The organism is Calorimonas adulescens, assembly GCF_008274215.1.
In the GTDB taxonomy this organism is placed as follows: Bacteria; Bacillota; Thermoanaerobacteria; order Thermoanaerobacterales; family UBA4877; genus Calorimonas; species Calorimonas adulescens.
The window spans coordinates 57,672-113,490 of record NZ_VTPS01000008.1 but is presented as its reverse complement, the minus strand read 5'-3'; the positions used below and the strand labels follow the sequence as shown (position 1 = coordinate 113,490).

Annotated in this window: 56 protein-coding genes, 1 tRNA gene and 1 riboswitch (1 of these 58 running past the window's edge); of the genes, 43 read left to right on the top strand and 14 right to left on the bottom strand. The window is 39.1% G+C overall.

The window, feature by feature from the left end:
* Positions 1–254 precede the first annotated feature (254 nt).
* The 15 genes from FWJ32_RS13310 (at position 255) to FWJ32_RS06700 (ending at position 12,579) form a co-directional block, all read left to right on the top strand.
* The gene (locus FWJ32_RS13310) at positions 255–419 is read left to right on the top strand and encodes a hypothetical protein (RefSeq protein WP_162523546.1); all 165 of its coding nucleotides are present in this window, start codon (positions 255–257) and stop codon (positions 417–419) included.
* Positions 420–743: 324 nt separating this feature from the next.
* Complete coding sequence (locus tag FWJ32_RS06770; RefSeq protein WP_149545205.1) at positions 744–1,730, top strand: NAD-dependent 4,6-dehydratase LegB; 987 nt, start codon at positions 744–746, stop codon at positions 1,728–1,730.
* Positions 1,723–2,832, top strand: coding sequence for a LegC family aminotransferase (locus FWJ32_RS06765; RefSeq protein ID WP_149545204.1), 1,110 nt, complete (start codon positions 1,723–1,725; stop codon positions 2,830–2,832). Before FWJ32_RS06770 ends, FWJ32_RS06765 begins: the two co-directional genes overlap by 8 nt.
* A 266-nt stretch (positions 2,833–3,098) precedes the next feature.
* Positions 3,099–3,695 carry a D-glycero-alpha-D-manno-heptose-1,7-bisphosphate 7-phosphatase gene (locus tag FWJ32_RS06755; protein WP_149545203.1) on the top strand — a complete coding sequence of 199 codons (597 nt, stop codon included), beginning with the start codon at positions 3,099–3,101 and terminating at the stop codon, positions 3,693–3,695.
* Positions 3,696–3,902: 207 nt separating this feature from the next.
* A complete protein-coding gene (locus FWJ32_RS06750) occupies positions 3,903–4,076 on the top strand; it encodes a class I SAM-dependent methyltransferase (RefSeq protein ID WP_149545202.1) in 174 nt (57 codons plus the stop codon).
* A gap of 47 nt (positions 4,077–4,123) precedes the next feature.
* On the top strand, positions 4,124–4,378 hold the full coding sequence (locus FWJ32_RS06745) for a hypothetical protein (RefSeq protein WP_149545201.1): 255 nt from the start codon (positions 4,124–4,126) through the stop codon (positions 4,376–4,378).
* A 29-nt stretch (positions 4,379–4,407) separates the two neighbouring features.
* Positions 4,408–5,109: a TylF/MycF/NovP-related O-methyltransferase gene (locus FWJ32_RS06740; protein WP_149545200.1), complete on the top strand. Its 702-nt coding sequence runs from the start codon at positions 4,408–4,410 to the stop codon at positions 5,107–5,109.
* A 23-nt stretch (positions 5,110–5,132) separates the two neighbouring features.
* Complete coding sequence (locus FWJ32_RS06735; RefSeq protein ID WP_149545199.1) at positions 5,133–6,056, top strand: ATP-grasp domain-containing protein; 924 nt, start codon at positions 5,133–5,135, stop codon at positions 6,054–6,056.
* Between the two features lie 16 nt (positions 6,057–6,072).
* On the top strand, positions 6,073–7,074 hold the full coding sequence (locus tag FWJ32_RS06730; RefSeq protein ID WP_149545198.1) for a radical SAM protein: 1,002 nt from the start codon (positions 6,073–6,075) through the stop codon (positions 7,072–7,074).
* 14 nt (positions 7,075–7,088) lie between these two features.
* Positions 7,089–8,243, top strand: a complete 1,155-nt coding sequence (neuC, locus tag FWJ32_RS06725; RefSeq protein ID WP_149545197.1) for a UDP-N-acetylglucosamine 2-epimerase — start codon at positions 7,089–7,091, stop codon at positions 8,241–8,243.
* Between the two features lie 30 nt (positions 8,244–8,273).
* Positions 8,274–8,939 carry a PIG-L deacetylase family protein gene (locus tag FWJ32_RS06720; protein ID WP_149545196.1) on the top strand — a complete coding sequence of 222 codons (666 nt, stop codon included), beginning with the start codon at positions 8,274–8,276 and terminating at the stop codon, positions 8,937–8,939.
* A 117-nt stretch (positions 8,940–9,056) separates the two neighbouring features.
* A complete protein-coding gene (neuB, locus tag FWJ32_RS06715) occupies positions 9,057–10,100 on the top strand; it encodes an N-acetylneuraminate synthase (protein ID WP_149545195.1) in 1,044 nt (347 codons plus the stop codon).
* Positions 10,101–10,129: 29 nt separating this feature from the next.
* Positions 10,130–10,774, top strand: coding sequence for an acetyltransferase (locus FWJ32_RS06710; RefSeq protein ID WP_149545194.1), 645 nt, complete (start codon positions 10,130–10,132; stop codon positions 10,772–10,774).
* A 31-nt stretch (positions 10,775–10,805) separates the two neighbouring features.
* Positions 10,806–11,873, top strand: a complete 1,068-nt coding sequence (locus FWJ32_RS06705; protein ID WP_149545193.1) for a nucleotidyltransferase family protein — start codon at positions 10,806–10,808, stop codon at positions 11,871–11,873.
* Complete coding sequence (locus FWJ32_RS06700; protein ID WP_149545192.1) at positions 11,866–12,579, top strand: acylneuraminate cytidylyltransferase family protein; 714 nt, start codon at positions 11,866–11,868, stop codon at positions 12,577–12,579. Before FWJ32_RS06705 ends, FWJ32_RS06700 begins: the two co-directional genes overlap by 8 nt.
* 125 nt (positions 12,580–12,704) lie before the next feature.
* Here the strand turns inward: FWJ32_RS06700 and FWJ32_RS06695 are convergent, their stop codons facing one another.
* The 3 genes from FWJ32_RS06695 to hag all read right to left on the bottom strand — a co-directional run bounded on the left by FWJ32_RS06695 (position 12,705) and on the right by hag (position 15,747).
* Positions 12,705–14,480, bottom strand: coding sequence for a motility associated factor glycosyltransferase family protein (locus tag FWJ32_RS06695; protein ID WP_162523545.1), 1,776 nt, complete (start codon positions 14,478–14,480; stop codon positions 12,705–12,707).
* A complete protein-coding gene (locus tag FWJ32_RS06690) occupies positions 14,470–14,835 on the bottom strand; it encodes a DUF8042 domain-containing protein (protein ID WP_149545190.1) in 366 nt (121 codons plus the stop codon). Before FWJ32_RS06690 ends, FWJ32_RS06695 begins: the two co-directional genes overlap by 11 nt.
* 63 nt (positions 14,836–14,898) lie before the next feature.
* The gene (gene hag / locus FWJ32_RS06685; RefSeq protein ID WP_149545189.1) at positions 14,899–15,747 is read right to left on the bottom strand and encodes a flagellin Hag; all 849 of its coding nucleotides are present in this window, start codon (positions 15,745–15,747) and stop codon (positions 14,899–14,901) included.
* Positions 15,748–15,945: 198 nt separating this feature from the next.
* On the opposite strand from hag, the gene FWJ32_RS06680 reads away from it, so the two are divergent.
* The 8 genes from FWJ32_RS06680 to FWJ32_RS06645 all read left to right on the top strand — a co-directional run bounded on the left by FWJ32_RS06680 (position 15,946) and on the right by FWJ32_RS06645 (position 25,387).
* Positions 15,946–17,187: a PDDEXK family nuclease gene (locus FWJ32_RS06680; RefSeq protein ID WP_149545188.1), complete on the top strand. Its 1,242-nt coding sequence runs from the start codon at positions 15,946–15,948 to the stop codon at positions 17,185–17,187.
* Positions 17,188–17,198: 11 nt separating this feature from the next.
* Positions 17,199–18,845 (top strand): hypothetical protein, encoded by a 1,647-nt coding sequence (locus FWJ32_RS06675; protein WP_149545187.1) that lies wholly within the window; start codon positions 17,199–17,201, stop codon positions 18,843–18,845.
* Positions 18,823–19,485: a hypothetical protein gene (locus FWJ32_RS06670; RefSeq protein ID WP_149545186.1), complete on the top strand. Its 663-nt coding sequence runs from the start codon at positions 18,823–18,825 to the stop codon at positions 19,483–19,485. Before FWJ32_RS06675 ends, FWJ32_RS06670 begins: the two co-directional genes overlap by 23 nt.
* Positions 19,485–21,041 (top strand): RAMP superfamily CRISPR-associated protein, encoded by a 1,557-nt coding sequence (locus FWJ32_RS06665; protein ID WP_149545185.1) that lies wholly within the window; start codon positions 19,485–19,487, stop codon positions 21,039–21,041. Before FWJ32_RS06670 ends, FWJ32_RS06665 begins: the two co-directional genes overlap by 1 nt.
* A gap of 1 nt (position 21,042) precedes the next feature.
* Complete coding sequence (locus FWJ32_RS06660; RefSeq protein WP_149545184.1) at positions 21,043–22,377, top strand: RAMP superfamily CRISPR-associated protein; 1,335 nt, start codon at positions 21,043–21,045, stop codon at positions 22,375–22,377.
* Positions 22,370–22,957, top strand: coding sequence for a type III-D CRISPR-associated protein Csx19 (csx19, locus tag FWJ32_RS06655; protein ID WP_149545183.1), 588 nt, complete (start codon positions 22,370–22,372; stop codon positions 22,955–22,957). The genes FWJ32_RS06660 and csx19 overlap by 8 nt, the downstream gene beginning before the upstream one ends.
* Entirely contained in the window at positions 22,932–24,743 is a 1,812-nt protein-coding gene (locus tag FWJ32_RS06650) for a TIGR03986 family type III CRISPR-associated RAMP protein (RefSeq protein WP_149545182.1), read from the top strand. The genes csx19 and FWJ32_RS06650 overlap by 26 nt, the downstream gene beginning before the upstream one ends.
* Positions 24,744–25,120: 377 nt before the next feature.
* Entirely contained in the window at positions 25,121–25,387 is a 267-nt protein-coding gene (locus FWJ32_RS06645; protein WP_238988815.1) for a nucleotidyltransferase domain-containing protein, read from the top strand.
* 314 nt (positions 25,388–25,701) lie between these two features.
* Here the strand turns inward: FWJ32_RS06645 and FWJ32_RS06640 are convergent, their stop codons facing one another.
* The 5 genes from FWJ32_RS06640 to FWJ32_RS06620 all read right to left on the bottom strand — a co-directional run bounded on the left by FWJ32_RS06640 (position 25,702) and on the right by FWJ32_RS06620 (position 32,142).
* Complete coding sequence (locus tag FWJ32_RS06640) at positions 25,702–26,439, bottom strand: PD-(D/E)XK nuclease family protein (RefSeq protein WP_149545180.1); 738 nt, start codon at positions 26,437–26,439, stop codon at positions 25,702–25,704.
* A complete protein-coding gene (locus FWJ32_RS06635) occupies positions 26,427–28,592 on the bottom strand; it encodes an ATP-dependent helicase (protein ID WP_149545179.1) in 2,166 nt (721 codons plus the stop codon). Before FWJ32_RS06635 ends, FWJ32_RS06640 begins: the two co-directional genes overlap by 13 nt.
* Positions 28,593–28,856: 264 nt before the next feature.
* Entirely contained in the window at positions 28,857–30,809 is a 1,953-nt protein-coding gene (locus FWJ32_RS06630) for a UvrD-helicase domain-containing protein (protein WP_149545178.1), read from the bottom strand.
* Between the two features lie 191 nt (positions 30,810–31,000).
* Entirely contained in the window at positions 31,001–31,324 is a 324-nt protein-coding gene (locus tag FWJ32_RS06625) for a ferritin family protein (RefSeq protein WP_149545177.1), read from the bottom strand.
* A gap of 2 nt (positions 31,325–31,326) precedes the next feature.
* Positions 31,327–32,142, bottom strand: coding sequence for a family 1 encapsulin nanocompartment shell protein (locus tag FWJ32_RS06620; RefSeq protein ID WP_162523543.1), 816 nt, complete (start codon positions 32,140–32,142; stop codon positions 31,327–31,329).
* Positions 32,143–32,570: 428 nt separating this feature from the next.
* On the opposite strand from FWJ32_RS06620, the gene sufC reads away from it, so the two are divergent.
* The 5 genes from sufC to sufU are packed head-to-tail and all read left to right on the top strand — an operon-like array spanning position 32,571 to position 37,513.
* Positions 32,571–33,323 carry a Fe-S cluster assembly ATPase SufC gene (gene sufC, locus FWJ32_RS06615; RefSeq protein WP_149545175.1) on the top strand — a complete coding sequence of 251 codons (753 nt, stop codon included), beginning with the start codon at positions 32,571–32,573 and terminating at the stop codon, positions 33,321–33,323.
* A gap of 14 nt (positions 33,324–33,337) precedes the next feature.
* Positions 33,338–34,738, top strand: a complete 1,401-nt coding sequence (sufB, locus tag FWJ32_RS06610; RefSeq protein ID WP_149545174.1) for a Fe-S cluster assembly protein SufB — start codon at positions 33,338–33,340, stop codon at positions 34,736–34,738.
* A gap of 11 nt (positions 34,739–34,749) precedes the next feature.
* Positions 34,750–35,865: a Fe-S cluster assembly protein SufD gene (gene sufD, locus FWJ32_RS06605; protein ID WP_149545173.1), complete on the top strand. Its 1,116-nt coding sequence runs from the start codon at positions 34,750–34,752 to the stop codon at positions 35,863–35,865.
* A complete protein-coding gene (locus FWJ32_RS06600; protein ID WP_149545172.1) occupies positions 35,862–37,091 on the top strand; it encodes a cysteine desulfurase in 1,230 nt (409 codons plus the stop codon). The genes sufD and FWJ32_RS06600 overlap by 4 nt, the downstream gene beginning before the upstream one ends.
* Positions 37,082–37,513, top strand: coding sequence for a Fe-S cluster assembly sulfur transfer protein SufU (gene sufU / locus FWJ32_RS06595; protein ID WP_149545171.1), 432 nt, complete (start codon positions 37,082–37,084; stop codon positions 37,511–37,513). The genes FWJ32_RS06600 and sufU overlap by 10 nt, the downstream gene beginning before the upstream one ends.
* 16 nt (positions 37,514–37,529) lie before the next feature.
* Here sufU and FWJ32_RS06590 read toward each other — a convergent pair.
* A tRNA-Arg gene (locus FWJ32_RS06590) sits at positions 37,530–37,605 on the bottom strand.
* Positions 37,606–37,827: 222 nt separating this feature from the next.
* Between FWJ32_RS06590 and FWJ32_RS06585 the strand changes: the two genes are divergently transcribed.
* From FWJ32_RS06585 to FWJ32_RS06555, 7 genes are all read left to right on the top strand, one after another.
* Complete coding sequence (locus FWJ32_RS06585; protein WP_149545170.1) at positions 37,828–38,133, top strand: MTH1187 family thiamine-binding protein; 306 nt, start codon at positions 37,828–37,830, stop codon at positions 38,131–38,133.
* Between the two features lie 74 nt (positions 38,134–38,207).
* Positions 38,208–38,310, top strand: a riboswitch (TPP riboswitch).
* 55 nt (positions 38,311–38,365) lie between these two features.
* Positions 38,366–39,010, top strand: a complete 645-nt coding sequence (gene thiT / locus FWJ32_RS06580) for an energy-coupled thiamine transporter ThiT (protein ID WP_149545169.1) — start codon at positions 38,366–38,368, stop codon at positions 39,008–39,010.
* Between the two features lie 211 nt (positions 39,011–39,221).
* Positions 39,222–39,734 (top strand): DUF8052 family protein, encoded by a 513-nt coding sequence (locus tag FWJ32_RS06575; RefSeq protein ID WP_149545168.1) that lies wholly within the window; start codon positions 39,222–39,224, stop codon positions 39,732–39,734.
* 21 nt (positions 39,735–39,755) lie between these two features.
* Positions 39,756–41,396 (top strand): carbon starvation CstA family protein, encoded by a 1,641-nt coding sequence (locus FWJ32_RS06570; RefSeq protein ID WP_149545167.1) that lies wholly within the window; start codon positions 39,756–39,758, stop codon positions 41,394–41,396.
* Between the two features lie 115 nt (positions 41,397–41,511).
* Positions 41,512–42,120 carry a sporulation membrane protein YtaF gene (gene ytaF / locus FWJ32_RS06565; protein ID WP_238988816.1) on the top strand — a complete coding sequence of 203 codons (609 nt, stop codon included), beginning with the start codon at positions 41,512–41,514 and terminating at the stop codon, positions 42,118–42,120.
* A gap of 327 nt (positions 42,121–42,447) precedes the next feature.
* A complete protein-coding gene (locus FWJ32_RS06560) occupies positions 42,448–42,969 on the top strand; it encodes an RNA polymerase sigma factor (RefSeq protein ID WP_149545165.1) in 522 nt (173 codons plus the stop codon).
* Positions 42,947–43,999: an anti sigma factor C-terminal domain-containing protein gene (locus FWJ32_RS06555; protein WP_149545164.1), complete on the top strand. Its 1,053-nt coding sequence runs from the start codon at positions 42,947–42,949 to the stop codon at positions 43,997–43,999. Before FWJ32_RS06560 ends, FWJ32_RS06555 begins: the two co-directional genes overlap by 23 nt.
* 67 nt (positions 44,000–44,066) lie before the next feature.
* On the opposite strand, the gene ppdK is transcribed toward FWJ32_RS06555, so the two are convergent.
* From ppdK to FWJ32_RS06540, 3 genes are all read right to left on the bottom strand, one after another.
* Positions 44,067–46,712: a pyruvate, phosphate dikinase gene (ppdK, locus tag FWJ32_RS06550; RefSeq protein WP_149545163.1), complete on the bottom strand. Its 2,646-nt coding sequence runs from the start codon at positions 46,710–46,712 to the stop codon at positions 44,067–44,069.
* Positions 46,713–46,766: 54 nt separating this feature from the next.
* Positions 46,767–47,555, bottom strand: a complete 789-nt coding sequence (locus FWJ32_RS06545; RefSeq protein ID WP_162523542.1) for a pyruvate, water dikinase regulatory protein — start codon at positions 47,553–47,555, stop codon at positions 46,767–46,769.
* Positions 47,556–47,678: 123 nt separating this feature from the next.
* Entirely contained in the window at positions 47,679–47,993 is a 315-nt protein-coding gene (locus tag FWJ32_RS06540; protein WP_149545161.1) for a hypothetical protein, read from the bottom strand.
* Positions 47,994–48,094: 101 nt separating this feature from the next.
* On the opposite strand from FWJ32_RS06540, the gene FWJ32_RS06535 reads away from it, so the two are divergent.
* Genes FWJ32_RS06535 through FWJ32_RS06515 form a run of 5 tightly spaced genes read left to right on the top strand, consistent with a single transcriptional unit; the run spans position 48,095 to position 52,383 of the window.
* Positions 48,095–49,513 (top strand): aminotransferase class I/II-fold pyridoxal phosphate-dependent enzyme, encoded by a 1,419-nt coding sequence (locus FWJ32_RS06535; protein WP_149545160.1) that lies wholly within the window; start codon positions 48,095–48,097, stop codon positions 49,511–49,513.
* 12 nt (positions 49,514–49,525) lie between these two features.
* The gene (gene tmk, locus FWJ32_RS06530; RefSeq protein WP_149545159.1) at positions 49,526–50,143 is read left to right on the top strand and encodes a dTMP kinase; all 618 of its coding nucleotides are present in this window, start codon (positions 49,526–49,528) and stop codon (positions 50,141–50,143) included.
* A gap of 3 nt (positions 50,144–50,146) precedes the next feature.
* Positions 50,147–50,578: a YaaR family protein gene (locus FWJ32_RS06525; RefSeq protein ID WP_149545158.1), complete on the top strand. Its 432-nt coding sequence runs from the start codon at positions 50,147–50,149 to the stop codon at positions 50,576–50,578.
* 9 nt (positions 50,579–50,587) lie between these two features.
* Complete coding sequence (locus tag FWJ32_RS06520; RefSeq protein ID WP_149545157.1) at positions 50,588–51,544, top strand: DNA polymerase III subunit; 957 nt, start codon at positions 50,588–50,590, stop codon at positions 51,542–51,544.
* Between the two features lie 2 nt (positions 51,545–51,546).
* Positions 51,547–52,383 carry a PSP1 domain-containing protein gene (locus tag FWJ32_RS06515; RefSeq protein ID WP_149545156.1) on the top strand — a complete coding sequence of 279 codons (837 nt, stop codon included), beginning with the start codon at positions 51,547–51,549 and terminating at the stop codon, positions 52,381–52,383.
* A 39-nt stretch (positions 52,384–52,422) separates the two neighbouring features.
* Here FWJ32_RS06515 and FWJ32_RS06510 read toward each other — a convergent pair whose 3' ends face one another.
* Together FWJ32_RS06510 and FWJ32_RS06505 are read right to left on the bottom strand one after the other, a co-directional pair.
* Positions 52,423–52,920 carry a peroxiredoxin gene (locus tag FWJ32_RS06510; RefSeq protein ID WP_149545155.1) on the bottom strand — a complete coding sequence of 166 codons (498 nt, stop codon included), beginning with the start codon at positions 52,918–52,920 and terminating at the stop codon, positions 52,423–52,425.
* 100 nt (positions 52,921–53,020) lie between these two features.
* Entirely contained in the window at positions 53,021–54,400 is a 1,380-nt protein-coding gene (locus FWJ32_RS06505) for a tetratricopeptide repeat protein (RefSeq protein WP_149545154.1), read from the bottom strand.
* A gap of 263 nt (positions 54,401–54,663) precedes the next feature.
* On the opposite strand from FWJ32_RS06505, the gene FWJ32_RS06500 reads away from it, so the two are divergent.
* The 3 genes from FWJ32_RS06500 to rsmI form a co-directional block, all read left to right on the top strand.
* Positions 54,664–54,915 (top strand): hypothetical protein, encoded by a 252-nt coding sequence (locus tag FWJ32_RS06500; RefSeq protein ID WP_149545153.1) that lies wholly within the window; start codon positions 54,664–54,666, stop codon positions 54,913–54,915.
* 96 nt (positions 54,916–55,011) lie between these two features.
* Entirely contained in the window at positions 55,012–55,737 is a 726-nt protein-coding gene (locus tag FWJ32_RS06495) for a tRNA1(Val) (adenine(37)-N6)-methyltransferase (RefSeq protein ID WP_149545152.1), read from the top strand.
* Positions 55,734–55,819 carry the beginning of a 16S rRNA (cytidine(1402)-2'-O)-methyltransferase gene (gene rsmI / locus FWJ32_RS06490; RefSeq protein WP_149545151.1) on the top strand. It continues 739 nt past the right edge of the window, so 86 of the gene's 825 nt are visible here — the first part of the coding sequence; the start codon lies at positions 55,734–55,736; its stop codon lies beyond the right edge, outside the window. Before FWJ32_RS06495 ends, rsmI begins: the two co-directional genes overlap by 4 nt.

Sequence of the window (55,819 nt, the reverse complement as noted above, 5' to 3'; positions counted from 1 at the left end):
CTATATGACGCCAAGCAAATTTTATGAAGAAATTTTAAGAAATAATGTGAGTCGAGGAGTGTTAGTCGTTTAAGTCCAAATAATCGGGGGCCAGTACATTGCGAATGTGACTGGTCTCAATACATTTTTTGCTAGTATAAAATTATTTATACATCTGCCGATATATATGATATATAATAACATTGTGGTGACAATTGCTTTGTTTGAATAATCCACAGTAATGAATTATTGTGTACTCGGAAGGATCGGATAATGTGGAAGCAGCAGTAAGATATGAACATGTCAAGGTTGCTGAAGCATCAATAAGAGTGTTTAAAGAATCATATATATATTTTATAGATGATTTTTTTGTTACTTTAAAAAAATATAGAGACAGTCTTTTCGGAAGAAGATTCGGTTATTTGTATAAAGATTTTTAAGGATCTTTCTTGGCATAGAAGATTTTAAAGTTTATTCATCAAGGGATGTTTATAACAATGTGCAAAGAGATATATGGAATTTTAAAACAAAATATTTGTATAAATCGATGGAGTTTAAAATATTAATTGAAGATAACAAATAGGAGATAGCAATGTTGTTAGACTTATGTTTGGTGGGGTGCAGAAGACACAGTGGTAAGTAGTTATAAAAAACCAAATAATTTTTTAATATCTTTTGAAATAAAATCTTAATATCTATTTCATTAAACCTGTTAACTACCTACAAATCTACTTTAATAATTTATAAATATGGGGATGTATATTATGAAGCTGGAAGGCAGAAAAGTTCTCGTTACGGGAGCAGGAGGATTTATTGGTTCACATCTTGCAGAGAAATTAGTGGAAAAAGGGGCAAAAGTAAAAGCATTTGTAAAATATAATTCACAAAATAGCTGGGGATGGCTTGAAACATCTATATATAAGAATGAAATAGAAATTTATTCAGGTGATATTAGAGACTATGATAGTGTAAAAGATTCAATGAAGGGAATTGAGATAGTTTTTCATTTAGCTGCTCTTATTGGAATTCCATATTCATATGTATCACCGCTTGCCTATGTAAAGACCAACATAGAAGGTACATACAATGTATTACAGGCGGCAAGAGAGCTAAACGTGGAACGAGTAGTACACACATCAACTAGTGAAGTTTACGGAACAGCCAAATATATACCTATTGATGAACTCCATCCATTTCAGCCACAATCACCATATTCTGCTACTAAGATAGGTGCTGATAATATTGCCTTGAGCTTTTACAATGCATTCAATTTACCCGTAACAATTGCAAGACCTTTTAATACGTATGGACCACGTCAATCTGCAAGAGCTGTGATACCAACAATAATTACACAGGTTTTAAGTGGCAAAAGGCAAATAAATCTTGGTAATCTAAAACCTACAAGGGATATGAATTTCGTTAAAGATACAGTAAATGGATTTATAAAAATTGCGGAATGTGATGAACTTGTGGGAGAAGTTACAAATATAGGGTCAGGAAAAGAAATATCAATAGGAGATTTGGCTAAATTAATTTCTAAACTAATGGGAAAAGATGTAGAGATACTGCAGGAAGTTCAGAGACTTAGACCCGAAAAAAGCGAAGTTGAAAGATTACTGTGTGATAATTCTAAGATAAAGAAGTATACAGATTGGGAACCCCAGTACTCATTAGAAGATGGACTAATTGAGACCATAAGATGGATAGAAGCAAATTTAAATATATATAAACCGGAGGTATATAATGTTTGATATATATCTTGATTCTCCTAATTTAAGTGACTTAGAGAAAGATTATCTTTTACGGGCAGTTGATAGTAACTTTGTGTCTACTTTAGGTCCCTTTGTGCCCGAGTTTGAAGAAAAATTTGCAAAATATTTAAATGTTAATTCCTGTGTTTCAGTGCAGAGTGGTACAGCAGCAATACATATGGCATTATATGAATTGGGAATAGGAGCAGGTGATGAGGTGATCGTACCTGCTATCACATTTGTAGCAACAGTTAATCCCATTGTTTATTGTGGTGCAACTCCTGTATTTGTAGATGTGGATGCGAATACTTGGAATATAGATCCGGAAAAAATCAAAGGAGCAATAACATCTAAGACAAAGGCGATTATAGTTGTACATTTATATGGTAATCCATGCGATATGAATACGATTATGAAGATTGCCGGAGAGCATGGGTTATATGTCATTGAAGATGCAACAGAAAGCCTCGGGGCGATATATAAAGGTAAATATACAGGAACTATCGGCCATATGGGATGCTTCAGCTTTAACGGAAATAAGATAATTACGACAGGTGGGGGAGGAATGATAGCAACAAATGACAAAAAAAGAGCTGAGCATATCAAGTATCTTGTTAATCAGGCGAGGGATAATTTTCCTGGATATCATCATTCAGAAATAGGCTTTAATTACAGGATGACAAATTTAGAAGCGGCATTGGGTCTTGCGCAATTTGAACGATTAGATGAATTTCTATCCAAGAAACAATTATTTAAGAAAATATATAAAGACGTATTTGATGGAATTGAGGTAATAGAGCTGCAAAAGGAGTATACAGATGCTATCAGTTCATCGTGGTTATTTTCTATAAAAATAGATACTAAAAAAGTGAAAAAAACAATACCAGAGATTCAGGATAAATTAAAAGATAGAGAAATACCGAGCAGGAGAATATTTAAACCGATAGTAGATATGCCGCCATATTTAAAATATAAGAGAGGAAACTATAATAATTCGTATGATATTTATGAAAGAGGATTAAACCTTCCATCATCGACACTAAACGAGCCGGAGGGAATAGAATATACAGCAAAATCTCTATTAGAAATATTGGGAATATAAACTATTGATGGAGATGGCAAAATATGAGAAAAATAGCAGTTGTTACAGGAACAAGGGCAGAATACGGCTTATTGTACTGGAACACTTAAAGAGATTGCGAATGTTCCAGAATTGGAATTACAACTTATTGTAACAGGGTCTCATTTATTGCCGGAATTCGGGCTTACAAAAAGAAACATAGAAAAAAGATGAAAGTTTTAAGCAAAGAACTACAGATGATATAAAAAAGATACACTTATTGAATTTGATAAAATTAGGTGATTTTTATGGAGAGAAACAAATGTATATTTTTAGACAGAGATGGGACTATTAATGTTTATAAAGGATTGATAAGTAAACCTGATGATATTGAATTGATAGATGGAGCTGCGGAAGCAATTAAATTAGTAAATAAAAGTGAGTATTTATGTATAGTTATTTCTAATCAACCAGGTGTTGCTAAGAATTTATATAGCCTTGAAGAAGCAGGGCAAATAAATGAAAAGCTTATGAAATTATTAAATGAAAAAGGAGCTTATTTGGATGATATATTTATCTGTCCGCATCATCCTGATAAAGGATATCCTGAAGAGAACTCAGAATTTAAAATTAAGTGTGATTGTCGAAAACCAGATATAGGTATGATAGAGATGGCACAAGATAAGTATAATATAGATTTATCAAAATCATATATAATAGGCGATAGTACAGTTGATATACAAACAGGTATCAATTGTAATATAAAAACTGTATTAGTAAAAACTGGATTGGCAGGTTCTGATGGAACTTATAGAGTTTGCCCAGATTATGTTGCTAATAATCTTTATGAAGCAGTAAATTTAATTCTAAGGGGCGAACTAAATGGATTTATTAAAGCAGAATGAGTGGAATTCTTCTTACAAGAATAAAGATAAAGAATAAAGATAACTTTGTTTTTTACCCAACGAGGAAGTAGTGAGATTTGTTTCAAAGTATATAAGAAAAAGGATAGGAATAGATGAATTTATAAATATATATTAGGAATATGTCTAAATGTTTAGATTTGGATTGTAGGATAGGAAGACATATGATTTTTTTAGATGATATGAGATTTGAACTTTATTGGAATAGATTTGGCTGCTGAAGCAATAGATTTTGCAAAAAAGTGGTTTGATAGATTGCAAAGGCATCATTTAAAAGAAAGATTGATAGTGGGATCAATAACTAGTATGCCATATGGAAGCAATTTCTTTGATTTTGTAATTTCACATGGTGTATTGGAATAGTATGTCTTTTAAATGCAAAAGAAGGAATTAAAGAAGTTTATAGAGTTATGAAAAAAGGTGGCTTACTTTATTTTGATGTTGTTTCTGGTTGTGACTATGAGCACTACAGAGAAAATGATGGTGAAGAAGTAGTAAAGACTCAACATGAATATGGGACAATTCAATCCTATTTTAATTGGAGCAAAATTAACATGTTACTTGAGGATGAGTTTAGAATTATAGAAGCAATATTGATTCAAAGAGAATCTGCAATCAATAGGAATAAAAATTCTAGATGGCACATTATAGCAGAAAAAATTTAGTTTTAGTATAGAGGATAAAGGTGGGTAATATGAGTGAATTATTTTATAAATATGATTATGATATAAATACAAAACTAAATAATTTTGAAAAGTATGTTAGGAGACAGGCGTTATCAAGGTTTTTAGCAAGATATGAATTATTTAAGCTTATAAGAAATGTTAAGGGTTCTATTATTGAATGTGGAGTTCATCATGGCGGAGGGCTTATGGCTTGGGCAAAACTATCAGCAGCTTTGGAGCCTTATGCTATACATAGGAAGGTAATAGGATTTGATACATTTGAAGGATTTCCTTCTATGTCAAGTAAGGATAGAGGATTATATGAAAATGAAAATTTGAAAGAAAAAGGATTTTCTGCCTCATACAATGTTTATGAGGAGCTATTAGAGATTATTAAGGAATATGATGAGAATAGATTTTTGAATCAGTTTAGCAAGATAGAATTAATTAAAGGTAATGCTACAAAAACTATACCTGAATATGTGGTGAATAATAAGCACTTAATAGTTGCATTATTGTTTTTAGATTTTGATTTATACGAACCAACAAAAGTAGCATTGGATATTTTGTTGCCAAGGATACCAAAAGGCGGAATAATAGCTTTTGATGAAATAAATAATCAATACTGGCCAGGAGAAACGATAGCTTTGCTGGAGAAATTTGTAAGTTTAAATAAATTAGAAATAAAAAAGTTTGATTTTGATCCTAATATAGCATATATTCAGTTATAAAAATTTTTTGAGAGGTAATTATTATGAAAGTTTTAGTTGAAGGTATAGGTAGCATGGTTTTTGGAACACAATTAAAATATTATAACCAAATGAATTGGCAACTTGTTGGAATAGATATAACTAATAAATCCTTTGGTTTATACAAAGGTTTGAAACCATATATAGTTCCTAAGTATTCTGAAAAAAATTGCAAAAATTGCTTTGAAAAAATAGAGGAAATAGTAAAGAATGAGAAAATAGATTTGGTATTTTGTACAGTAAATGAAGGTTTGTTGGAATGGAGTAAAAGAAAAAAATATTTTAAAGAGAGATATAATACAAATGTGGTAATATCAGATGAAGAAGTAATAGAAATTTGTATAGATAAATGGAAAACATATAATTTCTTTTGTGAAAATGATATACCAACTCCAAGAACTTCTTTGAAAAACGAGTTTGAACTGCTAAAACCTAGAATTGGCAGAGGGGGTTGTGGAATTTACCATAAAAATAATTTACCAGAAAACTTTAATATGAAAGGATATATATCTCAAGAATTAGTTGAAGGTGAAGAATATACAATTGATGTATTATGCGATCTAAAATCAAATCCTATATATATAATTCCACGAAAGAGAATTGAGACTGAATCAGGTGTATCTACGAAAGGTGTTACGATATATGATGAGAAAATAATAGAATATGTAAAATTGATAATTTCTAGACTAAAACCTGTTGGAATCATAAATATACAATGTTTTAAAAATGGAGACGATATCAATTTTATTGAAATAAATCCAAGAATAGCAGGAGGAATCTCCTTATCTTTTGCTTCATCAGATAATTGGTTTAAAGCTATAGAGTGTTTTTATTATAATAAAGAATACGTTCCTAAAAAAGTTATATATAACAATTATATGTTTAGATTTTATGAGGATCTAATTATTCATGAAAGCAATCTATTATAAGTGGAGGATGGATTGAATGATTCAAATATATAATTCACTTAGCCAAGTTCCTGTTTTTCCTAAAGCAATAAATTTAGAATTAACGAATTATTGTAATTTAAATTGTATTATGTGTACGAATGGTAAGGATAATTTTAGGGGAAAAGGCTATATGTCAAATGAAACAATTAATAAAATTTTGGATGAAGTTATAGAAAATAAACATATGTTAATAAATGGAGTTGATATTTGTGGAGTTGGTGAACCGTTGTTGCATCCTGAAGCTATTAACGTAATAAATAAATTAAAATTTTACAATATCAGAACAATGATTAATACAAATGGCGTTTTATTGGATAAAGAAGTTGCTGCTGATTTATTGGAAAGTAGAATAGATAAAATCATGATATCATTAGATGCTGCGAACAGAGAATCATATAAAAAAATCAAAGGTATTGATGTATTTGAAAAAGTAATTGATAATATTACAAATTTGTTAATTTTAAAAAACAGAAAAAGTTATCGGACTATTATACAAATAAATATGTTAAATATGGGTGAAAACTTTAGTGAAATTAAAGACGCGCTGCTTTATTGGGCAGAATATCTTGGAGAAAATGATGTAATTTATTCTCGACAAGTAAAGACACTTGCCGGTGAAGTTAAAGATCTGAGAAGTTCGACCGACATAACAAGAAATGATTTAAAAAGTTTTAAAAAAGCTTTAGAAAATGAAGGAATAAATACAGAAAAGTTAGTTGTTGAAGATTGGGAACAGATCATAGAGGTTATTAAAAATTATGGGAAATTACCGTGCAGACATTTATGGAATTATACAATGATTTTCTATAACGGTGATGTTACCATATGTTGTATTGATTTTAATGGTAAAATAGTAATTGATAATGTTAATAATAGTTCTATAAAGAAAATATGGAATAGTGAAAAATATAATAACTTTAGAAAAATATTTATATCTAAAGATTATGAGAAGATTGATCTATGTTCGAAATGTAATGAATGGTATAAATGTTGGTAGGGAGATGTTTTGCTGTGAAAAAAATATTAGCTGTTACTGGAATTCGATCTGAGTATTTTATTTTACAGCCAGTTTTTGAGGAATTTGTTTCTAAAAAAGATGTTTGTTTAAAAGTAGTAGTTACAGGGGCGCACTTATCTCCTGTTCATGGTTATACATATAAATTAATCGAACGTGATGGATATGACATAATTAAATTAGAAAACCTATTGTCTTCTGATTTTTTATCAGGAAGATGCAAGTCTCTTGGAATTCAAATTATGGGGCTCACAGATATAGTAGTCAGAGAAAATCCAGATTGGCTTTTAGTTTTAGGAGATAGAGAAGAAAGTATTGCAACCGCTATTGTAGGAACTTATTTAAATATACCAGTTGCACATATTTGTGGAGGGGATAGGGTAGTTGGAAATATAGATGATTCTGTGAGACATGCAGTAACTAAATTGGCACACTTACATTTTCCTGTTACAAGAGAAAATGGAGAGAGAATTCTAAAAATGGGCGAAGAACCGTGGAGAGTTCATGTAGTAGGCAATCCTGCATTAGATTCTATAAGAAAGCAACCTGATTTATCATTCGATTGTATAAATAAAAAATTAGGAACGGATTTAAAAGAAAACACTTCATTTATATTATTGATTCAACATCCGTTAAGTTCAGAAGTTGGTCAAGCAGGGGAACAGATGCGAATAACTTTACAAGCGGTTAGTGAGTTGGGTTATTATACGATAATAATATATCCTAATTCAGATGCAGGGTCATATGAAATGATAAAAGTAATAAATGAGTTTGAACAAAAATATGATTTTATAAAAGCATATAAAACTTTACCCAGAGATATATTTGTCAATTTACAAAGAAAAACTGCTTTGTTGCTGGGAAATTCAAGTTCAGGCATATTAGAGGCACCTTTTTTGAAGATACCGGTTGTTAATGTTGGAAACAGGCAAAGACAAAGACAACATTCTGAAAATATAATTTTCGTACCCCATGATAAAGAAAAAATAAAAGAAGCTATAAATAAAGCTATAAATGATAAAGAGTTTATTAATATGTGTAAAAATTGTTCTAATCCATATGGAGATGGTTATAGTTCGAAAAGAATAGTAGATATAGTATTAAATACTCCAATAGATTCAAAGTTATTGAATAAACAGATTGTATATTAGCCCAAACATAAACTTACAAAAGGTGATAGTATGAAAGTATTGGTTGTTTCGGTTCATCCAGATGATGAAACATTAGGCTGTGGTGGTACATTATTAAAACATAAAACATACGGTGATGAGTTATTTTGGATGATAATTACAAAACCAGATGAATCGTTAAGTTTTAGCAGAGAATTTATGGAGAAAAGAAAAAAGCAGATTCAAGATGTTTCTAATATTTATGGCTTCGAAATGGTGTATGAACTGGGATTTAATACTACAAAATTGCACGCAGTAGATTTTAGTAATCTAATAAATTCTACATCACAAGTGATTAATGAAATAAAACCAGAAATTATTTATATGAATAATAGATCAGATATACATACTGATCATCAAATTGCGGCCAAGGCATTAATAAGTTGTACTAAAAGTTTTAGATATCCATTTATCAAAAGAATACTCATGTATGAATGTATCTCAGAAACTGAAATAGCACCAGGTTTTCCAGAAAATATTTTTATACCTAACGTGTATAGTAATATAACTGATTTTATTGATGAAAAAATGCAAATTATGAATATATATCAGTCGGAAGTTCAGTATCCACCTTTACCTAGAAGTTTAGACAATATAAAAGCATTAGCAAGATATAGGGGGGCATCATGTGGTGTTGATTATGCTGAAGCATTTATGCTTGTAAGAGAAAGGTTTTAAAAGTGATATCAACGAAAAATAGTATTGACAAGGTGGAAGGGGTTAAAATTATTATAATTAGAAATACAAATCACATAATGTAAGGAATTATATAAGATATGAAAGTGGGATGACCATATGATAAAAATAGGTGATAGAATTATAGGTGAGGATTCTCCTGCTTTTATAATCGCAGAGGCAGGGGTAAATCATAACGGAAGTGTAGAATTGGCCAAAAAAATGATAGATGCAGCTGTGGAAACTGGAGCAGATGCAATTAAGTTTCAAATTTTTAAAGCTGAGAACTTGGTGCTAAAAAACGCAGAAAAAGCTGAATATCAGAAAAAAACCACTGATGAAAATGAATCGCAATATGATATGCTAAAAAAATTAGAACTTACATATGATCAACATATTGAGCTTATGAAATATTGCCAGCAAATGGGTATAATTTATTTATCTACTCCTTTTGATTTTGAGAGTGCTGATGTATTGGATAAATGTGATGTAGCTGCATATAAGATAGGATCAGGTGATATTACTAATTTGCCATTTATTGAATATATTGCGCGAAGAAATAAACCAATGATAATATCAACGGGGATGTCTGATCTTGGAGAAATAGAAGATGCGATAGACACTATAAGGAAAACAGGTAATGAGAAAATCATACTTTTACATTGTATATCAAACTACCCGGCAGACTACAGAGATGTGAATTTGAATGCAATGCTTACTCTTAAAAATGCATTTAAGTTTTCAGTTGGTTATTCAGATCATACATTAGGCATTGAGGTTCCGATAGCAGCAGTAGCACTGGGGGCAAAAGTTATTGAGAAGCATTTTACACTTGATAAAAATTTACCGGGGCCTGATCATAAAGCTTCATTGGAGCCTTTTGAATTTAAGCAAATGATAAATAGCATAAGAAACGTAGAATGTTCATTGGGGGATGGGATAAAGAGATGTATGTATGCTGAAGAAAATGCTAGGAAGGTGGCGCGCAAAAGCGTTGTAACAGATTGTGATATAAAAAGAGGTATGGTCATAGAAAGGGATATGCTGACGGTAAAAAGACCTGGAACTGGTATACCGCCAAAAGATATAGGTTACATAATAGGTAGGAAAGCTAAGATTGATATTTTAAAAGATACAATAATTAGCTTGGATATGTTAGAATGAATTAAAAGGAGTGGAGATGGGGGATTTATTTGGAAGAATTGATTTTAATTGGTGCTGGTGGACATGCTAAGGCTATATTGGAAATTCTGAAAACCGTGGATACTTATAAGATTGTAGGGCTTATAGATAAAGAAAACGAAAGAATAGGTGGGCGAATATTGGGCGTTCCCATAATAGGTAGTGACGAATGTTTATGTGATTTTTATAATAAAGGTATTAAACATGCCTTGATAGCGGTGGGAAGTACAGGAGATAATAAGATAAGGAAAAACCTATATAATGCTGCAAAAAGTATAGGTTTTAATATGGTAAATGTGTTTCATCCTAAAGCAGTGATTTCCCAATATAGTAAATTTGGTGAGGGAAATGTGGTTATGGCTGAATCAGTAATTGGTCCGGATGCAGAAGTTGGTAATAACGTTATAATAAATACTGCAGCAGTAGTGGAACACGATTGTAGAATTGGAGATCATGTGCATATTGCTCCAGGTTCTAAAATTGCAGGTGGTGTTGAGATTGGAGATGAAAGTTTTGTAGGTATTGGAGCAGTAATAATTCAGGGTATAAAAATAGGAAAAAATGCGCTGATTGGAGCGGGAACGGTTATTATAAATGACGTTCTTGATAATGCTGTTGTCACAGGTGTTCCAGGGAAGATTATTGGTTATAGATAATATATCTTATGAGCGGATGAGGAGATTTTTTATGAAGGATATTGTAAAAAATGCTTTGGCCCATGCAAATTGCACAATAAGAGATGCAATAAAAAAGATAAATGATAATGGGTTACAGATTCTGATTGTGGTTGATGACCACAATAGATTGATTGGTACTGTTGCTGATGGAGATATAAGAAGGTCTATTTTAAAAAACATATCACTGGACGAATTTATTGGAGAGATAATGAATAGGTCGCCTAGGTTTGTATATAAAGGCGAAGAAGATAAAGCTTATGAACTGATGTTGAAGTATAAAATTAGAGTTGTACCGGTTTTAGATGTTAGTAATACAGTTATAGACTTAATAATGATTGAAGAATTATTTGGAGTTAAGCAATATACCAATAAATCAAACTATGTCTTTATAATGGCGGGAGGAAAGGGGACAAGGTTGGACCCATTTACCAAAATACTTCCCAAGCCGCTAATACCTATTGGGGAAAAACCAATAATAGAGGTTATAATGAGTAATTTTAAAAAATATGGTTTTAATAACTTTATCATAGCGCTTAATTACAAGGCCGAGATGATAAAATTATATTTTTCAGAAAATCCAGACGGTTACAACATTACATATACAAATGAAAAGGAATTTTTAGGGACTGCTGGAGCACTTCAATTGGCTAAGAACATGCTAAAGGAATCATTTATAGTTTCAAATTGTGATGTAATTGTTGAGGTTGATTTTGACGAATTATTAAAGTACCATAGGAGTAATAGTAATCAGGCGACTATTGTTGGCGTTATAAAAAATATGCAGATCCCTTATGGCGTTTTGGATGTTAAAGATGGTATTCTTGAGCGAATAACTGAAAAACCAGAATATTACTTTGTTATAAACTCTGGTATTTATGTTTTAGAGCCTGAAATCATAGATTTGATTCCTGAAGGTCAACCTGTAAATATGCCTGATCTTTTATTGAAATCTAAAGAATGTGGTTTTAAGGTAGGGGTCTATCCTATAAGTTCAAAATGGTTCGATGTAGGACAATGGGAGGAATACAAAACCACATTGGAATATTTTAGAAAATTATATGGTGATATAAATGTATAATGGTCAAACGATATTAGCATTAATACCTGCGCGAGGAGGTTCTAAAGGGATTCCACGAAAGAATTTAAGACACCTTTCAGGTAAACCTCTTATTTCTTATGCTATTGAAGCAGCGTTGCAGGCAGGTTTTTTTGACAAAATAATTGTATCGACCGATGATATTAATATAGCGGATGTATCTAAAAAATATGGTGCAGAAGTTCCTTTTATACGCCCAGAAGTATTAGCAACAGATGAAGCAAAAGGAATTGATGTCGTATTACACGCGATGCGGTGGCTTGAAGATCATAATGAGAAATTTGATTTATTGATGCTTTTACAGCCTACATCCCCATTAAGAAATTCAGAAGATATTAAAAATGCATTAAACTTATTTTTTGAGAAGAATGCTGATGCTATTGTGTCAGTTTGTGAGGCTGAGCATTCACCATTATGGATGAATACATTGAGAGAAGATTTGTGTATGAAAGACTTTATAGATAAAGAAGTATTGGATAAGAACAGACAAGAGTTGAAAACTTATTATCGTTTAAATGGAGCAATATATTTAGCTAAATGGGATTATATAAAACAATGTAATAGTTTCTATGGGGATAAAACATATGCATACATAATGCCAAAAGAAAGATCTGTAGATGTTGATGATGAATTGGATTTGAAGTTTGCTGAATTTTTGATGAAAACAAAAGATATTTCTGTTAAATAACAGTAAATAATGAAATAAGAGTCAAGGTATGTTAAACATCATTGCTGTCTACATACCTTGGAGAATATTTAATCTATAATTGGAAATAAAAAGTAACCATACGACCTATTTTGACTAAAAGCATGTTATTTTAAGTATTTGCTTTGGATGTTCTCGATACATCTCGCGAGATATGGCTTAATTTCTTGCATGGCTGTTAACATGCCATTATATAAGGCAAAAGACATGTTTGAGACTCGTATGCCCTTTTCCTTCTCTGTTTCATTATCTTGGGGCTCAAATCCTTTTGTCACTTTAAAGGCAACTACGTGCAGCATGATAGATAAAAATCCAAGTCCATCCTTATATTCTTTTATTTCTTTATCGATCTTGTCGAGGTCTTTGAGGAGCTTACCTGCATCGTAGCCTATATTTTTTTTATATACGTCAAGGAGCCTTTTGGATAACTTTTCGCCACGTTCACATAAGGGCTCTAACTTCTCTATCTGTTTTTCGATATCTTTTAGGTCAGATACCAGTTTTTGTATATTTTCCTTTCTATAGCCATTAAAAGTGCTAAAATATTCATTAAGAGCTTTTTTGACATCGATAGTGCTATAACAGTATTTATTGATGACATCTCTCAGAGTCATTATTTTTGTACCCTTTATATATGCGCCTCCTTCGGTGGCGTCTATATAGGTTCTATCAGGATGCTGATATATCTGGTCTTCAAACCATGTTTTAAAGGAGAGGAAGGCTTTGCTTGACAATACCTTATTCCCATATATATCGTCAACATAAATATAATTTTCACTTTCGGGGTTTTCTATACGTTGTCCCTCGTAGGTTGTACCATCTGCGTGAGTCTTGTTATCAGTGTAGGCCAGGTCCTGACCGACAAATATTATAGGATTGCATCCAAGCTGCCTTGCAAAATCAAATGCCATATTAGCTACAGTAGGACCGGCATTTATGAAACCAAAATCTTCATCCAATTCTTTTGCTATCCAAGGGGTATAGGGGCATGAAGATACTGAAATTATTTTAGGCCCTTTATATTCTTCGACTATTTCTGGGTATAGGTACAGGTCATAAACTAAAGGACAATCAACCTCAATATTCTTGAAATGCTTGTAATTTCCAACTGAACCATCAATAGCAACGACAAAATCAGGGATGATGTTGTGCTTTAAAAGCGCTTTTACGGATGTGCCGACAGCCATAAGTACAGCTTTATTTTTGGCTTCTTTTAGCAGTTCTATATTTTTATTTAATGAAGGCCCTGCAGATATTATTATACCCGGCCTATTTTTAAACATATTAATCAAGCCCTTAAAGGGTACTGAGTCGATTACGTAAGGCAGATTTAATATAACATTCTTTTGCCACCTCTCAGCAAAAAAAAGTGATGTGTTTATATCTATCCGCTTGGCGTTTATGCATTCCTTGAACGCTTCAAGAAAAACATTGTAAGATTCTTTGAATAAATTTCCATATTGGCCAAATACATAAAGATAAACCCTATCAATAGCATCATAGGTAATAGAGTTAGATAAAACATTATATATTTCAGTCTTTAATGAAGCGTTACAAATTATCAATTGGCCGTTTGAGATTAAGTCGTTTAGACCATTTTTTTTGATAAAAATGTCAATGAGTTCTTTTGATGGTTCTATTACAATGACCTTAGATGAATTATCAAGCAGTTTACATAGTTCTATAATATGATAACCTAATCCCAGACCAAAAACCACAAAGATTGAGCCTTCTTTTAATTCTATATTTGAGACCCATCTTTTTGCTTCAGCAATGGGGTCATATAGGCTGTGTATGTAGTACTCCTTACCATTTATGTCAACTGTAGCTGTATCTACACTGCTTTTTGAGTGTTTTATTGAAATGTGAAAATTATCCTCCATTTGCATCACCAAACTTTTTTTCTATAGCATCAATAAATTTCATAAAAACTGTTTCTACCTCGTATTCTAACATATCGGCAGTTAAAATGTAATCCTTGTCTCTTATAGCAGTGGAAAGGTTATTAAGGACATTATTTACATTTTGTATATCAATATGTGTATCATGTAGAGGTTTTGTTAATGCAATAGCATCTAAAGACCAGTCGATGCCGTTTAGTATGTCATATAACAGCGATATTCCGTGGTTTATATCACCATTTCTGAAAGAGTCAATGCATGAGTCAATACCGCTGATTAATTTTGGTAAATATGATATTAGTTCTTTAAATGTATCTTCAAGTAAATTGTCAGTCATTTTTTAACCTCCAGTATTTAAAAGCCGGCCGGAAAACCGGCCGGCTTTTAAAAGTAGATTATGTTATTTTAAAAGCTGCAGTACAGTCTGAGGCTGAGCATTTGCTTGCGCCAGCATTGCAGTTGCTGCCTGCTGGAGTATGTTGTTCTTGGTGAACTCCATCATCTCTTTGGCCATGTCTGTATCTCTGATACGAGATTCTGCTGCTGTCAGGTTCTCCGAGGCTGTGGACAGGTTATTTATTGTGTGTTCCAACCTGTTTTGTACAGCACCAAGTTTTGCTCTTTCACCAGAAACTTGGTTGATTGCTTTATCAATTACATCTATATAAGCGCTGATTGAACCTGCTGTGGCGGCTGCTGTAACACTAATACTAGCAATGCTCATTGCACCGGTTGCCGAATCCTTAAGAGCAGAAGCAGTCATTTTAGCTATTGTCAATGTTATAGTCTGATCTTGGTTAGCACCTATCTGGAAAACTAGACCAGAGGCAGTACCATCAAGGAGATTTTTTGTGTTAAACTGCGTTGTTGATGCAATTCTGTTTATTTCACTTTGTAGCTGGCTGATCTCTTTTTGAATATTAGCTCTATCTTCAGTGGTTGTATTTGTGTCGTTTGCTGCTTGAACAACCAGCTCTCTCATCCTCTGCAGGATTGAGTGAGTCTCATTTAATGCACCCTCTGCTGTCTGTATGAGGGATATACCATCCTGGGCATTTCTCTGAGCCTGGTCCAATCCCCTGATTTGGCCTCTCATTTTTTCTGATATGGCCAATCCTGCGGCGTCGTCACCGGCACGGTTAATCCTGAGGCCCGATGAGAGCTTTTCCAGTGACTTTTGGGCGTTTGTGTTGTTGACTGATAACTGCCTGTAAGTGTTTAGGGCAGATATGTTGTGGTTTATTATCATACCTTTTCCTCCTTGAAAATATATTTGGCATCCATGCCATAATTTTTTGCAGCCGGCCGAACTGCTTCTTTGCTTTTACGATATTATATATCGGACAAAAAGGGAGTAAGTTTATAGTTCTTTTTTAAAAATTATAGAGGAGTTTTGAAAAAAATATCGAAATAAAATAAAAAAAAGGAAAATTGTGAGGTGATTCTAATGGCTGATTATGCAATGGAGAGGTACAGGACAAAATATCTTATGCTACTAGTGGGAAAAAATCCGCTTCCCAATTATGTAGTAGCTAAGCTCTTTGAAGGATATGCAAAAAAAATTGTTTTTGTCCACTCCGCTGGTACTGCTAAATACGCTGATAACATTAAGAATTTGTTGGAAAGTGGTTTTGAAGATTATGAGCACAGAGAAGTAGATGTAACCAATCCAGAAGATATTTACAGCAAGATAAAAAGCTGGTTAGAAGAAAAGAAAAAGTCGGGAGAGATAAGATCCACATCTGATATTAACCTGAATTATACCGGTGGCACGAAGTCGATGTCTATAAATGCCTATAAGGCTCTGTCGAATGTTTTTAAAAACGGTACAATAAATACAAGCTACCTTGATGCAAGGAGTTTATCTTTACTCTGCAATGATGTATCGACCGGATGTGTGAGAGATAAAGTGCCTGTAAGTATAGAAGATATTGTTAAACTGCATGGGCTTGAATATAAGTCAAACCCAAGGGAAAGAATAATAAATTGTGAATTATCATCTAAACTTTATAATATGTCATTAGACCCCAAAAAGTTTGATGCTTTTAAACAACAAATTAGTAATGAATTGAGAAAAGAAAATGATAAAACTAAATGGCGCCCACCAAGTGAACTGAAGAGCAAAAATGTAGATATTAATGGAAAAGAACACAATATTGACCAATTAAGAAAAGAATTTGGCTATAACGAGTGTGAAGATGTATGTAAATATTTGGATGGAGTATGGTTGGAAGACTATGTGCTTGGTTTAATTGATGAAATTAGGAAAGGTAAAGCCGGGAGGGATTTAAAGATTACAGATATAGCCGGGTCTGTGAATACATATATCGGCACTGGTAAAAAAAATAATATGCCCGACTTTGAGGTGGATGTGGTGGTCATGAAAGGGTACCAACTCTATGCCATATCATGTACAACAGCAAGGGAGAGGGGATTGTGCAAAAGCAAGCTCCTCGAGGTTTATGTTAGGTCTCATCAGTTGGGAGGGGATGAGGCCCGTGTATGTCTCATAGGATATTATAACAATAGCGATGATAAAAGTTTTGGGGGACCATCCGAGCGGATGGAGTTGGAGATAAGAAATGATCTTGGAGGCAGGGATGATTATGATGATAAAGATATAAAAGTGATTCTTGGGGATAAGATAGCAAATTTAAGGAATGAACTTTACGATTGGCTCGAAAGTTAGGGGGGATACATGTGAGTGTATATTGTGCAACATTGCTTGATGTAAGAGGCATACAGGGGTATCTATTTTCAAGCAATTATTTAAAAGAGAACGTAGGGGCTTCTAATAATGTGCATGAGGCGATGGATGGCTATATACGATATGCCTTTAGACAGATGAGATATAAGACAAATATAAGGGTTCTAGAGAAGCCACTGGAGTTTGATGATAGTCTTAGGATTGAGGACGGTTCTATAGATGCCGAGGTTGTGTATGCAGGAGGAGGGAATGCACTTATAGTTTTTAAAAATTCAGAGGCGGCCAGGTCTTTTACCAGAACATATACGAGAGAGATGATTAAAAAGGTCCCAGGATTGAATCTGTTAGTTTGCCATGAGGAATTTGAGTTCGGGAATAATCTATATAGATCATTGAAGGAGCTCCTCAGGATGAGCTTTTATAAAAAGATGAATAGGAGGATTGATAATGACGTGTTGGGCCTTGGGGTGACTGCCAAGTGTCAGAGCAGTGGGCTTCCTGCGGAGTATATTATAAACCTGTCACGTGGTGAAAGCGAAAAGGAATTAAAGAAGCTTTCGGATGTGGCTATGAAAAAATATCTTTCATATAAAAGTGGAAAGCAAAGACTCGAAAAAATAATAAAACGCAATGGATATGACATACCAGACAATTTTGACAAGATAGGGAGGACTAAAGGGGAAAACAGCTATATAGGTGTGATATTCATTGATGGGAATTCAATGTCCAGAAGAAAAGAGGAAATAGGTAAAAATGCTAAAAATGACAGGGAGTATATCCAAAGAATAAGAAGTTTTTCTGAGAGTATTGAGGATGCATCGATTGATGTAATGAAGTCTGTTATTAAGGAATTGATTGGATGTATTGAAAAGAAGGACAGTGAGTGGCATTTTAAAGATATGTTTTCTGGTTGTACTTTCAGATTATATGAGGATGAGGCGAATAATGTGCTTATGCCATTTATCCCGATAGTTTATGGTGGGGACGACATGACATTTGTCTGCGACGGTAGGATAGCTGTATCATTATGCAAAGAGTTTCTGGTTAAACTCTCCAGTGAGAAATTGTCCGATGGCTACCCATTTTATGCCTGTGGCGGAGTAGCAATAGTTAAGGCACATTATCCTTTCTTTATGGCACATCTTATAGCGGAACAGCTATGTGAAAATTCAAAAAAATTCCTTGAAGATGAAGGGTTAAAAGATAAAATGGCATCTGCCATTGACTGGCAGATAATAAGGGGGAGCAGATCAAAAAATATAGAGGATATAAGGGAAAGAGAGTATAGTATCATCAGCGGGAATAAAGAACTCATTTTTAGACCATTTTTTGTTGGAAACAACAAAAGGGCTAAGGAGTTTGAAAACTTTGTTTCTATGATGAACAATTTTTCTGAGGAGAACGGCTGGCCCAGAAGCAAAGTGAAAGGGCTTAGAAATATGCTAAGAGATGGCAAGGATTCTACCAGGACATACTTGAATAACTACGGTATAAAGCTCCCAGATTCTAAAAATGGTGTTTATAGAAATTATATTGAGGAAGGTTTTTATGCCAGGAAAACACCATATTTTGATGCGATTGAACTAAAGGATATGTATTTTTCTATAGGTGGTGACAATGATGACAGCTTACGAGATTAAGATTGAGGTGTTAAGTGATGCCGCGTTTGGAAGCGGAGACGGTATAGCTGGATTTGTAGATATGGATTTGGAATATGATGGTAATGGGTTCCCAATGCTCAAAGGAAAAACGTTGAAAGGGATTATGACAGAAAGGTGTGACTTTATCTTAGATTGCTTAAGGCAATATAAAAATCCTTTTTTAGAAGAATATATTGTATCAAGGCAGAGGCTTTTTGGAAGCCATGGCAGTATTTATGGATGTATTATGCATATATGTAATGCTGTTATTCCGGGAAAAGTGGAAAAATGGTTAATGGCTGCCATAAGCCAGAACAGAGTTACTGCGGATGAGGTAGAGAATGCGATAACCAATACTGTAGTACAGACTGCTGTCGATCAAAAGACAAAGGAAGTGAAGAAGAACAGATTAAGGACAACAAGGGTGCTGCTTCATGGTAATTTTCTTAGTTCCAGCCTTGTATTTGTTGAAGAGCCAACCGTATTTGACATGGAGCTCCTGACGGTTTCTTTGGTTTCAATAAAAGGAATAGGTCTTGCAAAGACAAGAGGAAGAGGACGGGTTAGCGTATCCTTATGGGACGGAAGCAATGAGATAACTGACGAATATTTAAACTCCTTTATTGAGAAGGTGAGATGATGAGTAGACATATATTGTATACCATTGAGACAATAGAACCTGTGATAATTAGTACATACAGGGATGATGTAAACAGCAATGAGACCTTGCCTTATATAACCGGCAGCTCCGTAAGAGGTGTGATTATAGACAGGCTTATTAAAGCAGGTAAAAATAACGATATAAAATTTCTCTTAGATGGGAGTGTGCTGTTTTCCAACCTGTATCCATATAAAAATGAAATATATTTTATACCTGCTCCTATTTCCTTATTTTATGATGAAGATGATGATTTGAAAGTGTACGATTTTTCTTGTGGGCGGCAGAAAAAAGATAGAAGATATAAAAGCTTGCCTAGTGAGTGTTTTGTACATGTAAGTGATGATATATTAAGTATATATACTCCTGAGATGAGGGAATATTTTCACCATCAAAGAAGGCTTAAAGTTGAGGAAGCGGTAAAGTCTTACAGCAACGTGTTCAGATATGGCGCAATCAAAGAAGGTGAAACATTTTACGGTGATGTTTACTGCAACGATGACTACATAGAAATAGTAAAAGGTTTGATGAGTGATGGAGACAATGTTTTTCTCGGGAGAGGTAAGTATGCGGGTTATGGCATGTGTAAAATTAATATCAAAGGTATCTTTAAGGACTCATACGAATATATGCATGAGGTATATGGATTAGATTGGGAAAGTATTGAGGAAGGGAAGCCACTGAGAATGACGTTTTTAAGTAATGCCATTCTATATGACAGATATGGTAGGAATACGGTAAAAATTGATAACGAATTGGTTTCCTATTTGCTTAAGGTTGATACAGAGATTATAGATGCGTATTTCTCCACAGAAATTGTGGGTGGTTTCAACAATAAATGGGGTATGAATTTGCCACAGTCTAATGCAATAAAGGCCGGCAGCACATTTGTTCTCAGGTCATCTCAAAAACCTGATATTAATAGACTTTATAAACTGATGGATGAAGGGGTAGGAGAAAGAAGGGAAGAAGGCTTTGGACGATTGATTTTTAACCCTAATCATAAAGAAGAATTAGAAAAAGAAAAGATAAAATGGGAGCGTAAGAGATATAGGGATAACGAATTACCAGATATGAGTGAAGAAGAAAGAAAAAATGTTGAGGTTATATTAAAAAGGATATGGCATGAGAGGATTAAAAGAAAAATAATAAGTTATATTGCCAGTTTAGCTTTTGACGGTGGTGATATCTCTAATTCACAGCTAAATAATCTGCGTCTTCAACTCCATAAGAGGAGGTTTGGCAATGGTTCTGAACTTTATGATGAAATTAACAATTATTTTAAAGGACTAAATAAAAAGTATTTGGACCAGTATGAAAAGACATTTATAGGTCTGAAAAAGGCCAGAGTAAAAGAATTTATTGATGACATCTGCGGCAAAAGTGAAAACCAATTCACCAACCTGCTTGGGGTCGAGAAGGTCAAAATTAAAGATATATCACCATCGCTTAGTGAGGAGGAATTAACTGGTTTTAAGGTTATATTGATAGATAAGGTATTGGAAAGACTCTATAGAAAGAATAAGGGTGGTGAATGAAATGAGTGAATATCTGGCAGTAAAAGGCCAACTCATATTTGAGGAGCCGTTTCATACCGGTGGAGATATTTCTTATGCTGACTGGAGCGATAATCCCGTTCTTGTTGATCCAATAGATGGCAGTGCAACGATACTGGGAAGTTCCATTGCTGGTGCTATGAGGGATTATCTTGTGTCGTATGCCACCAACTATCATAGTAAAGGCGATTGCCCAATAGCTGATGAGATTTTCGGATACGTTGACGATGAAAATAAAAATCAGAGTAGAATATTGGTTTATGACTTACATGGCTACAGTTATACACCAACCATAAGGGATGGTGTTATGATAGATCCGGAGACAGGTACAGCTTTAAGGGACATGAAATATGATGCTGAATTTATAAACAGTGGTGCTTGTTTTGATATAGCCTTTGATGTTTTTTTAGACAATGAAGAAGAAAAGAGGGCAATTGCGACTATAATGAAAGGATTCGAAAATGGTGAGATTTCATTGGGCTATAAGAAGAACAGGGGATACGGAAGATGCCGGGTTACAAACTGGGAAATTAAGCTTATGGACCTTTCTACACCCTCTGGTCTGTGTGAATGGCTTTTATATAACAGGGGAGAATCTGACGAATGGAAGAACGGAAAAAGCTCGGAAGAATTGATGGGGATTAAGGCTTTTTATGATAAAAGAGATATTTTCAGGCTTTCTTGTGAGTTTGGTGTTGATGGGTCTTTACTCATTGGGACAAACTATCCAAATGCAGACATAGGTGTTGATAAATATACTGTTGTTTCTGCAGACAGCGGTAAAGCTGTTATACCCGGGACAAGCCTGGCGGGTGTTCTAAGAGAAAGGGCAGTTAGGATATTTAATACGTATGGTGCTGATTTATTGGGTGTTTATGAACTTTTTGGATGTAAAGACAAAGCAAGCAGAATAGTTGTCCATGAGTCGACTGTAGAAAATCAAATGAAGCCAATAGTTATTAACAGGGTAAAGATAGACAGATTTACTGGTGGGGCGTTAGAAACGGCACTATTCGATGAGATGCCTATTTATGGTAGCAGTGATACAAGAGTAAATGTAAATATTGAGATTAGACAGCCTAAGGATCATGAGATTGGGTTAATTTTATTTCTTATAAGGGACCTCTGGGTAGGAGATTTGACTGTGGGAGGAGAGAGTGGGATAGGAAGAGGTAGGCTTAAAGGAATGAGTGGTAAAATCAGCAGGAAAGATGAGTTAATAAATATAGATGAGGGGTTTAATTTTTCTGAGCAGCAGAAGATTGATAAATATGTGGATGCATTTTTAAAATGTCTGGGGGTGAAAAGTAATGAATGATTTAAAGGATGCAAAATCCTTTGATTCTTATATAGATGAGATAAATGATACAGAAAGTTTGATAAAAAGTATAAATGACATAGGATTAAGATATAACGCAAACTATATGCTGGCCTTTTTCTTTGATGGGGTTGTGTGGGGGAAAATGATAGATGGAAGATTTTCTTTTTCAAGTGGAATTGTAGAAAATTCACCTGAAATTAATTATGAGAAACTGATTGAATGCAGGATTTTTGGACGGGAATGCGAGGTGTTTTTAAGAAAAAATGATAACAAACTTTATGGAAGTGTATCCAAAGACGGGGAAGATTATGAAGAGCATGAATACATGTTGTGGGGACAGAGGAAAGGAAAAAATGGAGGTGTGATAAATGGCTTTACTGTGGTAGTGGAAAACAGAGGTATAAGACATGCAGTGCCGGTTACTATAGATTATCCTGATAATGATTTTGTTGTAAAGCTCGTTGTGAGGAACAGCATTGATTATGATGAAGATGGCCAGGCGTATTATTCAGGTGGAAGGCTGTGCGATATTGTGGTGAGGAGGATAGAGGATGAGCTTAAAAGAACATATTTCTAATTTGCCAGAAGAAAGGAAAGCACATGCTCCATATAATTTTGTAAAATTGTCAGATAGTATTGCTTATTTTGAGGACGTGGGACTGGACAGATATTATCCCAATAGGTACAGCGGTTACATAGACTGTACCTTGACAAACTTGACGGATCTTTATATAAGGGCAGGATATACATTGGAAGAATATATTAGGCATAGGGATGATAAATTTGTTCCTGTAGAATTTTTCTGTGTGGACAAAGCCACAAAAGAGCCTGTAATACCTGGAAGCAGTATTAGAGGTATGATAAGGGAACTATGTGAGATAATAAGTTTTGCTAAAATGAAGTTTACTGACAGAAATAAGAGGATGCTCTACAGAGACATGAGCAGCTCATCTTCGGCAAAAGACTACATTGGATTGATGAGTGGTAGGATGAGTAAAGATGGCTTTACTGGATTTTATACAAAGGCGAGTGCTGGATACATTAAAGAAGATGGTGGTGAGTATTACATAACTCCAGCTAAAAAAATTAATAACGTTCAATATTTTCGAATTGAAAATGATACTATAAAAAAACTGGAGAATAATTGTCTCAAAGAATTTACAAGGCATAAAATATGGTTTAAACCTACAAAACCAGAAGATCACCAGCATTCAAAGCGGAAACTTTATTATGCCAAAGTAGAAGAAATAATGCTGGATGATGGAAAGACTAAGAAAAGAGAAGGGTGGGAGCGCGGATGGCTTATAATATCAGGCAGTATGAAAAAAAAACATATGCAGTGGATAATCCCCGATGAGGATTTGGAGAGTACATCAATAGAATTAAGCGGAGAGGATATAGAGCTATATAAAAATGAGGCGATTACAGATAAAATAAATAAGAATAAGTTTTCAGTAATACCTCAAGATAAGAATGAAAGCATACCATGTTTTTATATACAATATGAGGACAAAAGTGGACAAAAACATTATTTCTTTGGACACACAGGTATGTTCAGAATACCATACAAATATTCAATAGGAGACTACATTCCACTACATGGTGATGGTAGGCCAGATATGGTTGAGTCTGTATTTGGCTACACTGAGGGTAAGAAAGCCCACAAGGGGAGGGTTTTATTTACTGATGCACGTTTAGCAGATAAACAGAACGTGGTAAGTAGACACCATGTTTCTGTATTGGGAAGCCCAAAACCATCAAGCTATCAGCTTTATCTTAATCAGGACACGCATGATATAGGAAAGCTGAAGAACTATAACTCTAAACCTTTTGACGAAACCGTAATAAGAGGTTACAAGCTGTACTGGCATAAGAATTATGTAAAAGATGTTGAAAATAAAACTGGGAAAAAAGATGTTGAAACTGAATTTGATGCAATATCTGCCGGTATAAGCTTTGAATTTAAAGTTTATTTTGAAAATCTGTCAAATGAAGAACTTGGAATGCTTTTATGGGTATTAAAGCTCCCAGATGGTTGCAAATATAAACTTGGTCTGGGAAAGCCGTTGGGTTGTGGCAGTGTTGATATTAAGCCAGTCTTATATCTTTACAATATCAAAGAGAAATATTCTACGCTGTCTTTAACGAGCTGGATCCAGAAGCAGGATGACGGTAAAATAGATGAACTGAAAAAAGACTTTGAAGACTGTATGAATAAGAGGATTGGTAAGAATATTTTTGGTGAACGGAGGAGAATACTTTTAAGGATGCTGAAGTTCCCTGGACCGAAAGAAACCGACTATATGGAACTTGAGCAATTTAAATCCAGGGAAATTCTTCCTGGACCTACCGGCTTGAAATAGGGCATGGTGATTGCTATGCCTTATTTTAACAAGCTGATAGCAATTTATAATTTTTTTTACGCCTTTGAGAATGGAAATTAGTAAATAATGTAATTATATTATATAAGCAGAATGATTAAATTTTGGAAAATAGGGATAACGTGGTATACTGTAGGATTATAAGTAAGAAAAATAATTTAATTTTGTATAGGGATATAATGATGAAGGAAATGTAATGACTTCAATTCAATATGCTCAAAGTATACTGGATTTTGTGGAGGGATACGTTATAATGATTACAGCAATGGAGAGAAGAAGAATGGAGAGAAAGGCTTATAGGCCTGGCCACTGAGTATGCCCGAAATGTAAGCTGTATTTTTAGTCCTATGTGTGCCATCGTGATAGGTTCTGTGGCCAGGGGAAACTTTAATGAGAGCAGTGATATTGACGTAATAATTATATCTGACAAGATACCGAAAAGCTATAAGAATAGAGGTGAGCTTTTGTATGAGTATGTCTTTGATGCCATAGAACCCAAAGGATATACCACGGATGAGTTTAAGTTTATATACAGAAAAAGAAACCCCATAGAGGCTGTTAGCAAAGGAGTACTGGTACATGATGATGGAATATGGAAAAATATCTTAAAAGACACAAACTCATAAAAGATAGGCAACATAACTGTTAAAGAGGACAAACAACTAATGAAACTGGATGAATGAGGTATGCATAGGAAAATGAGGAGAGCAATCACGTGATAAAAGAGGACGGAGTTATGAATATCCCAAAGCAAGTGGACCATGGTTTTTGGGTACAGTGAGCGAGGATGGTGAACCTTATGTGGTGCCTCTAAACTATTTCTAAAGTGATGGGTAATTGTTATTGTATCTTCCTGTACATGAGAGGGTTATAAGGTAGATACTACAAAGTAGTATAAGGATAGAACGCATGAGCAGAAAGAGGTGTGATGGGCAGCAACTTAGAAGCTTATCTCCTCTATATCATCCCAGCTTAGCTCAAAGTCCTGGTCATCCACGCTGTCCAGTGATACGGGTTTGCCGTTGCAGAGCCTGTTATACTCACAGTATGCACATTTTCTCCTGTCATCTGTGGGCTTAAACTCGGTGTCTTTCAGTATCTGGCTTACAAGGCCGGATATTTTTATTTCGTCCTTTTCAAACCGGTATGAGTCGTAATCTATCCTGACCGGTGAGGAGGGGTAGCTCGGGTTGAAGTACGTGATGGAGATATCGGAGGGCCTTATGTCCTCTTTTATTGTCTTACCGGCTGCTGCCATGGTGTACAGGTACAACCTTGTCTGTATGTCATCCCGGAGTTTTTCTGCATTGGGCCTGGCCGATTCTGTCTTCCAGTCGTATATCTCTACAGTTTCACCCACTACGACAAGGTCGTACTTAGCCATTATTTTTATATTTCCATTGTTATGCCTCAGGGAAAATTCGGGCAGGTATTCTTTCCCTGACTCTACAGGCACGAAGTCTGCCATGGTGGCTATTAAATCACCGTTATGGCCTGAAAGCGGCAGGTTCAAAAAATGCCTTTTAGCGTCTAAGTGGAATTCACGTCCTTCTCTTGCAGCAGGTGAGTCAAAATTCCAGTAGAGGCCTTCTATATACCTGTTTTTAAATTTAAGGGGGCAACTCATGTATGTCCTTAGGGCTGTCTGGCTGAAATACATCCTTTTTATATCTTCCATTTTAATCTCTCCTCTTGGATGAATTCATGGAATATCTTTTTAAAGAGCATGTTATCCAACGGCTTATCATATCTGTCATTTCTGTGGCTGGTGATGACCAGGGTCTCCTTTGCCCTGGTGATGCCTACATAAAGGAGCCTCAGGTTTTCTGAGATTATGTTGAGCTTTGCCTGTTTTTTAAAGTCGGGGTCTACGTTTTCTCCCATGAGGCTTTTAAACTCTGCCTCTATTAAAGAGAAGGGGTTTCTCTCTTCTTCTTTAAGATACCACGTCTCGCCTATGAAGCTGTGGGTCAAAAGCAGGGGGAAGTCTCTGGCTTCTACAGTACCCATAAATACATTATGCCATTCCAGTCCCTTGGCCTTGTGGTAGGTAAGTACCATTACCTCGCCTGGCCTGGCCTCAAAACCTTTTTTCTGATAAAAGACCGATGCCAGGTTGTTATACTTATTTTTGGGAGAGGCAAGCTCATCTATGACATCCTCAATCCTCCAGCCAGGATCATACAGCCTTTTCCTGGCCTCTTCCGCCACTGCCTCACCTATGGCCCTGCTCTCTCCTGTTACTCTCAAAAGGTCCATGATGTATATTATGAGCTTGTCTATGCTCATATCGCCTGCCTCTATCAGTTTTTTGGCTGTCTCTATTGCCCTGTAAAAGATCTCCTTCTCCTCATTGCCCACGTCCTCAGGAAGGACAGGGATCCTGTCTATGGGATAGAGTATATCCTCAACCCTGGAACGATGGATAAACATGTTTAATGGGTGGATATCTTTTATCTCAGGTGCCAGTACATATCGGAGTACGTCTATGAGGTTATCTGTCCTTTCAGGCCTGTTAATAAATTTAAGACAGTAATAAATCTTCCTTGTAATGAGGTCCTCTAAAGGGTAACTGGATACCTCCACAGCCTTTATGCCATTATTGTGGAATATTTCCACCATGGACTCCACCTGATTGTTTGTCCTCAGCAGCACTGCACAAGTCTTGTCCGGATGGAGCTGTATGTATTTTGCGGCAAGAGAGCAAATGTGTGACAGCTCTTCATCCTCATCCTCGTATTCGTAAAATCTTATGCCGTATTTGAAGTTTTCCGGGTTTTTAAAGTTGGCATCGGCTACAGGTTCTATGAGCTGGTATTCTAAGGAGTCCCTTACACTCTCAAACTCATTGAGGGACTTTACACACTCTACCAGGTGGTTTGCCAGCCTTATCACCTCAATAGAGCTCCTGCCGGATGTCTTTATCTCTTTTCTGTCATTGGCGTTGATAAACTCGGTGAACAGCTTAGGGTCTGCTATGGTGAAGGTGGAGAGTATGGCCTGGTTGGGGTCTCCCACACGCACCAGATTGCCGCACTTCTGGGAGAGGAGTTCTAAGATCTTCTCCTGCAGCATGTTAGAGTCCTGCGCCTCATCCTCAAAGAAATAATTCCACCTGTCCTGAAATTTTGAGAGTATCTCGTGTTCTGACGTGAGCAGCCTGTATGCCAGGAGTATGAGGTCGTCAAAGTCTACAGCCCCGTTGAGCCTTAACCTGTCCTGATACAGTGAGTATATCTCAAAGGCCCAGCGGAGGTATGAGTCCTCAGGGAGCTGGTGGATGTATGACATGGCGTCTGAGGATGTGATATTGTTGCCTTTAAAGAGGGATATGGCCCTCCCGACATCGGCTATGAAGCTTTCCCTGAAGTTCTTCTTGATAGTTTCTATACGTTTTGGGGTATAGAAGTCCCTGACCAGCAGCTTTGAGTAAAAGATATCCTCGTGAGTGGAGAGCCATGCCTCAAAGGCCGTCTTCAGGTGGTTTATGCATTCCAGTTCATCCAGTATGTTGTAGTCTTTGGCCAGGCCGAGGGATGCGGGGCTCTCCTTAACTATGGTGGATGCCAATGAGTGGAGGGTCATGACGTCGTAGTTTCTCACAAGTATACCCTTTTCTTTTAAAAGGCTGTCTATGCGCTGTTTGAAGTTGGCCACTGCAGAATTCATGTATGTAACTATCAAGACCCGCGCATCAGCCTCTGTCTCAATTATGTGGGCAGTGAGGTGTGAAAGAAGGGTTGTTTTCCCTGCCCCAGGTACTGAGGGTATAGCCAGCCTCCCGCCTCTATAATATGTTAAAAATTCCTTTAGGTCATTTCTTAGCTTCATTGTCCGATCCTCCTAGATGTATTTGGATGTAAGAAGCGTGCTACGAATGATAGCAGCATCCATGCACCTGGTCGTTCGTCTTGATACTCTAATGATTCATGGCTGCTATTTAGCCGGGTACGCCTCCACTCGGCGTCATAAACCTTAAGCGTCGGCCTCTTAAGTCCATGCCAGATGCCCTGGCTTCATTTGCCACTCATCAAGAGTATAATAGACTCACTCTAAGGTTGCATTTAATGCTTGCTATCATTCTTTATAGACTTCCTACGGTACGATCCTGCATGTCTTCTGTATGTATTCCATAAGCATACCACCCTGCTCTGTAAATCTTGATGAAAGACGGCAGTTTATTACTATGAGTCTCTCACTGCACCGTTTCAGCAGATTGACAATCCTCTTGGAGAGCATAAGCCTGGAATACATATCCTCTATTGCTGGAGTCCAGGTACCCTTCCACCCCGGGAGGAACACATAGGGGTTGGATAAAGGTCTTATATCCGGATCTTCCCAGTCTATGTCAGAGGCGTCAAGCCATATTTGTGCTTTTGAGAAAATAGGGTTCATCAGGTAGGAGTAGGGCGTAGCTATAACAATAGCATCCTCAGGCCTTTCTTCCAAAACCTCGATACCCTTTATACCACGCTTTATCGCAATGACAAAATCTCTGCCATACATTTCACCAGGCCGTATTACCTCCATTATCTTTATATAGCCTGAGGCCATGTCTATAAGTCTCCTGGTAGCCACTATGTTTTCTCTTGTTGTGGGCAGTGGTATGAGATAGTCCCAGAGGAGTTTTTTTAAGAAAGAATCTATTGGCACCTCTTCGTTATATTGGCTCAGCCAGTCGAGCAGTTTTTCGTATTTTTCTCTGCTGCCAAAGCCTATCCTCATAGTGGTCTTATTGTCGAGAGATGTCAGAGACTTTTTGCTTTCTACAAAATTGGCCAGTATAGAAGCCCTTACAGGGTCCATGTCAAAACAGGCGCAAAAAGTATCCTTGAGGTCGCTGTGGTTTGGGTTTATGCCCCACCATGGGTGGGCCAGCATTGTCAGGGTAACAATATTTCTTATAAATGGCTGGTCTATTAGTCTTCCGGTATTTGTAAGGGGAAAGGGCCTCAATCCCAAAGCAGAAAGATTTGATACCAGCAACTCCTCAGAGACCGGGTCCAGATAAGGGGCTATCACAGAAATCTCTCCAGGCTTAAATCCCTTTGCAATAAGTTTTTTTACTGCATCCACAGCGGAGTCTATCATCTCACTTTTGTATTCACACTCAACCAGACTTACCGGGGAAGATACGGTAACTGCCCTGCCGCCCTCTATATTTGCCTGCAGGGCGCCGGACAGTGACAGAAGGCTATCTGAAGATGTATAGTAGTTGTTTAGTTCTATTATATTGCATCTTTCCTTTAACTCTTTTAATGTATAATCAGGAGAGGCACCAAGGACCACAGAATAACCCCCATCGGTGGAAAAGGCAAGGTATGCCTCCTCAAACCAATCCAGGAATGAAGATATGAATGAGACCACAGAGGGGTTGGACTCTTCAAGATTGTCAGCCAGGAGGTATTTAAATCTTTCCTTAAACCTTTCTCTATATATCTCTGTGTCCCTTAAGCAGTTATTATATAGATACAGGCTCAGGCCATAATCAATAAACCCATGGCTCAAGAGCAGGTCTATGTATTCGCATAAGGCAGCACCCATATCCTTAAAGGCCGTCGGATTTTTGTCGGGGTGGGCCTGAATCAGGAGGTCTGGAATTTCATGATAGTCTATGAGGCAGGAAGTTGCCCTGGAAAAGTTATGCATGACCTCCAGGGATATGCTGTCCGATGTGGCCTTGATATCTGGGAATCCTCCTTCTTTTTGCATCCTTTCAACAATCTCACGCATTATTTCATGGGCTGTCAATGTATCAATGAGTATCGGATGTGGGTTCTTTGCCTCGATTTTGGTGCAGTTTTTTAAGACTACAGGCCAGAAGAGCATAAGCTCATCGCTCACAAACCTTGGGAATGTGGTTATACACGTAGAGGTATCTGTATCAAGTTCCACACTGCGTTTTATATGGTTCATATTGGGCTTATTCAATGTGATAAAGAGTATCTCATCAGTTCTGATATGTTTTTTTGTAAGTTTCAGGTACTGTTCTTTAAGATATGTGGTTTTGCCGCTTCCGGCCGGGCCTTTTATAAGGAACGCACTCAAAGGTGTCACCTCACTCGTACATCTAAGATTAAATGCAAGGGCCTATCTGGCATTGAATATATAACATTTAAGAGCAATACCCTGTAAATTAATTGCTCAGAAATTATATATCTAATTATACCAGATAAGTAGAACATCTGCAGTACATTATGCAAAACAAGAGCTGCTGGAATTTCCAGCAGCTCTTGTTTTTAAGCGTTTCCTACAGTAAACCCGCCTGAGGCCTCTTCAGACTTTGTACCCTCTGCAAAGTTGTCATCTTTAAACTTGAGATTTTGTACGGTGTCAAACCTCCTCAGGAGATTTGTCAGCTCAGCAAGGTGCTCTTTTTCTTCATCCCTTATATGCGATAAGATTTCCTTGATTTCAGGTATATCAATGGAGTCTATATGATACTGGTAGTTGTCTATTGCATCAATCTCCCCGGCAATATCTTCTCTCACCCAGATGAGGAACTGTTCTAAACCCTCGGTCTTGTAACCGCTCCCTTTTACATCTCCATTTCCGTATGCCATTTCTATACCTCCCCCTTATACTTAAGAGCGACAATGCTCTCAGGATTTTTGACCCTCAGGCCTATTATTTCAAATACTCTGAAGTAGTGGTTCATATCTGTAGTCTCAAGGAATGATGTTATCATGTCCTGGCCTATGACAAGGTCCATGTTCTGACTGCCGGTGGATACGATAAATCCATCGTTGTCTTTTAATACAGGAGATTGGTATATCTTAACACCAAGATTTTCTATTCTTTCAGATTCTAGATACGGGGTGTCTTTATATGTCTTGTTAAGCGCCGCATATAGTACAGGACTTACCACAAGCACGTAAGGGCCGACCATATACTTGCTTCTCAAGAGGGCCAGAGCATTCACAATATCATCGTATGCACTGCCGTCCTGCCAGTTGCTTATAGCGTATTCCAGTTTTCCATTGGCATTAAGTATACCTTCTATGCCCCTTGAATCATCTCCATAAAAAATCAGCTTATCCTCTTCTGCTGCAAGGAGGGTAGCGGCATATGAAGCCCTGTTGGTGTCCAGGGGGAGATTATTTTCTTCAAAAAACTGTATGTCTCTCCACGGGTATACAAAATCCCTGTACAGGGTGTTTAATGGTATAAAGGTCTTGCCACTGCTGCCTATTATGTTGCCTTCGCCTTCTACCAGCTTGTCCTTTGGCACAACAAATGTACCTGCTCCTACAGGGCCGAAGAGTGGGATAAACTTTCTTCCTACCAACACCGTCTTTGCAGCATTTACTACTGCCGCATCAATGGAAGCCCACTCCTCCGTAGAGAACGGTGAAGCTCCTCTGGACAAATAATCAGCCATATTCATACCTCCCTTTTATATTTATTCAATACTGCTGCAGTAGACCCGTAATGACATGGCACTAACATTAGAAAACCTGATACACGTTTTAACATAAAAATACTATTGTTTTTATTTTTCGAGGCATATATGCTAATAGATTTATATTTATTCGTAAGACCTATTCCGCAACTTATTATAAAGTACCATCGACTGCTTCAATGTTATATGCCATGTTATTAAGTTTTACAGCAGCATTTTGTTTATATTAATATTATACCACATTTAGCGTTGTTTACCTACAAGTCATTATTATTTAATATCTTAATTATTTTATGTGTTAAATGCAAATTCCAACTAAAATACTTGTATTTCTGTCGTTAATATGATATAAAATAAATAGGAATTCATAGTAAAATACTTGGAATTAGGATTGAAAGGAGAAGTATATGGATAAAATGCTTTTAGAGGTCAAGGATTTGAGAGCGAATGTAGATGGAAAAGAAATCCTTAAGGGGATTAACCTTAGCATAGGCAGGGGTGAAATACACGCCATAATGGGACCCAATGGGAGCGGCAAGAGCACTCTTTGCAATACTATTATGGGAAACCCATCCTATAAAGTTGAAGGTGGCTCTATCCTGTTTGAGGGAGAAGATATAATAAGTATGAAGGTGGACGAGAGGGCAAAGCGGGGTATATTCCTCTCATTCCAATATCCTGAGGAGATAGATGGCATTACCTTGGAGAACTTTTTAAGGACAGCACTGAATACTGTTACCGGTAAAAATCAGTCCATACTTGGATTTAAGAAGCTCTTGAAAGAGAAGATGCAGCTTTTAGAGATGCGGGATGAATATGCAGAAAGGTATCTCAATGTGGGTTTCTCAGGTGGTGAGAAAAAAAAGGCTGAGATATTGCAGATGGCAGTACTAAACCCAAAGCTTGTAATGCTGGATGAGATTGATTCGGGGCTTGACATAGACGCATTGAGGATAGTGGCTGAGTCTATAAAGAAGGTAAAGACAGAGGATATGTCAATCCTTATAGTGACACATTATAACCGCATACTGGATTACCTGGAGCCTGACTTTGTACATGTACTGATGGATGGCAGGATAGTGAAGAGTGGGGACAGCTCTTTAGCCAAAGAGCTGGAGGAGACCGGCTATGAGGCATTAAGAGCAGAAGAGCTCATCTAAAAGGGAGTGAGAGCATGGCTAAAACTGTAATAAATGATATAGACTTTTCCAGATATAACATAAAGGCAAAAGTAAAATACAGGCATAAGACAAAAAAGGGCCTCACACGGGAAATAGTAGAGGAAATATCATCTCTCAAGAGCGAACCGGACTGGATGAGGGAGTTTCGCCTGAAGTCCTTGGAGATATATAACAGCAAGCCAATGCCTGCGTGGGGTGTGGACCTGAGTGAACTCAATATTGATGACATTGTGGCATACATCAGTCCGGACGCCGAAAAGGCAAAGACGTGGGATGATGTACCCAAGGATATAAAGGAAACCTTTGACAGACTGGGCATACCCGAGGCAGAGAAGGAGTATCTGGCCGGTGTTGGGGCGCAGTTTGACTCAGAGGTGATATACCATAATATAAAAGAGCAGCTTGGGAAGCAAGGGGTCATATTTGAGGACTTCGATTCAGCCTTAAAAAAATATCCTGATATTATAAGGGAGTACTTTATGAAATGTGTACCGCCAACCGATCATAAGTTTGCCGCGCTTCATGGTGCCATATGGAGTGGTGGGAGTTTTGTCTATGTGCCAAAGGGGGTAAAGGTTGAGACTCCCCTGCAGGCATACTTCAGGATGAATGCGCCAGGGACAGGCCAGTTTGAACATACCCTCATCATAGTTGATGAAGGTGCAGAAGCCCATTATATAGAGGGCTGTTCAGCACCTCAGTATTCGGTATCCAACCTCCATGCGGGTTGTGTGGAGTTATATGTGAAGAAGGGCGCCAAGCTCCGTTACTCGACCATAGAGAACTGGAGCAAGAATACCTATAACCTGAATACCAAGAGAGCACTTGTGGATGAGGGAGCCAGCATGATATGGGTGTCCGGGTCATTTGGCAGCAAAAAGACCATGCTTTATCCAGCATCCATATTAAGGGGAGAGGGTGCTTCCTCTGAATTCACCAGTATTACTTTCGCAGGTAAGGGCCAGCACTTAGACACGGGATCCAAGATGATTCACTTAGCCCCCAATACCTCTTCCAAGGTGGTATCAAAGAGCCTGTCAAAGGATGGCGGTATAACCAATTTCAGGGGGCTTTTGAAAGTGGGACCCATGGCCACAGGAGTAAAGACTACAGTGCAATGTGAGGGCCTTATGCTGGACGATATATCCCGTTCTGATACCCTGCCCATAATAGAGGTGCAAAACGACTGTGTGGATATGGGGTATGAGGCAAAGGTAGGCAAGATAAGTGACGACAAGATATTCTATCTCATGAGCAGGGGACTTTCAGAGGACGAGGCTAAGGCAATGATAGTCAAGGGATTTGTGGAGCCTATATCCGGTTCACTGCCGTTAGAATACGCTGTGGAACTAAACAGGCTCATAAATATAGAGATGGAAGGCAGTATAGGTTAGGAGGTAGGGGAATGGCAAAACTGGTGGAGAGCAGCTTGATGGAGAAATACAGGGAGACAAACCAGAAGACATATAGTGAACTTGACATGCCAAACTGGAAGAGGTTAAAGTTGGATGGCATTGTAATTCCAGAGTTCAAGAATTATGATAAAATGGAGATAGAAAGTAGAGATGTATCGGTCAGAAATATAATGGACGTTTCCGACGATGAGATTGGAGAACTGGTTCAAGACAGGGCATTTGGTGTAGACCCTAAATTCACAGCCATGGCAGGGGCATACTTTAATACAGGTGCATTTATCAAGGTGCCACAGGGGTTTAACAGCAAGAAACCTGTAATGGTTAATTATATGTCGTCGGGCGATGTCATCATAGACCATAATGTGATCATAGCGGAGCCTTTCAGCAGTGTGGATATAATAATAGGCTATAATGGTGTTACGGAGGACTATTCTTTCCATAATGGCATAACAATGGTTGTGGCAAAGGAAGGTGCAAAAATAAATCTGATAAAGCTTCAGAGACTTTCAGATGCATCATTTAATTTTGACTCAATAATAGGGATAGCCGGCAGGGACTCATCGATAAACTGGACTGTCATAGAGATGGGCTCGTATAAGAGCGCGGTAAACTATACATCATATATGGAGAATCCAGGCTCTGAGAACATGGCAAAGGGCATATTCTTTCTTGATGGTAAGAGAGGGTTGGATATGTCATTTAAGGTTTACCACATTGCACCAAATACAGTGAGTGATATAGATATAAGGGGGGCACTAAAGGATGAGGCCTATTCAGTGTTCAGGGGCGACCTGGATATAAGGAGAGGGGCAAAAAAGTCTAAAGGCAATGAGAAAGAGAGTGTGCTTCTCCTGGACAGGTCAGTAAGGTCTGACGCCATACCTGCCCTGAAATGTGCCGAGGAGGATGTGGAGGCCGGACATGCTGCCAGTTGTGGTGAGCTCAATGAAAATACACTTTATTATATGATGAGCAGAGGGCTCAGCCTTGATGAGGCCAGGATGCTTCTGGTTGAGGCCAGTTTCAACCCTGTGATTGATGTTATACCTGACGATGAGATTAGAGAGTCTGTAAAGGAAGCTGTTAAGAGGAGGCTTATAAGGTGATAGATGCCAGAAAGATAAGGGATGACTTTCCAGTTCTGCAGATAAAGCCCTATGGGAAGAACTTGATATATTTTGACAATGCGGCCACCACGCAGAAACCGGAGTCTGTCATAAAGGCTATAGAGAATTATTATTCATCTATGAATGCCAACGTCTACAGGAGCGCTCACTACTTGAGCGGCCTGGCCACCAACGCCTATGAGCAGGCGAGGAACAGGGTGGCTAAATTCATCAATGCAGGTAGTGAAAGCACTGTTATATTCACCAGGAATGCCTCTGAGTCTATAAACTTGGTGGCATATACGTGGGCAATGGAGAATATAGGCGAGGGAGATGAAATAATACTGAGCGTGGCTGAACACCACAGCAATATGCTTCCATGGCAGATGGTAGCGGATAAGAAGGGCGCCAGACTGAGATATGTCTATTTAGACAAAGAGGGCAGGCTGGATATGTCCTCTTTTAGAGAGATGCTAACAGGCAAGGTAAAACTGGTGGCGCTTCAGCATGTCTCCAACGTGTTGGGGATCATAAACCCCGTTGAAGAAATTACAGAGATGGCTCACAAAGCAGGTGCCATGGTCCTCATAGATGGAGCCCAGAGCGTGCCGCACATGAAGGTAGATGTAAAGAGCATAGGCTGTGACTTCTTTGCCTTTTCGGGGCACAAGATGCTGGGCCCTATGGGTATTGGTGTCCTATATATAAGAAAAGAGCTCTTAAGCAGTATACCCCCATTCCTGAGAGGCGGCGAAATGATTGACGAGGTCTACGAGGACAGGTCTACCTTTGCAGAGCCACCTTTAAAATTTGAGGCCGGTACGCCCAATGTAGAGGGGGCTGTCGGACTTTCGGCTGCCATAGAATACCTTGAAGGCATAGGGTTAGACAATATCCGCAATCATGAGTTAGAGCTCACACAGTATGCCCTGGAAAAGATAAGGGAGATAGACTCGGTAGAGATATACGGGCCCCTGGACACAAGAGACAGGGGAGGGGTCATATCCTTTAACGTGGCTGATATTCACCCCCATGATGTCTCCACTATACTGGACCAGGATGGGATAGCCATAAGAAGCGGACATCACTGTGCACAGCCCCTTATGAGATATTTAGGTGTACCGGCCACATGCAGGGCAAGTTTCTATATCTATAACGACAGAGAAGAAGTTGATGCCTTTATAGAGAGCTTGAAAAATGTGAGGAAGTGGTTTAAATGGAGCTAAATCAGCTTTATTCAGAGATAATACTGGAGCATTATCAGAATTCACCAAATAAGAAGAAAATGGAGGATGCCGATATAGAGGAGAAGGGCCACAACCCACTCTGTGGCGATGTCATCACCATCTACCTGAAGATGGATGGAGATGTCATAAAGGACGCCTCATTTACAGGCCAGGGGTGTGCCATAAGCCAGGCCTCAACATCCATGCTCATAGACCTTATAAAAGGCAAAAAGCTTGAGGAAGCTAAAAAACTCATACAGGAGTTTACGGACATGCTCTATAAGAAAGATGTGAACCTGGATGACCTGGGTGATGCCCAGGCCCTTGCCGGGGTAGCTGACTTTCCAGCGCGTGTGAAATGCGCCCTCCTGCCGTGGAAGACACTGGAGGAAGTTGTCGAAGAAAAAGAAGAGGGAAAATAAGTAGGCGGTTAAATACTGGTGCGCCTGACAGGAGTCGAACCTGCGGCCTTCTGATCCGGAGTCAGACGCTCTATCCACTGAGCTACAGGCGCACACTACATACTATAATATCACAAATTCACTTGAGGTTCAATTGCTTTAAATATACAACCTTTTGTTGGGCATTGGTTACTTGATATGTTTAGATAAGACGAAGACAAACTCTTACAAAAAACAGGGGTTATAAAGACTTTTAATAACTTGAAATGCAGTAAAGATAAAGGTTTCAAGTTATGCAAAGGCTTAATTTATTAAATATAATGGGAGGGATAGATATGGCCATAGCTGAGGTTGTAATAGTACCACTTGGTACAGGCTCTACAAGCCTTTCCAGCTATGTGGCTGCCTGTGAAGATGTACTGAGAAAAGAGAAGGATATAAGGTATCAGCTCACGCCCATGGGTACAGTAATAGAGGGTGACGTTCATAAGATTGTGGATGTGGTTATGAGGATGCATGAGGTACCCTTTGAAAAGGGGGCATTGAGGGTCTCTACTACCCTCCGTATTGATGACAGGAGAGATAAAGAGGCCACCATGGAGCAGAAGGTGATATCAGTACTGCGAAAGCAGGAGGTTTAAGGATAAAAGTTACTTATTTGTTATTGAATATTGTATTATAGTGTATTATAATAAGTGTTGAAAATTTAAGAGACTGTGTCCGCTGGGGGAGCGTTATGCTGAGATCGTAGAGTATTCTACGGACCCCTTGAACCTGTCCAGGTAATGCTGGCGTAGGGAAAGCGGGTTTCCGCCGTAACCTACAGGTTGCGGTTTTTTATTTAGCGGCACGGCCTCGAAAGGAGGCTTTTTTATGTTAAACTATCTTGCATCAATATTTGGTGATTTTGCAGAGATCCGTTCTGCAACCATTGCTGTTCTCTTAATACTGGTAGCTGCAGCGGCTTTGTTCCATTTCTACAGGGACAGGCTCAAGTTTGACACAAGGACCATCGTGTATGGAGGAGTCTGCATAGCAATTTCATTTCTTCTATCCTATATCAGGTTTTACCACTGGCCGCAGGGAGGGTCTATAACCCCCGGCAGTATGCTGCCGCTCTTTATATATGCATACTATTTTGGACCGGTTGCGGGTATCACGGCAGGAGCTGCATACGGTATACTTCAACTCATACAGGACCCGTATATACTTCATTGGGCACAGGTGCTTTTAGACTACCCACTGCCCTTTGCAGCGCTTGGCCTGGCCGGATTTTTTAAGGATAATTTCAGGCTGGGAATACTGGTAGGGGGCTTTGGGAGGTTTTTCTTTCACTTCCTCTCCGGTGTTATATTTTTCGGTTCATATGCGCCTCCGGGGATGAGCCCTTTTGCTTACTCCATAGCGGTCAACGGGTCCATAATAGGCACGGAGGTTGCCATATGCTTTGCAATATCACTTATACCCCAATTTTATAACGCTGTCCAGAACCTCAGACGCAGTATAATAAGAGCATAAAATGCTGTAGCACGAAGTACCGCCTCAAAGAGAGGCGGTTTTTGTATCCATGGTCTTCTTGTATACATAAGATAATGTCAAATACTAAACAAAATGAATAAGCAAAATTGATTTTTATTTTTTAAAAATGCAGGAATTCCCGCTACAATGTAGAATATATAAAGTAGAATACATAAAAAGGAAAATAATTGCTTTGACGGGGTGCATACAGATGGGAAAGGATGAATATCTGGACTTGTTAGAGAAAAGACACAGTGTCTATTATGATGTATACAGAGACCACGAGCTGGATGGCCAGCTTCTAGATATATATGCAGAGTTTCATATGAGGAATGAGAGGTACTTTTTGATAGATGTGCTGGATGCATACGAGACCCATGAGTACAGGCTCGTGAAATATTATGAAGATCTAAGGCTTGATAATGCAGCAGAGTTTGGCACATGGTTGAAAGAGCAGGTCGAGGTCCTCATTAAACCGCATACGGAGCATATGTGCACCATATTGACTGGAGTAATGGTAACTGACAGAGGTATTAACAGGGATGTAGAGAAATTTATCAAAAGTTACAGGTATACAAGATACTACATGTTTGGGATAAAAGGATGGGGAGAAATAAGGCTTTTAGCTGTTGACCTTGCTTCCAATAGGGTGGCGGCAAACAGGAAGGGAAGAGAGGTGATAAAGGATTTTATGATTCCGATGCCAAAGCCCAATTATTTATAATAAAGGGAGGGAAATGTTTTTATGAGTGCAGTAATTTTGCTTGTAGGTGCTATTATTCTACTCGTATTGGCTTATATCTTTTATGGCGGTTGGCTTGCAAAGCAATGGGGACTTCAGCCGGACAAGGATACACCGGCACACACCATGTATGATGGAGTGGACTATGCCCCGGCAAAGGCGCCTGTCCTTCTGGGCCATCACTTTGCCTCCATAGCCGGTGCAGGTCCTATAAACGGGCCTATCCAGGCTGCCATATTCGGCTGGGTGCCAGTAACACTCTGGATTCTTATAGGCGGCATATTCATGGGAGCGCCCCATGATTTTGGTTCACTTCTTGCATCATTGAGGCATAAGGGCAAGTCCATAGGTGATATCATAGAGGTGAATGTTGGCTTGACAGCAAAGAGGCTGTTCCTTTTGTTTTCCTGGTTGACACTGGTACTTATAGTAGCAGCCTTTGCAAACATAGTTGCCGATACCTTTGTTGCAACACCGCAGGCAGCTACAGCCTCTCTCTTGTTTATACCCCTTGCTGTAGCCTTTGGCTTTAGTGTATACAGGAGAAATGCGTCACTTGGCTTGAGTACCGTGTTGGGTGTGGCAGTTTTGGTGTTATGTATATGGATAGGTTATATAGCCCCGCTGTCCCTGCCTAAGACCACATGGATAATCATCCTTGCTGTATATATTGTAGTTGCTTCTGTCATGCCCGTGTGGATACTCCTGCAGCCAAGGGACTACTTGAACTCTTTTCTTCTTTATGGAATGATGATTGGCGGTGTTATTGGTATACTGCTTTATAACCCGAGGATTCAACTTCAAGCGTTTACAAGCTTTAAGGTGGGTACGCAATATCTATTTCCGATGCTGTTTATCACCATAGCCTGTGGTGCTATATCGGGTTTCCACTCACTGGTGGCCTCTGGTACCACAGCAAAACAACTTGACAGAGAAGGAGATGCCAAGGTAATAGGCTATGGCTCGATGCTGATTGAAAGTGCTCTGGCCATAATTGCAACGATAACCGCTGCATACCTTACGGGGGATAAATTTACAGAGCTTATGAAGTTTGGTCCCACTAATGTATTTGCTGATGGATTAGGTACATTTATGACTAGCTTTGGTGTAAATCAGGTTGTAGGGAAAACATTTGCTGCATTGGCTGTTTCTGCCTTTGCCATGACTACACTGGATACAGCTACAAGGCTTGGAAGGTTTGCTTTCCAGGAGTTCTTTGAGAATATATCAGAGTCTGGAGAGATAGTGGTATCTTCTAACCCTGTGGCAAAATTCTTTAGTGACAGGTATGTTGCCTCTATAATTACAGTGGTACTTTCAGTAGTTCTTGCGTTTACAAGCTGGAAGGTTATATGGCCTATATTTGGTGCTGCTAATCAGCTCCTTGCAGCAGTTGCGCTGCTGGCTGTGGCTGCATGGCTTGCCAATGCAAGGAGGAACAATACTATGCTTATAATCCCTATGATATTTATGTTCATAGTTACTTTGACAGCCCTTGCACTTTTGATTCAGTCTAATATTGCCTCTGGTAACTATATACTGGTGGTATTTGCTGTCCTGCTGTTTATCCTAGCTATACTATTAATACTTCAGACCTATGGAGTACTTACTGGCAAGAATAGAAAGGAAGGTGTGGCAAGATAGACAAAGGGCCTGCCGAGAGGCAGGCCTTTTGCATAATAGTTTAATCACAAGATAACACCCTTAGGCGTAATATGAAAATAGCTTTATAGTAAATGGGGTGTGCAACTTGGAGTTTATGGTTATACTTGCCCTGGCATTGAGCATAGATAGCCTCTGCGTCGGCCTTTCGTATGGTATGAGGGGGATTGCCATCCCCTTTGTGCCGCTCTTGGCCGTCAGTTTAATATCCAGCATGGCAACATTTATAAGTATGTATATTGGAAGTGGCCTGGCCGTTTTTTTAAATCCACAAGCTGCAAAGATGCTGGGCGCCATTATATTGATAGGGGTTGGCATATACGTCTTAACATCAGCGATAAAGGAGGGGCAGGCAGGCCAGAAAGAAGCTGAATTGCTCACTATCAGGCTGAATTTTATAGAAATAACAGTAAAGGTTATTGAGCAGCCATTGAAAGCCGATCTGGATAATTCTGGCACCATAAGCACTGTGGAGGCAGCCTTCCTTGGCATAGCTCTGGCAATGGATGCCTTTGGAGCCAGCCTTGGTGCCTCCATGGAAGGTATGCCGCTTGTCGGGCTTCCTGTGGCGGTTGGAATTTTTAATATGTTTTTCCTACATTTGGGTGTATATATCGGGAAAGGGGTAACAGCAGCAAAGAATGAAAGGCTCAAGTACTTACCTGGTATTATCCTGATACTGCTGGGGTTTATCACAATGTTTTAATGCTTTTATTCAGCAGGACCTGTTTTTTTAGCTGGCCTGTTCTGGATACATAATTTAAAAGCACATTTGACAGGATGCCTGAAAAACGGAAGTTGGACAAATAAAGAAAGGTGGAAAATATGAAGCAGGTTTTAATTAATAAAAAATTATTGGGTTATACCCTGCAAGCTCATTGCAGGGTGTTTTTGTAAGAAATATGTTTTCTGCTGATGGTAAAATTTTATCAGTGAGTGCTGTATACTTTTTGACCGTCAATCGGTTATATATTATGGAAGGCTGATGTAAGTGAACTTTGGCTGCTGCAGCATGCTGAATAGGGGGTGAGGTATGAGTGATAAAAGCCTGGAAGAACTCCTTATTGATGAGATAAAGATAGTATTTAAGTTTCTGCTCAAAATGGGTGTTTCCATAGAGGATGCTGAAGATATTGCTCAGGAAACCCTGTATAAGGCACTAAAATATATTGACTCTATTGACAGCGACAGGGTCAGGGCATGGCTGTTTAAGGTAGCTATTAACGACTATTATACAATATATGGCCGGAAGAAGAGAAGGCAGGAAATAGACATTGACAATCTGGATGTTATCGGCATGTTTACTAAAAGTGCTGAGGATATCTTTTTAACCAATGAAAAGGGCAGGGAGATAAAAAGCACCCTTGCCATGCTGCAGCCTGAATACAGGGATTTACTTGTCTTAAAGTATACCATGAATTTTTCCTATAGAGATATTGCCGATGTCTATGGGTACAGTGAGGATAAGGTAAAGGTCTATCTTTACAGGGCCAGAAACAGATTTAAACAATTGTGGGAGGCGAGATGGCTGAATGAAAGACAAGAGGGAAAATAATGACAGGGATGTTGATGAGATCTTTGAGGGATTTAAAGAAGATAAGCTTAAAAAGGCCGTAAGAAAGGCGAAGTTTTACTCTATAGTGAGAAATGTGATTATCAGTATAATTGTCGTGTGCTTGATGTCTGTTGCTGTGATATATTTCGGCCAGGCAATGGCGTACGAATATGAAACGCCCATTCAGATTGCTGTGTCAGAATTCTATTATATTTCGGCGCCAAACACCTATATAGGAGAGGTGAGGAGGTACCACAGCCTGTTTGGCGGGCGGGACGAATATGCGACATATAAGATACTCAAAGACAAGATTGTATATACAGGCGAAAAGAGCTATGTATACGGGCCGTTTAAATCGGACTACGGGGATTTGATAGGTACAGAGTCGCCGATAATTTTTGGCACGAGTTATGATACAGATGATTTGAAATATAACAAGTACAATGTGCTTGGCCAGAGGGAGATGGTTTTTTATTACCCGTATATAAAATATCAGGATTATAAAAATGACCTGAGCCTGCTGGACAAGATAGGTCCGGATAAGTATATGGAGATGGCGCTTTCTTTTGACAGGGCATATAGCATTGATGAGGTCAGGAAGATGATACCTGAAGATGTCACAGTGGCATGGTACTGGGTTGACGACCAGAGTGATGAGGAAAAGGAGGAATCCAAGCCGCGTAAGATAAAGCAGGAAGGCACAGGGGAAATTGTTGATGTACCTGCCAGCGTGCGGTCTGAAAGGACGGCATACGGCATTAAGGCGTATGATGAAACTGGTAAAGAGATACCCGACCCTGTCTCCCGGTTTGTAGGGGCGCTGGAAAATGGTAAAGAGTATGACACAAGATATAAATGGGAGTTTACAAGGGTCTTTAACAATATCGCCGGCAAGGATGGCAAGATAACGGAGAGTGACATCAGGGTGCAGGGTGTTGTGGTTACAGGTGATAGTAATAGTTTAAAATCCTTATACAACCTATCGTTTATAAAGGCATCTTCTCTGGGTGTAGTAACAGACAGGTATTAATGGCAAAGGGAGTGTCACAGCGCTACTGTGAAGTGGTCTGCGATACTCCCTTTAGTTTATCTTTGAATTACTTATGTCTGATTGTGGCCTGGGCTGCTGCTAATCTTGCTACAGGTACCCTGTATGGTGAGCAGCTTACGTAGTTTAAGCCTGCCGTGTAGCAGAAGTCTATTGACCTTGGGTCTCCACCATGCTCGCCGCATATACCCAGTGACAGGTTACTCTTTACAGAACGTCCCTTGTCATGAGCAATTTTTATGAGCTGGCCTACACCATCCGCATCCAGTGTCTCAAACGGGTCGTCCTTTAATATTTTTTTCTCAATGTACTGGAAGAGGAACTTGTGCTCTGCGTCGTCACGGCTGTATCCAAATGTGGTCTGGGTAAGGTCGTTGGTACCAAAGGAGAAGAAGTCTGCGTACTCGGCTATCTGGTCTGCTATTAATGCGGCCCTTGGAACCTCTATCATTGTACCAATTTTGTATTCAAGTTTGATACCCTCAGAGTCCATGATCTCCTTGCCTATGTTTACAGCCATCTCTCTTAATCTCTTCATTTCTTCCTGGGTGCCCACCAGAGGGAACATAATCTCAGGTATAACGTTAACACCCTGCTTTAAAAGGTTTACCGTGGCATTGAGTATGGCCCTTATCTGCATCTCATAGATTTCAGGGTATATCATGCCCAGTCTGCATCCTCTGAATCCCAGCATGGGGTTGAATTCTTTCAATACGCGGACATTCTTGAGCAGTTTTTCAGTCTCTTCTATCTCTTCTTTTGACCCATTGGTGAGCTTTAAGGTATTGAGTTTTAATGCAAGTTCCATCTCGTCGGGCAGGAACTCATGTAGCGGTGGGTCTAAGAGCCTTATGATGACCTCGTATCCTTCCATGGTCTTTAGCATAGCCTCAAAGTCTCCCTGCTGCATTGGCAGAAGCTTGTCTAAGGCAGCTTTTCTCTCCTCATGTGTCTGGGCCAATATCATCTCCTGAACAACAGGGAGCCTGTCTGTAGCCATGAACATGTGTTCCGTGCGGCAAAGGCCGATACCTTTGGCTCCAAAGTTTCTGGCCGTGGTAGCGTCTACAGGTGTATCAGCGTTGGCCCTAACACCTATTTTTGCAACTTCATCGGCCCATGTGAGGAGTTTGGTAAACTCTTCTGAGAATGTGGGGTCAACGAAGTTTACCTCGCCAAGTATTACGTTTCCTGTGGTCCCGTCTACTGTGATGATATCGCCCTTCTTTACGGTGATGTCTCCCACTGTAAAAAGCTCACGGTCCAGGTCTATCTTGATGCTTTCGCATCCGCAGATAGCGGGTTTGCCCATGCCTCTTGCAACAACTGCTGCGTGGCTTGTCATACCGCCACGGCTTGTCAGGACTGCTTCTGCGGCGGCCAGGCCGTGTATATCATCAGGGGTGGTTTCAGGTCTTACCAATATAACCTTCCTGCCCTCCTCATGGGCCAATTTCTCAGCCTCATCGGCATCGAATACAACCTCACCCATTCCTGCACCGGGAGATGCTGCCAGCCCCTTGGCTATAACCTGATATTTGGAGTTGGGGTCAATCTGCCTGTGCATTACCATGGATATCTGTTCGGGTTCTACCCTCATGAGGGCTGTCTCTTTGTCAATGATCCCCTCTTCGCAGAGGTCAACAGCTATCTTGATAGCAGCCTGAGGTGTCCTCTTGCCGCTTCTTGTCTGCAGCATATAGAGCTTGCCTTCCTGGACGGTAAACTCGATGTCCTGCATGTCCTTGTAGTGATTTTCAAGGGTCTTAGCCACATTTAACAGTTGCTCATATACTGCCGGCATCTCATTTTTTAATTCGGCTATGGGTTTGGGCGTCCTTATGCCTGCAACCACGTCCTCGCCCTGGGCATTTATCAAGAATTCACCGTAGAATACCTTTTCCCCTGTAGACGGATTCCTTGTAAATGCAACTCCTGTACCTGAGTTGTTACCCATGTTTCCAAATGCCATCATAACAACGTTTACAGCAGTGCCCCAGTCATCCGGTATTTTATTCAGTTTTCTGTATGTTATGGCCCTCGGGGTATTCCAGGATTCAAAGACAGCGTTGATGGCCATCAAGAGCTGCTCTTTTACATCCTGCGGGAACTCTCTCCCTGTATTTTTCCTGACTATTTCCTTATACCTCTTTATGAGTTCCTGCAGATTTTCGGCGGTCAGGTCAGTATCCAGCTTTGCCCCGACCTCCTCCTTCAATTTCTCCAGTTCGCCCTCAAACAGGTTGATATTTACGTGCATAACCACATCGCTGAACATCTGTATGAAGCGGCGATAGCAGTCATATGCAAACCTTGGGTTGCTGGACTCTCTGGCCAGGCCCTCCACTGTCTGGTCGTTTAAGCCCAGGTTTAATATGGTATCCATCATACCGGGCATGGATATCCTTGCACCGGAGCGCACTGATACCAGCAGGGGATGTTCTGGGTCACCTAACTTTCTTCCTGCCTTTTCCTCCAGCTTTGCCAGATACTCCATTGTCTCGTCTATAATTTCCTGAGGCAGTTTTCCATTATTTTGATAGTAAATGGTGCATGCCTCTGTGGTAATGGTAAATCCAGGCGGTACAGGAAGACCGATGTTGGTCATTTCGGCCAGGCCGGCACCCTTGCCGCCGAGAAGCTCTCTCATAGAGCCATTGCCTTCTTCAAACAGGTAGACATACTTATGAGCCATTGCTATGTAACCTCCTTTGGTTTCTTTAATTTTATATAAAGCGCAATTGCGCTTTTATACGTTTTTAATCTTCAAATGGTCCAGTATTATCTGGGCTGTCTCTTCAACAGCTCTGTCAGTGACATCTATCTTCAGACACCCAAGGCTGTCCATTATGGACTCGGCATATTGTATCTCTTTTTTTATCCTCTCCATTGTTGCATATGAGGCATTGCTCTCAAGTCCCATGGTCCTAATCCTTTCTGAACGTATATTGAAAAGTTTGTCTGGAGAGATAGTGAGTCCTATAACTCTCTCGGGTGGCACCATAAGAAGTTCCTCAGGCGGTTTGACTTCTGGTATAATAGGGATATTAGCCGCTCTGATACCCTTGTTGGCTAAATACATGCATAGTGGTGTCTTGGAGGTTCTGGATACGCCTATTATTATGACATCAGCTTTTAATAACTCCTCAGTCTTCAGGCCGTCATCGTGTAAGAAGACGTACTCCATGGCGGATATCTTCCTGGAATATTCCTCGCTCACAGGAGACTGCCCTGACCCATTAAAGTCGTATTTTAGGAAATCTATTATATATTGCAAAAGGTCAACCGCTTTGATACCGCTTGCAGCACACTCATAAAGAAGGGTTTTCCTGAGGTCGCTTAAAATTATTGCCGAAAGTATAATGGAATCTTCTACCCTTGCACGGGAAACGATGTCCTTTATCTCCTGTATATCTCCAACATAAGGGACCCTTTCTATAGTAAAGCTCTGCTTTAATTGTTCAGAAGCGGTTTCCACAAGGTCTCTTACAGACTCTCCTGAAGAGTCAGACACTATATATATCTTTGAGCCAGCCATTGATAACCCTTCCATATTAAGATTAAAATCTATCTTATATTTTATCAGGAATTGGCCCTTAAAGCAATGTTATCATCAATTCTTAAATAGTATAACACTATTTTTTTCTAAAAAAAGACTTATTTAAACCCCGGAGCTTAAAGACGGCGTGAATTTCTTTAGGACTCCAATCCAGAACAATGTATTGCAGGCTTCATTCAAAGACTTGTAAACTTCTTTATCTTTTATTGAAAAGACAACAAGCAGGGTCATCAGCATTATGCCATTTATACCGTTGTTATTATCTCCGGGAAGCTCAGTAAGATAGTTTATCCTCGTTGACAGGGCCAGTATATCACCGGCACCGTATATGGCATTACTGTAGACTTCTGAGGTCAGTACTGAGTATATGAGCAGGAACTTGAAAAAAGAATAATTGACATCAGAAACAGGACCCATTTTGATACCCCCGTTTTTTATAATATATTATGAATTTTAATTTCTCCGGGCTACTTTTTGGGTAAAATAAATGATGTATAATTATATAGAGGAGGCATTTTATGACTGCACCACTTTTTGATGGTTTATTAAGACATATTGAAAAGAACACCATCCCGTTTCATATGCCTGGCCACAAGCAGGGCAAAGGAATTTTAAGGGCAGATGAGATAAGGGAGAACATCTTTAAGATAGACCTTACCGAGCTTCCTGATACTGACAACCTTCACAATGCAAACGGCATAATCTTAAAAGCAGAGGAGCGGGCAGCCAGGGTTTTTGGTGCTAAAAAATCCTTTTTTCTGGTAAATGGCACTACCGGCGGTATTTATGCCATGATGCTGGCCACACTTCAGCCCGGTGATAAACTTTTAATAGAGAGGAGCTGCCATAGATCCTCATTCGGCGGCATGATTTTGTCGGGAGTAAACCCGGCATATATCGAGCCGACTGTGGACTGGGAAGATGGCATATCCGTAGGGGTAAGCCCCGAAAGCGTGGAGCGGGCTCTGTTAGAGAACAGGGATGCCAGAGCTGTGATGGTGACATACCCCAACTTTTATGGGCTGTGCATGGATATAAAGGCTATTGCTGATGTGGTACATCGTTACGGGAAAATACTTTTAGTGGATGAGGCCCACGGGGCACATTTTAAGTTTCATGAGGACTTTCCGATAACTGCCTTGGAGGCCGGGGCAGATATGGTGGTACAGAGCATACATAAAACATTGCCGTCTTTTACGCAGAGTTCAATACTCCATGTGGGAAGCGACAGGATAGATATAGACAGGCTTATATTTGCTCTGCGCCTTGTGCAGACTACCAGCCCCTCATATATCCTGATGTCCTCCATCGACCTGGCCATAGAAGAGGTGGCAGAGCACCCGGAGCTGATGGAGGAGACAGTAAGGCTTTCACGCCTTGCAAGGGAAAGACTGGCTGACACAGAGGGCATAAGGGTTATAGACGAGGACATTACAGGGCGCTATGGAGTAGCCTGTATAGACCCGACCAAACTGGTAATCAATGTTAAGGGCCTTTATATGACAGGACACAGGGCTGAGGAAATATTACTGAAAGACCATAATATACAGGTTGAGCTTTCCGATATGTATAATATACTGTCTATGATTACTATTGGAGACAGGGAAGAGGACATCATAAAACTGGTAAATGCGGTAAAATCACTTAGAAAAAACGGGGAAAATAAAATAATACCAACAACCTTCGACTATAAGGTACCGGAAATAATTTTTAATCCACGGGACGCTTCATTTATGCCTAAAAGGAAGGTCGCTTTAGAAGAGGCGGTGGGCAGGATAGCCGGTGATTTCCTTATACCTTATCCTCCGGGCATACCCTATGTGGCACCGGGGGAGACGATTACAACCGGTATTGCTTTAGAAATAAAGGAACTGGTAAGGAACGGCGTGGAGGTAATCGGCTACGACAATGGCTATGTGACAATCTTGAATATTTAGGGGGATAACAAATTGGGTCTGTTTATTAGCTTTGAAGGTGTGGATGGGTGTGGGAAATCCACTCAGATAATGATGCTTGAAAAAAGCCTGGTTGATATGGGATACCGGGTCGTGGTAACCAGAGAGCCTGGAGGGACTCCACTTGGAGAGAAGATAAGGCAGATACTTCTGGATAAAAGCAATAAAGATATAGAGCCGCTTACAGAGGCCTATCTATATGCAGCCAGCCGTGCACTTCTGGTGAGGCAGGTGATAAGGCCTGGCCTTTCTAAGGGTGACTTTATACTTGTTGACAGGTATGTGGACTCGAGCTTAGCCTATCAGGGCCAGGCCAGAGGTATTGGCATTGATGTAGTGGAGGCAATCAATACCCCTGCAGTGGATGGTTTGTTTCCAGATATTACCTTCCTCCTTGATGCTCCGGTGGGGGAGCTCATGGGCAGGTCCTCAAAAGTACCTGACAGGATAGAGGAAGAAGGGGAGGACTTCCAGGAAAAAGTCAGGGAGGGTTATCGGATATTGGCGGACAGATACAAAGACAGGTATATAATTCTTGACGCCATGAAGGACAGGTTTGAACTCCACAGAGAAATAATGGAGCATGTACTAAAAAAGTTTAAGGGTGATTAAAGTATGAAGGTAGAGAATGTAAAGCTCAACAGGGTCAGTACTACCATGACAGTCAGAAATAAAAACTCTGGCAATAGTTTCAAGGACAGTCTTTTAGACGCAGAGGGGGAATTTGACCGGGAGAGGTTCAAAAGAATTATGGAGGATATAGATAAAAAATCTCAGGAGCTCAAGAAGACGCTGGATATAAAGAACCTGATGGAATATAAAGAACTGGTGAGAAACTTTTTGAAAGAGGCCCTGTCAGCTTTTGCAACGTCGAAAAAGGATTATCTGGACTATAGGGGCAGACACAAGATTTATGTTATAATAGAAGAAGTCAATGAAAAACTGAATAAACTCACCGAAGACTTTATGGAAAAAGAAAGAGATACCATAGAGACCCTGAGAAAGATTGATGAAATAAGGGGGCTTCTGGTAGATATATATGACTGAGGTGCGATTATGGGTTTTAACAATGTCTTGGGGGCAGAACACATATTTAAGATATTTATGAGGGAAGATAGCCTTTCTAATGTATATATAATTAACGGCGAGAGGGGGTCGGGGAAGGGCCTGGCCGCTAAGGAAATAGCCAAATACTTAAACTGTACTGGCAAGGTAAAGCCGTGCGACTCCTGCAGGAATTGCAAGTCCATTGAGGCTGGCTCATTCCCTGACGTCTATACCCTCACGCCGGCCAGGGCCATAGGGGTTGACGACATAAGGGATATCATAGAGAGGTCTGTTGTAAGGCCATACACATCACGATATAAGGTCTTTATAATAGATAAAGCCCATACAATGACCGGTGAGGCACAGAATGCCATTTTAAAGACATTGGAAGAATGTGAGAGTGATAACATATTTTTACTCTTAGCTGATTCTATAGATGCCCTTTTACCTACAATACGTTCGAGAGCACAGGCACTAACGATAAAAAGAGCTGGCGAGGAAGAGCTAATTAAACTTCTTGTCAGTAAATACGGTACTGATAGAGACACTGCTGCGTTTGCTGCCAGGTTTTCTAAGGGTGTGGTAGGCAAGGCGGTAATGTTGTTAGAGCCAGAGCATATCGCATTTCGCCAGGAGGTATTTAATATTATAGAAAGGTTGAGACATATAAGGCCCTATGAGGTTTTTGATTTATTTGACACTCTAAAGCCGGATAGGGAGTCCTCAGGAGAAGTATTGGATATACTGGAATCATTCTTTAGAGACCTACTTTTGCTCAACCACGGAAAAGAGAAACTTGTAATCAATGTAGATAAGTTACCATATCTCATGACTTACGGAGAATTTTCGGATGATAGGCTCATTAATATAATAGAACGTATCGAGGATACACGCAGGTTTATTTCATGTAATTCCAATATTCAGTTAGCTTTTGACGTATTGTATATAGATATACTGGGGGTGTGATTTTGGTAAATGTCGTTGGAGTCAGGTTTAAAAAGGCAGGGAAGATATATTACTTCGACCCTGTTGATATAGATGTTCACAAGGGATGTTATGTAGTTGTAGAGACATCCAGAGGTATTGAATTTGGCGAGGTGGTCATAGGCAAGAAAGAAGTGCCTGAGGAAGAGCTTGTCTCCCCACTAAAGCCCATACTCAGGATAGCGACTGAGGAGGATATACTCCATCAAAAGGAGAATGAGGCACGGGCTAAGGAGGCCATGAAAATCTGCCTGAACAAAATAGAAGAGCACAATATGGAGATGAAGCTCATAGATGTGGAGTACACCTTTGATAACAGTAAAATCATATTCTATTTTACTGCTGATGGGAGAGTGGACTTTAGAGAGCTTGTTAAAGAACTGGCCTCCATATTCAAGACGAGAATAGAACTCAGGCAGATAGGGGTAAGAGACGAAGCCAAGGCCATAGGCGGGCTTGGACCGTGCGGCAGGCCTTTGTGCTGCGGCTGTTTTCTTGGCGATTTTGAGCCTGTATCCATAAAGATGGCAAAAGATCAGAACCTTTCCTTAAACCCGACAAAGATATCAGGTCTCTGCGGCAGGCTCATGTGCTGCCTGAAGTATGAGCAGGATGTGTATGAAGAGGCGAGGTCATGCCTTCCAAAGGAAGGAAGCATTGTCCTTACGCCCAGGGGAGAGGGGGAGGTATGTGAAATAAACGCATTAAAAAAGACTATAAAGGTTAAAATAGTAAATGAAGAAGGAATAGAATTGTCATATGACTTCAAACCCTGTGAGATTACAGTTATAGTGCAACCTGAAGGAGAAAACGATGCGTAATTAAAAAGAGCGGCAATATACCGCTCTTTTTAATTATGTTTATAATGTGGCTGTACCCGGTTCCCAGTTAACAGGACATGCTTCGCCTGACTGGAGCGCAGCTAATACCCTTAAGACCTCATTTACATTTCTGCCTATAGCAGGTTCATGGATTACCGTATACCTTATCTTTCCATCCGGGTCTATAATAAATGCTGCTCTTAAAGCTATACCGGCATCATCCAAGAGGATCTCATAATCTCTGGCCATAGTCTTATTGTAGTCGGAAATAAGAGGGAAATCAATCCCGCCCAGTTCTTTTATCCAGGCGTTGTGAGAGTAAACACTGTCAGTGTTAGCGCCTAAGACCTCGGCGTTTAATGCCTTAAATTCATTCAATCTCTTATTGAACTCAGGTATTTCTGTGCTGCATACTCCTGAAAAATCAAGGGGATAGAAGAACAGGACCACCCATTTGCCTCTATAGTCCGATAATTTTATATCACCTTTGGTGCTGGGCAGATTAAAATCTGGAGCCATCATCCCTGGAACCAACATACGTATCCCTCCTAATTATTATCAATGGAAAATTATTATCTGTAACTATAATAACCTACTTAAGAGGAGAAATCAACACATTCCAGGGGAAAATTATAAATTATAAATTAATACTGTCTCGCAGCGGGCTCTTTACATTATCCTCATTTTTCGTACTGGAGAAATAGTCAAGGGCCTCTTCAACTCTGCCCATCCTGTAGTAAAGGTTGCCCAGCGCCTCTCCGAGGGCGGCCTTCTCCTTTTCTGCATCTATGTTGGCTATAAAAGACTCTGCTCTCTTGTATGAATCCTCTGCCTTTACATATTCCTGCTGAGCAGCGTAAACGTCGCCAATGAGCCGGTTTATCCTGCATCTTTCCTCGAGGAAATTGGGATTTTCTGAAAGCAGTTTATCTGCCCTCTCTAAGTATTTGAGGGCCTGATTGTAATTACCCTGCAAATATTGTATGCGGCCAATTTCAGTAAGGTTAAATGAAACGTAGACCATCTTGTTGAGCTCTTTGTATATCTCCATACTCTTTTCAAAATTTTTCAGGGCAAAGTCATACTGTTTCATGTCAATGTAAATGTACCCGAGATAGTTATACTCTTTGGCCACCTCTTCCTTTAATCCAAATATGTTGTTTACAAAAATTGCGCGTCTTATGTTTTTTATCGCATCCTTATATTCATTCAAATAATAGCTGGTAAAGCCAATCCCGTGATAGCATGAACCTATGTATTTCACCAGGCCGTGGTCCTTTGAATAATTCATGCACATCATAAAATAGTCTCTGGCTTTTACATAATTGTTTACCTTTATAAGCAGGTTGGCTATATTTAGAAGCATTTTACCCTTCAGGTCGTGAAGGTCAAGGTTATTCTTGTCTATCAGGTCGACACCCTTCTCAAGAGTCCTGAGTGCTTTCAGATGTCTTTCCATCATCCAGTATGAGATACCGATTTTGTAATATAACCAGGCTGCATATTTCAGGTTGTTATCGTCACTGAGTAATGTCCCGATAAAGTCGTCAAACCACTCTGCTGCCAGTTTGTAGTTTTCTGTTTCGATATAACAGCATATCATGAGGAACTTTGCCTTTATATATCTTGGGTCATTGGGGTCAAATTCATCTAAAAACCTCTCCAGTAGATTCTTAGCCTCGTTATAGGCCCCATTCCTTATAAGCCTTTCCGCCTCGAGAAACTGGACATAACTATTATCTAATTTTTTAATTTTTTCTAATAAATCTTTCTTCTCTTCATATTCGGGGTCAAGGAAATATGATAGTGGTACCTCCAGCACCTTACCTAAATAGGTGAGTGCCTTTACGGAGGGATATATATTTCCTACTTCTAATTGGCTTATATAGCCAACTGTGAACTCATTACCAGCTATGTCACGTTGTCTTAACCTGAGCTCTCGCCTTCTTTTTCTGATTCTACGTCCAATTTCTTTTGAGTCGATGATCATGTTTAAATCAATATCTTCCATGTTCATATTCTATCCCCCGTTTATACAATTATTTATAGTTATTATTATAACACATAATATAAATTATGGGAAAAATATTTTATTTCTATTGAAATTATTTTATTCTCTCTGTTACCATGAAGAATAATTTTGATAATTATAAAAATTGTGCATATGATAGTATTTGTATATTTATATTTAACAATTTAAATTTTAAGATTATTATTGACATATATATTGATTGGATATAAAATAATAATAATATAAGAATAAGGAAGGGAGATGTAAAAATGAGGGCAAAGCTAACCATGGTCGCAGTTTTATTGATGGTTGCACTGGCTATTTTCCCCGTAGTAAACGTGAAGATAGCAGGCCCAATCATTGTCCCCTACGAAAACGGAGAGGTTGCTGGACCCATCATTGTCCCCTATGGTGGGGGAGAGGTTGCTGGACCTATTATTGTCCCCTATGATGACAAGGAGTTTGCTGGTCCCATCATTGTCCCTTACGGTCCAATCATAACACCGTACGGTCTTGCGTAGCATAAAATGATAAATGCCGCCTATTCAGGCGGCATTTATCATTTTATGCTATAATATAGATTGACATTAAATCAGACTTTATCAGGAGAGGTATATATGAGAACAGTTGATGACCTTCAGTACAACGGACTTAAAATTATACAGGACAGGGATGGTTTCAGGTTTGGCATGGATGCGGTGCTTCTTGCCAATCTTGCCCCTGTAAATGGTGTCAAAAAAGCGCTGGACTTGGGGTGTGGTAATGGCATCGTGCCAATACTTCTGGCTGGCAAAAGAGGGGTTGAAGAGGTTTTTGGCATTGATATAAACGAAAAAGAGGTGGAAATGGCAAAAGAGAGCGTTAAAATCAATGGCCTGTCTGGTGTAAAGATAATAGCGGGAGACTTGAGGAATATACAGGACTATTTTGAATATGAGTCCTTTGACCTTGTAACAGCAAACCCGCCTTATTTGAGGGTGCAAACAGGGGATATGAGTCCGAACCCTATGAGGGCTGCGGCGAGGCACGAGATTTACTGTACCTTGAAGGATGTGCTCAATGCTGCCTTTAAGGTTTTAAGATCTGGTGGCAGCTTGTTTATGGTGCACAGGACGGAGAGGCTTGCAGAGGTCCTTGGGGAATGCAGGAATAGCAGGCTGGAGCCCAAGAGCCTCTATATGGTGTATCCGAGGATAAACGACAGGCCCAACCTCTTTCTGGTACGCTGCGTTAAGTGCGGTTCACCAGACATGATTGTAGAAAGACCTATAATTATATATAATAGTGAAGGGAATTACACTGAGGAATATCTGAGGATATATTATGGTGGTGAAGGGGATTGACAGGCAAACTCTACATTTGTGCTACACCCATCGGCAACCTCAAGGATATAACATTAAGGGCCTTAGAGGTGCTAAAAGAGGT

What these genes read in the sequence shown, in the direction of transcription:
- FWJ32_RS06575 (WP_149545168.1), top strand. Translation starts at nt 39,222, where the DNA reads ATGGGAAAGGATGAATATCTGGACTTGTTAGAGAAAAGACACAGTGTC.
- FWJ32_RS06525 (WP_149545158.1), top strand. Translation starts at nt 50,147, where the DNA reads ATGAAGGTAGAGAATGTAAAGCTCAACAGGGTCAGTACTACCATGACA.
- FWJ32_RS06720 (WP_149545196.1), top strand. Translation starts at nt 8,274, where the DNA reads ATGAAAGTATTGGTTGTTTCGGTTCATCCAGATGATGAAACATTAGGC.
- FWJ32_RS06770 (WP_149545205.1), top strand. Translation starts at nt 744, where the DNA reads ATGAAGCTGGAAGGCAGAAAAGTTCTCGTTACGGGAGCAGGAGGATTT.
- FWJ32_RS06505 (WP_149545154.1), bottom strand. Translation starts at nt 54,400, where the DNA reads ATGAACATGGAAGATATTGATTTAAACATGATCATCGACTCAAAAGAA.
- FWJ32_RS06520 (WP_149545157.1), top strand. Translation starts at nt 50,588, where the DNA reads ATGGGTTTTAACAATGTCTTGGGGGCAGAACACATATTTAAGATATTT.
- FWJ32_RS06535 (WP_149545160.1), top strand. Translation starts at nt 48,095, where the DNA reads ATGACTGCACCACTTTTTGATGGTTTATTAAGACATATTGAAAAGAAC.
- FWJ32_RS06500 (WP_149545153.1), top strand. Translation starts at nt 54,664, where the DNA reads ATGAGGGCAAAGCTAACCATGGTCGCAGTTTTATTGATGGTTGCACTG.
- FWJ32_RS06555 (WP_149545164.1), top strand. Translation starts at nt 42,947, where the DNA reads ATGAAAGACAAGAGGGAAAATAATGACAGGGATGTTGATGAGATCTTT.
- FWJ32_RS06620 (WP_162523543.1), bottom strand. Translation starts at nt 32,142, where the DNA reads ATGGCTGATTATTTGTCCAGAGGAGCTTCACCGTTCTCTACGGAGGAG.
- sufB (WP_149545174.1), top strand. Translation starts at nt 33,338, where the DNA reads ATGGCTAAAACTGTAATAAATGATATAGACTTTTCCAGATATAACATA.
- csx19 (WP_149545183.1), top strand. Translation starts at nt 22,370, where the DNA reads ATGAATGATTTAAAGGATGCAAAATCCTTTGATTCTTATATAGATGAG.
- FWJ32_RS06700 (WP_149545192.1), top strand. Translation starts at nt 11,866, where the DNA reads ATGTATAATGGTCAAACGATATTAGCATTAATACCTGCGCGAGGAGGT.
- sufD (WP_149545173.1), top strand. Translation starts at nt 34,750, where the DNA reads ATGGCAAAACTGGTGGAGAGCAGCTTGATGGAGAAATACAGGGAGACA.
- FWJ32_RS06665 (WP_149545185.1), top strand. Translation starts at nt 19,485, where the DNA reads ATGAGTAGACATATATTGTATACCATTGAGACAATAGAACCTGTGATA.
- thiT (WP_149545169.1), top strand. Translation starts at nt 38,366, where the DNA reads ATGTTAAACTATCTTGCATCAATATTTGGTGATTTTGCAGAGATCCGT.
- FWJ32_RS06745 (WP_149545201.1), top strand. Translation starts at nt 4,124, where the DNA reads ATGAAAAAAGGTGGCTTACTTTATTTTGATGTTGTTTCTGGTTGTGAC.
- FWJ32_RS06735 (WP_149545199.1), top strand. Translation starts at nt 5,133, where the DNA reads ATGAAAGTTTTAGTTGAAGGTATAGGTAGCATGGTTTTTGGAACACAA.
- ppdK (WP_149545163.1), bottom strand. Translation starts at nt 46,712, where the DNA reads ATGGCTCATAAGTATGTCTACCTGTTTGAAGAAGGCAATGGCTCTATG.
- FWJ32_RS06540 (WP_149545161.1), bottom strand. Translation starts at nt 47,993, where the DNA reads ATGGGTCCTGTTTCTGATGTCAATTATTCTTTTTTCAAGTTCCTGCTC.
- FWJ32_RS06695 (WP_162523545.1), bottom strand. Translation starts at nt 14,480, where the DNA reads ATGGAGGATAATTTTCACATTTCAATAAAACACTCAAAAAGCAGTGTA.
- FWJ32_RS06670 (WP_149545186.1), top strand. Translation starts at nt 18,823, where the DNA reads ATGATGACAGCTTACGAGATTAAGATTGAGGTGTTAAGTGATGCCGCG.
- FWJ32_RS06680 (WP_149545188.1), top strand. Translation starts at nt 15,946, where the DNA reads ATGGCTGATTATGCAATGGAGAGGTACAGGACAAAATATCTTATGCTA.
- neuB (WP_149545195.1), top strand. Translation starts at nt 9,057, where the DNA reads ATGATAAAAATAGGTGATAGAATTATAGGTGAGGATTCTCCTGCTTTT.
- FWJ32_RS06625 (WP_149545177.1), bottom strand. Translation starts at nt 31,324, where the DNA reads ATGGCATACGGAAATGGAGATGTAAAAGGGAGCGGTTACAAGACCGAG.
- sufC (WP_149545175.1), top strand. Translation starts at nt 32,571, where the DNA reads ATGGATAAAATGCTTTTAGAGGTCAAGGATTTGAGAGCGAATGTAGAT.
- ytaF (WP_238988816.1), top strand. Translation starts at nt 41,512, where the DNA reads ATGGTTATACTTGCCCTGGCATTGAGCATAGATAGCCTCTGCGTCGGC.
- FWJ32_RS06690 (WP_149545190.1), bottom strand. Translation starts at nt 14,835, where the DNA reads ATGACTGACAATTTACTTGAAGATACATTTAAAGAACTAATATCATAT.
- FWJ32_RS06570 (WP_149545167.1), top strand. Translation starts at nt 39,756, where the DNA reads ATGAGTGCAGTAATTTTGCTTGTAGGTGCTATTATTCTACTCGTATTG.
- FWJ32_RS06495 (WP_149545152.1), top strand. Translation starts at nt 55,012, where the DNA reads ATGAGAACAGTTGATGACCTTCAGTACAACGGACTTAAAATTATACAG.
- FWJ32_RS06765 (WP_149545204.1), top strand. Translation starts at nt 1,723, where the DNA reads ATGTTTGATATATATCTTGATTCTCCTAATTTAAGTGACTTAGAGAAA.
- FWJ32_RS06635 (WP_149545179.1), bottom strand. Translation starts at nt 28,592, where the DNA reads ATGAAGCTAAGAAATGACCTAAAGGAATTTTTAACATATTATAGAGGC.
- FWJ32_RS06755 (WP_149545203.1), top strand. Translation starts at nt 3,099, where the DNA reads ATGGAGAGAAACAAATGTATATTTTTAGACAGAGATGGGACTATTAAT.
- FWJ32_RS06740 (WP_149545200.1), top strand. Translation starts at nt 4,408, where the DNA reads ATGAGTGAATTATTTTATAAATATGATTATGATATAAATACAAAACTA.
- FWJ32_RS06585 (WP_149545170.1), top strand. Translation starts at nt 37,828, where the DNA reads ATGGCCATAGCTGAGGTTGTAATAGTACCACTTGGTACAGGCTCTACA.
- sufU (WP_149545171.1), top strand. Translation starts at nt 37,082, where the DNA reads ATGGAGCTAAATCAGCTTTATTCAGAGATAATACTGGAGCATTATCAG.
- FWJ32_RS06730 (WP_149545198.1), top strand. Translation starts at nt 6,073, where the DNA reads ATGATTCAAATATATAATTCACTTAGCCAAGTTCCTGTTTTTCCTAAA.
- FWJ32_RS06705 (WP_149545193.1), top strand. Translation starts at nt 10,806, where the DNA reads ATGAAGGATATTGTAAAAAATGCTTTGGCCCATGCAAATTGCACAATA.
- FWJ32_RS06560 (WP_149545165.1), top strand. Translation starts at nt 42,448, where the DNA reads ATGAGTGATAAAAGCCTGGAAGAACTCCTTATTGATGAGATAAAGATA.
- FWJ32_RS06660 (WP_149545184.1), top strand. Translation starts at nt 21,043, where the DNA reads ATGAGTGAATATCTGGCAGTAAAAGGCCAACTCATATTTGAGGAGCCG.
- FWJ32_RS06510 (WP_149545155.1), bottom strand. Translation starts at nt 52,920, where the DNA reads ATGTTGGTTCCAGGGATGATGGCTCCAGATTTTAATCTGCCCAGCACC.
- hag (WP_149545189.1), bottom strand. Translation starts at nt 15,747, where the DNA reads ATGATAATAAACCACAACATATCTGCCCTAAACACTTACAGGCAGTTA.
- FWJ32_RS06640 (WP_149545180.1), bottom strand. Translation starts at nt 26,439, where the DNA reads ATGGAAGATATAAAAAGGATGTATTTCAGCCAGACAGCCCTAAGGACA.
- FWJ32_RS06650 (WP_149545182.1), top strand. Translation starts at nt 22,932, where the DNA reads ATGAGCTTAAAAGAACATATTTCTAATTTGCCAGAAGAAAGGAAAGCA.
- FWJ32_RS06545 (WP_162523542.1), bottom strand. Translation starts at nt 47,555, where the DNA reads ATGGCTGGCTCAAAGATATATATAGTGTCTGACTCTTCAGGAGAGTCT.